Source organism: Gulbenkiania mobilis, from assembly GCA_004346645.1.
In the GTDB taxonomy this organism is placed as follows: domain Bacteria; phylum Pseudomonadota; class Gammaproteobacteria; order Burkholderiales; family Chromobacteriaceae; genus Gulbenkiania; species Gulbenkiania mobilis.
Genome location: SMDA01000001.1, coordinates 56,718 through 112,194, shown reverse-complemented (window position 1 = coordinate 112,194; position 55,477 = coordinate 56,718). Strand labels below are relative to the sequence as shown.

Annotated in this window: 54 protein-coding genes and 1 tRNA gene (2 of these 55 only partly in view); 21 read left to right on the top strand and 34 right to left on the bottom strand. The window is 65.5% G+C overall.

Annotated elements, in window-relative coordinates; genetic code table 11:
• A protein-coding gene (gene fdhE, locus EV669_RS00520; protein ID WP_132097614.1) for a formate dehydrogenase accessory protein FdhE crosses the window boundary here: on the top strand, positions 1 to 727 show its 3' portion. It extends 185 nt beyond the left edge of the window; only the last 727 of its 912 coding nucleotides appear in the window; the start codon falls outside the window, past its left edge; its stop codon occupies positions 725 to 727.
• A 75-nt stretch (positions 728 to 802) separates the two neighbouring features.
• Here fdhE and EV669_RS00515 read toward each other — a convergent pair whose 3' ends face one another.
• Positions 803 to 2,902, bottom strand: coding sequence for a putative bifunctional diguanylate cyclase/phosphodiesterase (locus tag EV669_RS00515; protein WP_132097613.1), 2,100 nt, complete (start codon positions 2,900 to 2,902; stop codon positions 803 to 805).
• A complete protein-coding gene (locus EV669_RS00510; RefSeq protein WP_054285440.1) occupies positions 2,899 to 3,429 on the bottom strand; it encodes a GAF domain-containing protein in 531 nt (176 codons plus the stop codon). Before EV669_RS00510 ends, EV669_RS00515 begins: the two co-directional genes overlap by 4 nt.
• Before the next feature lie 314 nt (positions 3,430 to 3,743).
• On the opposite strand from EV669_RS00510, the gene EV669_RS00505 reads away from it, so the two are divergent.
• Complete coding sequence (locus tag EV669_RS00505; RefSeq protein ID WP_132097612.1) at positions 3,744 to 4,904, top strand: hypothetical protein; 1,161 nt, start codon at positions 3,744 to 3,746, stop codon at positions 4,902 to 4,904.
• A 105-nt stretch (positions 4,905 to 5,009) separates the two neighbouring features.
• Entirely contained in the window at positions 5,010 to 6,416 is a 1,407-nt protein-coding gene (gene selA, locus EV669_RS00500; protein WP_054285438.1) for an L-seryl-tRNA(Sec) selenium transferase, read from the top strand.
• Here selA and EV669_RS00495 read toward each other — a convergent pair.
• The 3 genes from EV669_RS00495 to EV669_RS00485 are packed head-to-tail and all read right to left on the bottom strand — an operon-like array spanning position 6,405 to position 10,953.
• Positions 6,405 to 7,808 carry an efflux transporter outer membrane subunit gene (locus tag EV669_RS00495; protein WP_165922671.1) on the bottom strand — a complete coding sequence of 468 codons (1,404 nt, stop codon included), beginning with the start codon at positions 7,806 to 7,808 and terminating at the stop codon, positions 6,405 to 6,407. The two genes, selA and EV669_RS00495, sit on opposite strands and share 12 nt — an antisense overlap.
• 11 nt (positions 7,809 to 7,819) lie before the next feature.
• On the bottom strand, positions 7,820 to 9,760 hold the full coding sequence (locus tag EV669_RS00490; RefSeq protein ID WP_132097610.1) for a MacB family efflux pump subunit: 1,941 nt from the start codon (positions 9,758 to 9,760) through the stop codon (positions 7,820 to 7,822).
• Complete coding sequence (locus EV669_RS00485) at positions 9,757 to 10,953, bottom strand: efflux RND transporter periplasmic adaptor subunit (protein ID WP_083460515.1); 1,197 nt, start codon at positions 10,951 to 10,953, stop codon at positions 9,757 to 9,759. The genes EV669_RS00490 and EV669_RS00485 overlap by 4 nt, the downstream gene beginning before the upstream one ends.
• A 202-nt stretch (positions 10,954 to 11,155) precedes the next feature.
• Here EV669_RS00485 and selB point away from each other — a divergent pair, with 202 nt between their 5' ends.
• The 5 genes from selB (at position 11,156) to EV669_RS00460 (ending at position 15,986) form a co-directional block, all read left to right on the top strand.
• Positions 11,156 to 13,054, top strand: coding sequence for a selenocysteine-specific translation elongation factor (selB, locus tag EV669_RS00480; protein WP_132097609.1), 1,899 nt, complete (start codon positions 11,156 to 11,158; stop codon positions 13,052 to 13,054).
• A 50-nt stretch (positions 13,055 to 13,104) separates the two neighbouring features.
• Positions 13,105 to 13,199: transfer RNA gene (locus EV669_RS00475), tRNA-Sec, on the top strand.
• Between the two features lie 86 nt (positions 13,200 to 13,285).
• Positions 13,286 to 14,041 (top strand): (Fe-S)-binding protein, encoded by a 756-nt coding sequence (locus EV669_RS00470; protein ID WP_054285434.1) that lies wholly within the window; start codon positions 13,286 to 13,288, stop codon positions 14,039 to 14,041.
• Positions 14,038 to 15,423, top strand: a complete 1,386-nt coding sequence (locus EV669_RS00465) for a lactate utilization protein B (RefSeq protein WP_132097608.1) — start codon at positions 14,038 to 14,040, stop codon at positions 15,421 to 15,423. The genes EV669_RS00470 and EV669_RS00465 overlap by 4 nt, the downstream gene beginning before the upstream one ends.
• Entirely contained in the window at positions 15,420 to 15,986 is a 567-nt protein-coding gene (locus EV669_RS00460) for a LutC/YkgG family protein (protein WP_072242885.1), read from the top strand. Before EV669_RS00465 ends, EV669_RS00460 begins: the two co-directional genes overlap by 4 nt.
• Before the next feature lie 117 nt (positions 15,987 to 16,103).
• Here the strand turns inward: EV669_RS00460 and EV669_RS00455 are convergent, their stop codons facing one another.
• The 5 genes from EV669_RS00455 to flgA form a co-directional block, all read right to left on the bottom strand.
• Positions 16,104 to 17,507 carry a DEAD/DEAH box helicase gene (locus tag EV669_RS00455; protein WP_132097607.1) on the bottom strand — a complete coding sequence of 468 codons (1,404 nt, stop codon included), beginning with the start codon at positions 17,505 to 17,507 and terminating at the stop codon, positions 16,104 to 16,106.
• Positions 17,508 to 17,610: 103 nt separating this feature from the next.
• The gene (locus EV669_RS00450) at positions 17,611 to 18,531 is read right to left on the bottom strand and encodes a CobD/CbiB family protein (protein WP_132097606.1); all 921 of its coding nucleotides are present in this window, start codon (positions 18,529 to 18,531) and stop codon (positions 17,611 to 17,613) included.
• 80 nt (positions 18,532 to 18,611) lie between these two features.
• Positions 18,612 to 19,076 (bottom strand): flagella synthesis protein FlgN, encoded by a 465-nt coding sequence (locus tag EV669_RS00445; protein ID WP_054285429.1) that lies wholly within the window; start codon positions 19,074 to 19,076, stop codon positions 18,612 to 18,614.
• 7 nt (positions 19,077 to 19,083) lie between these two features.
• Positions 19,084 to 19,377 carry a flagellar biosynthesis anti-sigma factor FlgM gene (flgM, locus tag EV669_RS00440; protein ID WP_132097605.1) on the bottom strand — a complete coding sequence of 98 codons (294 nt, stop codon included), beginning with the start codon at positions 19,375 to 19,377 and terminating at the stop codon, positions 19,084 to 19,086.
• 76 nt (positions 19,378 to 19,453) lie between these two features.
• The gene (gene flgA / locus EV669_RS00435) at positions 19,454 to 20,125 is read right to left on the bottom strand and encodes a flagellar basal body P-ring formation chaperone FlgA (RefSeq protein WP_072242886.1); all 672 of its coding nucleotides are present in this window, start codon (positions 20,123 to 20,125) and stop codon (positions 19,454 to 19,456) included.
• A gap of 128 nt (positions 20,126 to 20,253) precedes the next feature.
• On the opposite strand from flgA, the gene EV669_RS00430 reads away from it, so the two are divergent.
• Complete coding sequence (locus EV669_RS00430; RefSeq protein WP_132097604.1) at positions 20,254 to 22,275, top strand: autotransporter outer membrane beta-barrel domain-containing protein; 2,022 nt, start codon at positions 20,254 to 20,256, stop codon at positions 22,273 to 22,275.
• 63 nt (positions 22,276 to 22,338) lie between these two features.
• Here the strand turns inward: EV669_RS00430 and thrC are convergent, their stop codons facing one another.
• The 4 genes from thrC to EV669_RS00410 form a co-directional block, all read right to left on the bottom strand.
• Positions 22,339 to 23,745: a threonine synthase gene (gene thrC, locus EV669_RS00425; RefSeq protein ID WP_054285426.1), complete on the bottom strand. Its 1,407-nt coding sequence runs from the start codon at positions 23,743 to 23,745 to the stop codon at positions 22,339 to 22,341.
• 46 nt (positions 23,746 to 23,791) lie between these two features.
• Complete coding sequence (locus EV669_RS00420; protein WP_055434212.1) at positions 23,792 to 24,337, bottom strand: GNAT family N-acetyltransferase; 546 nt, start codon at positions 24,335 to 24,337, stop codon at positions 23,792 to 23,794.
• The gene (locus EV669_RS00415) at positions 24,330 to 25,640 is read right to left on the bottom strand and encodes a homoserine dehydrogenase (RefSeq protein ID WP_054285424.1); all 1,311 of its coding nucleotides are present in this window, start codon (positions 25,638 to 25,640) and stop codon (positions 24,330 to 24,332) included. The genes EV669_RS00420 and EV669_RS00415 overlap by 8 nt, the downstream gene beginning before the upstream one ends.
• Positions 25,641 to 25,792: 152 nt before the next feature.
• Positions 25,793 to 27,022 (bottom strand): pyridoxal phosphate-dependent aminotransferase, encoded by a 1,230-nt coding sequence (locus EV669_RS00410; protein WP_054285423.1) that lies wholly within the window; start codon positions 27,020 to 27,022, stop codon positions 25,793 to 25,795.
• Between the two features lie 174 nt (positions 27,023 to 27,196).
• On the opposite strand from EV669_RS00410, the gene EV669_RS00405 reads away from it, so the two are divergent.
• A complete protein-coding gene (locus EV669_RS00405; protein ID WP_054285422.1) occupies positions 27,197 to 27,562 on the top strand; it encodes an Mth938-like domain-containing protein in 366 nt (121 codons plus the stop codon).
• Between the two features lie 75 nt (positions 27,563 to 27,637).
• On the opposite strand, the gene EV669_RS00400 is transcribed toward EV669_RS00405, so the two are convergent.
• The 8 genes from EV669_RS00400 to queA form a co-directional block, all read right to left on the bottom strand.
• The gene (locus tag EV669_RS00400) at positions 27,638 to 27,988 is read right to left on the bottom strand and encodes a carboxymuconolactone decarboxylase family protein (RefSeq protein ID WP_054285421.1); all 351 of its coding nucleotides are present in this window, start codon (positions 27,986 to 27,988) and stop codon (positions 27,638 to 27,640) included.
• 108 nt (positions 27,989 to 28,096) lie between these two features.
• Positions 28,097 to 29,629 carry a ubiquinone biosynthesis regulatory protein kinase UbiB gene (ubiB, locus tag EV669_RS00395; protein ID WP_054285420.1) on the bottom strand — a complete coding sequence of 511 codons (1,533 nt, stop codon included), beginning with the start codon at positions 29,627 to 29,629 and terminating at the stop codon, positions 28,097 to 28,099.
• A gap of 8 nt (positions 29,630 to 29,637) precedes the next feature.
• Positions 29,638 to 30,234 (bottom strand): ubiquinone biosynthesis accessory factor UbiJ, encoded by a 597-nt coding sequence (locus EV669_RS00390; protein ID WP_132097603.1) that lies wholly within the window; start codon positions 30,232 to 30,234, stop codon positions 29,638 to 29,640.
• Position 30,235: 1 nt separating this feature from the next.
• Positions 30,236 to 30,574: a DMT family transporter gene (locus EV669_RS00385; RefSeq protein WP_207913759.1), complete on the bottom strand. Its 339-nt coding sequence runs from the start codon at positions 30,572 to 30,574 to the stop codon at positions 30,236 to 30,238.
• The gene (locus tag EV669_RS00380; RefSeq protein WP_054285417.1) at positions 30,571 to 31,113 is read right to left on the bottom strand and encodes a M15 family metallopeptidase; all 543 of its coding nucleotides are present in this window, start codon (positions 31,111 to 31,113) and stop codon (positions 30,571 to 30,573) included. Before EV669_RS00380 ends, EV669_RS00385 begins: the two co-directional genes overlap by 4 nt.
• Positions 31,114 to 31,115: 2 nt before the next feature.
• Complete coding sequence (gene ubiE, locus EV669_RS00375) at positions 31,116 to 31,850, bottom strand: bifunctional demethylmenaquinone methyltransferase/2-methoxy-6-polyprenyl-1,4-benzoquinol methylase UbiE (protein WP_054285416.1); 735 nt, start codon at positions 31,848 to 31,850, stop codon at positions 31,116 to 31,118.
• Positions 31,851 to 31,852: 2 nt separating this feature from the next.
• Positions 31,853 to 32,224, bottom strand: coding sequence for a gamma-butyrobetaine hydroxylase-like domain-containing protein (locus EV669_RS00370; protein WP_132097602.1), 372 nt, complete (start codon positions 32,222 to 32,224; stop codon positions 31,853 to 31,855).
• A 40-nt stretch (positions 32,225 to 32,264) separates the two neighbouring features.
• Positions 32,265 to 33,287 carry a tRNA preQ1(34) S-adenosylmethionine ribosyltransferase-isomerase QueA gene (gene queA, locus EV669_RS00365; protein ID WP_132097601.1) on the bottom strand — a complete coding sequence of 341 codons (1,023 nt, stop codon included), beginning with the start codon at positions 33,285 to 33,287 and terminating at the stop codon, positions 32,265 to 32,267.
• A gap of 306 nt (positions 33,288 to 33,593) precedes the next feature.
• Here queA and aroQ point away from each other — a divergent pair, with 306 nt between their 5' ends.
• The 6 genes from aroQ to EV669_RS00335 all read left to right on the top strand — a co-directional run bounded on the left by aroQ (position 33,594) and on the right by EV669_RS00335 (position 38,654).
• A complete protein-coding gene (aroQ, locus tag EV669_RS00360) occupies positions 33,594 to 34,058 on the top strand; it encodes a type II 3-dehydroquinate dehydratase (RefSeq protein WP_054285523.1) in 465 nt (154 codons plus the stop codon).
• A gap of 38 nt (positions 34,059 to 34,096) precedes the next feature.
• Positions 34,097 to 34,558 (top strand): acetyl-CoA carboxylase biotin carboxyl carrier protein, encoded by a 462-nt coding sequence (accB, locus tag EV669_RS00355; RefSeq protein ID WP_132097600.1) that lies wholly within the window; start codon positions 34,097 to 34,099, stop codon positions 34,556 to 34,558.
• A gap of 92 nt (positions 34,559 to 34,650) precedes the next feature.
• The gene (accC, locus tag EV669_RS00350) at positions 34,651 to 36,009 is read left to right on the top strand and encodes an acetyl-CoA carboxylase biotin carboxylase subunit (protein WP_054285412.1); all 1,359 of its coding nucleotides are present in this window, start codon (positions 34,651 to 34,653) and stop codon (positions 36,007 to 36,009) included.
• Positions 36,009 to 36,905, top strand: coding sequence for a 50S ribosomal protein L11 methyltransferase (gene prmA / locus EV669_RS00345; protein WP_055434218.1), 897 nt, complete (start codon positions 36,009 to 36,011; stop codon positions 36,903 to 36,905). Before accC ends, prmA begins: the two co-directional genes overlap by 1 nt.
• Complete coding sequence (locus EV669_RS00340; protein ID WP_132097599.1) at positions 36,902 to 38,029, top strand: DUF3426 domain-containing protein; 1,128 nt, start codon at positions 36,902 to 36,904, stop codon at positions 38,027 to 38,029. Before prmA ends, EV669_RS00340 begins: the two co-directional genes overlap by 4 nt.
• 100 nt (positions 38,030 to 38,129) lie before the next feature.
• On the top strand, positions 38,130 to 38,654 hold the full coding sequence (locus EV669_RS00335) for a redoxin family protein (RefSeq protein ID WP_132097598.1): 525 nt from the start codon (positions 38,130 to 38,132) through the stop codon (positions 38,652 to 38,654).
• 54 nt (positions 38,655 to 38,708) lie between these two features.
• Here the strand turns inward: EV669_RS00335 and EV669_RS00330 are convergent, their stop codons facing one another.
• The 11 genes from EV669_RS00330 to EV669_RS00280 form a co-directional block, all read right to left on the bottom strand.
• Complete coding sequence (locus EV669_RS00330) at positions 38,709 to 39,713, bottom strand: NAD(P)H-dependent glycerol-3-phosphate dehydrogenase (protein WP_054285408.1); 1,005 nt, start codon at positions 39,711 to 39,713, stop codon at positions 38,709 to 38,711.
• Between the two features lie 16 nt (positions 39,714 to 39,729).
• On the bottom strand, positions 39,730 to 40,170 hold the full coding sequence (locus EV669_RS00325; protein WP_054285407.1) for an SH3 domain-containing protein: 441 nt from the start codon (positions 40,168 to 40,170) through the stop codon (positions 39,730 to 39,732).
• 5 nt (positions 40,171 to 40,175) lie between these two features.
• Positions 40,176 to 40,634 carry a protein-export chaperone SecB gene (gene secB / locus EV669_RS00320; protein WP_054285406.1) on the bottom strand — a complete coding sequence of 153 codons (459 nt, stop codon included), beginning with the start codon at positions 40,632 to 40,634 and terminating at the stop codon, positions 40,176 to 40,178.
• Positions 40,635 to 40,718: 84 nt separating this feature from the next.
• Positions 40,719 to 40,976, bottom strand: coding sequence for a glutaredoxin 3 (gene grxC, locus EV669_RS00315; protein ID WP_054285405.1), 258 nt, complete (start codon positions 40,974 to 40,976; stop codon positions 40,719 to 40,721).
• A gap of 42 nt (positions 40,977 to 41,018) precedes the next feature.
• Positions 41,019 to 42,383 (bottom strand): D-alanyl-D-alanine carboxypeptidase/D-alanyl-D-alanine endopeptidase, encoded by a 1,365-nt coding sequence (dacB, locus tag EV669_RS00310; protein WP_318271254.1) that lies wholly within the window; start codon positions 42,381 to 42,383, stop codon positions 41,019 to 41,021.
• The gene (locus tag EV669_RS00305; protein ID WP_318271253.1) at positions 42,383 to 44,608 is read right to left on the bottom strand and encodes a primosomal protein N'; all 2,226 of its coding nucleotides are present in this window, start codon (positions 44,606 to 44,608) and stop codon (positions 42,383 to 42,385) included. Before EV669_RS00305 ends, dacB begins: the two co-directional genes overlap by 1 nt.
• Before the next feature lie 147 nt (positions 44,609 to 44,755).
• A complete protein-coding gene (gene hemE / locus EV669_RS00300; protein WP_054287016.1) occupies positions 44,756 to 45,820 on the bottom strand; it encodes a uroporphyrinogen decarboxylase in 1,065 nt (354 codons plus the stop codon).
• 80 nt (positions 45,821 to 45,900) lie between these two features.
• Entirely contained in the window at positions 45,901 to 46,410 is a 510-nt protein-coding gene (locus EV669_RS00295; RefSeq protein WP_318271286.1) for a GGDEF domain-containing protein, read from the bottom strand.
• A gap of 783 nt (positions 46,411 to 47,193) precedes the next feature.
• A complete protein-coding gene (gene parE / locus EV669_RS00290) occupies positions 47,194 to 49,158 on the bottom strand; it encodes a DNA topoisomerase IV subunit B (RefSeq protein WP_132097594.1) in 1,965 nt (654 codons plus the stop codon).
• Between the two features lie 40 nt (positions 49,159 to 49,198).
• Positions 49,199 to 49,801, bottom strand: a complete 603-nt coding sequence (locus EV669_RS00285; protein WP_132097593.1) for a DUF2238 domain-containing protein — start codon at positions 49,799 to 49,801, stop codon at positions 49,199 to 49,201.
• Complete coding sequence (locus EV669_RS00280) at positions 49,798 to 50,373, bottom strand: RNA pyrophosphohydrolase (RefSeq protein ID WP_055434226.1); 576 nt, start codon at positions 50,371 to 50,373, stop codon at positions 49,798 to 49,800. The genes EV669_RS00285 and EV669_RS00280 overlap by 4 nt, the downstream gene beginning before the upstream one ends.
• A 343-nt stretch (positions 50,374 to 50,716) precedes the next feature.
• On the opposite strand from EV669_RS00280, the gene EV669_RS00275 reads away from it, so the two are divergent.
• From EV669_RS00275 to EV669_RS00255, 5 genes are all read left to right on the top strand, one after another.
• A complete protein-coding gene (locus tag EV669_RS00275) occupies positions 50,717 to 51,940 on the top strand; it encodes a glutamine synthetase family protein (RefSeq protein ID WP_132097592.1) in 1,224 nt (407 codons plus the stop codon).
• Positions 51,882 to 52,004, top strand: coding sequence for a hypothetical protein (locus EV669_RS14265; protein WP_404810828.1), 123 nt, complete (start codon positions 51,882 to 51,884; stop codon positions 52,002 to 52,004). Before EV669_RS00275 ends, EV669_RS14265 begins: the two co-directional genes overlap by 59 nt.
• Before the next feature lie 153 nt (positions 52,005 to 52,157).
• The gene (locus EV669_RS00265) at positions 52,158 to 53,258 is read left to right on the top strand and encodes a polyamine ABC transporter substrate-binding protein (protein ID WP_132097590.1); all 1,101 of its coding nucleotides are present in this window, start codon (positions 52,158 to 52,160) and stop codon (positions 53,256 to 53,258) included.
• Positions 53,259 to 53,341: 83 nt separating this feature from the next.
• A complete protein-coding gene (pssA, locus tag EV669_RS00260; RefSeq protein ID WP_132097589.1) occupies positions 53,342 to 54,703 on the top strand; it encodes a CDP-diacylglycerol--serine O-phosphatidyltransferase in 1,362 nt (453 codons plus the stop codon).
• 7 nt (positions 54,704 to 54,710) lie between these two features.
• Positions 54,711 to 55,253 (top strand): DUF523 domain-containing protein, encoded by a 543-nt coding sequence (locus EV669_RS00255; RefSeq protein WP_132097588.1) that lies wholly within the window; start codon positions 54,711 to 54,713, stop codon positions 55,251 to 55,253.
• 72 nt (positions 55,254 to 55,325) lie between these two features.
• Here the strand turns inward: EV669_RS00255 and EV669_RS00250 are convergent, their stop codons facing one another.
• Positions 55,326 to 55,477, bottom strand: the 3' portion of a protein-coding gene (locus EV669_RS00250; protein WP_132097587.1) for a hypothetical protein. Its footprint extends 130 nt past the window's final position; 152 of the gene's 282 nt are visible here — the last part of the coding sequence; its start codon lies off the right edge, out of view — the gene reads right to left on this strand; it ends in the stop codon at positions 55,326 to 55,328.

Sequence of the window (55,477 nt, the reverse complement as noted above, 5' to 3'; positions counted from 1 at the left end):
CCTGGTGATCCGCCAGCCGGTCCTACTGCCCGAGCGAGGGGACTACTTCCGGCAATGCGCCGAGCACGGCCTGCCGCCCCTCGGGGCGGTGGCCTGGCCACGCGAAGCGCTGTGGCGCGAGGGTCTGCGGGCCCTGTGCCGCGAGCTGGCCCAGGCGTTGACCGGCCCTGCCGCAGAGGTGGCAGCAAGGTTGGCCGAAGCACCGGACGCCTTGCTGGAGGGGTACGCCCAAGACCTGCTCTCAGGCCAGTACGAACGTGTGCCGGCCGGGGAGGCGCCCTTTGTCTGGGCGGCACTCGCCGCACACTTCAGCCAGTTGGCCAGCCAATTGAAGGTCGCCGCCATTCCGGAACCAGGGGACCACCGTCACCTGTGTCCGGTGTGCGGCAGCGCACCGGTGGCCAGCATGCAGCAGATCGGGGCCCGTTCCGGGCTGCGCTACCTGCACTGCGGGCTGTGCGAGAGCGAGTGGCATCTGGTGCGCGCCAAATGCAGCAACTGCGAAGACAGCCGGGACTTGGGCTACTGGTCGCTGGACGATCGTGAGGCGGCGGTCCGCGCAGAAAGCTGTGGCGCGTGCAGCAGCTACCTCAAGCTCGTGTCGCTCGACCGGGATGCTGCAGCCGATGCGGTGGCCGACGACCTGGCCACGCTGGCGCTGGACGCGCGGATGGAGGAGGAAGGGTTTGCACGCAGCAGCCTCAATCCTTTCCTGTTTCCTGGCTGAGTCCATCGCTGCCTCAAATGGCGACGCGCCCGCTCGCAGGAGCCGGGCGCGTTTTTCATTGGCCGCCGGCGCCCGTCAGGGCGAGGACACCGTCGCGTCCGGGCCGTGTGGCAGCAGCGCACCCGAGGGTGCCTGCCGGTCCAGCCACATCACCAGATCCGCCGCCGGTAGGGGCATGCTGTAGAAATAGCCCTGGACCTGATCGCAGCCGGTGTTGCGCAGGATGGCCACCTGTCCGGCGGACTCCACCCCCTCGGCCACCACCTTCATCCCCAGCGCCTGCCCCATGGCCACCATCGCGGTTACCATCTCACGAGCCGGACGGCTGTGCTCGATGTCACGCACGAAGCTGCGGTCGATCTTTACCTCCTCCGGTGCCAGGTCGCGCAGCACCGACAGGCTGGAGTAGCCGGTGCCGAAGTCGTCCAGCGAGACCCGCATCCCGGCGGCACGCAGCGTGGCCAGCGTGTTCAGGGTGCGCGCATCGTCATCCATCGCCATCGTTTCGGTGATCTCCAGCGTGAACACCGCCGGATCGATGCCGCTGCCTTCCACATGGGCGATGATGCCTTCGGCCAACCCTTCGCGCCGGAACTGCTGCGGCGAGAGATTGATCGACACTGGCAGGCTCAGGCCCATGCCCTGCCAGCGCTTGAGGTCGGCCAGCGCCAGATCCAGCACGATGCGGCCCAGGTCGCTGATCAGGCCGAAGCGCTCCATCAGCGGGATGAACGAGGCTGGCCCAACCACGCCCTTGTCGGGGTGCATCCAGCGGACCAAGGCCTCGACGCCGCTGACCCGGCCGGTGGCGATCTCCACCTTGGGCTGGTAATAAAGCACAAATTCGCCCATGCCGATGGCACGCCGCAGGTCGCGCTGCTGGTCGATCAGGTCGGCCGAACCGATATCCATCTGCGGCGAATAGAACAGCGCCTGATTCTTGCCGCTGCGCTTGGCCTCGTACATCGCCGCGTCCGCCAGCGTGATCAGCCGCGACAGCGTGCGGGTGTGCTCGGGAGCACTGGCGATGCCGATCGAGCAGCTCAGCTCCACCACGTGGCGCCCCACCTGGATCGGCTCGCGCACCCTGGCGATCAGGCTGTCGGCTTCACGCAGCAGCACGGTGCGATCGAACTCGCCGGTCACCAGAAGCACGAACTCATCGCCACCGATGCGTGCAGGCATCAGGTTGGGATATTCGAGCGCCGCAAGACGCCGGGCCACCTCGGCCAGCACTTCGTCACCCACCTGATGCCCCAGCGAATCGTTGACCGGCTTGAAGCCGTCCAGATCGACGAACGCCACCGTCACCGGTACGCCGAGCGCGGTCAGCTCCTGCATCCGGTTCTCGAAGGCCCGCCGGTTGGGCAGCCCGGTCAGCGCGTCGCGGTTGGAGAGATGGATGAGTTCCGCCGTGGCGGTCTGTAGCGAGTCCACCAGTCGGGCGGTCTTGCTCTCCAGGCGGGCATCCAGCACCGCCACCAGCCAGGCCAGTGTCAGGAGGGTCAGGCCGCCGCCCCCGACCAGAACGACAAGGACGTTCTGGTCGATCAGGTTGCTGGCGCCACACACCGCATCCGGTGCAAACCGGGCGGCCGCCATGCCCAGGTAATGCATGCCCGCGATGCCCAGCCCCAAGAGCAGCGCCCCACCCAGGCGCATCATGCGCGACGGCAGCGTGGTCTGACGCACACGCAGTCCCAGCCATAGCGCCAGCAGCGAAGCGGCCACCGCCACCACCACCGACAGCACCACCAGCCAAGGCACATAACGGATCATCGGCTGCATGCGCATGCCCAGCATGCCCACATAGTGCATGCCTGCAATGCCCAGGCCGGTCAGCCCACCTGCCAGCGCCAGCGCCCAGCCGGGCACCCGCCTGCGGCGCAGCACCCACATCGCCAGTGCCGAAGCGGACACGGCCAGTAGCCAGGACAACAGGGTATGGGTGAAGTCGTAACCCACCGGAATCGGCAGGCGCATGGCCAGCATGCCGGTGAAGTGCATCGCCCAGATGCCGGTACCCAGCACCACCGCCCCACCTACCAGCCAGAGCCGTTCGGAGACGAGGTTGTTGCGACCCAGACGGCCCGCCAGCGTCAGCGCGGTGTAGGAGGCCAGCACGGCCACGGCGTACGACAGCATCACCACCCAGGGAAGGTACACCGGGGTCATGCCATCCTCCGCAGGCTGCCCTGCTGCGGGCGGTAGGACGGTGGCGCCTGTTGTTCGATCAGTTCGGCCACCAGCCGGGCGATCGCGGTCAGCTTTGCCCGCTCCTCACCGTCCAGCCGGCGCGGTCGGTTGTCGATCAGGCAAAAGGTACCTAGCGCCTGCCCGTTGAGCAGCAGCGGCGCCCCAGCATAGAAGCGGATGAAGGGCTCACCGGTGACCAGAGGGTTATCGAAGAAGCGCGGGTCGAGTAGCGCGTTCTCCACCACCATCAGTTGCCGGTCCACCACTGTGTGCGCGCAGAAGGAAACCTCGCGCGAGGTTTCCGGGGTATCCAGTCCGCAGGCCGACTTGAACCACTGCCGGTCGTGGTCCACCAGGGTGACCAGCGCAATCGGCACCTGGAAATAGTTGGACGCCCAGTCGGTCACCTGGTCGAAGCTGGGCTCACGCCCGGTATCCAGAATGCCCAGCGCATGCAGCGTGGCGATCCGTTCGTGCTCGTCCGCGGGGAAGGGAGGATAGATCATGCGGAAAACTCCTTGCCGACAGGTCAGGACCGGGCTTGGCAACACCCGGAGACGGTCGATCCCATGTTAACCGTGGCTAACAGCCCAGGCCATGTTTTCAAAGCAAATTCCTCGCCAAGCATGCCGCCTGGCAACGGGCACATCGCTTGCACACGCTAGAGCCAAACCGGCTTTACGGCATGGGGGCCCTGTCCGCCAGCCAAACCGTCCCGGCCGGGCGCCCGGTTTCTGCCCGTCCGGCCCTGTTTTGCCGCAAACCGCGGCCCGGTGCAGCCACCCCTGGTCGCAGCCCGGTCTACGCAAGGAGAAATGACATGGCACATACCGTTGTAGGCGTTTTCGACAGCGCCGAACAAGCCCAGAACGCTGTGGACGCACTGGTGCGCGCCGGCTTCAGCGAAGGCGACCTGGACGTGCGCTCGGTGGAGCGCTTTCGCAAGACCGGCGATGCCGTCGTGGAAGACGAAGGCCTAGGCAACAGCATCCGCAACTTTTTTGCCGACCTCTTCAGTGTTGGTGAGGACACCTACGATGCCGACTATTACTCCGAAGCGGTGCGCCGCGGCGGATCGGTGATCACCGTGGATGTCGACGATGAGGCGCGCCTGGAACGCGCCCGTCAGGTGCTGGACGCGTCCGGAGCTGTGAACCTGGACGAGCGGGTGCAGCACTGGCGCACCTCCGGCTGGACCGGCTACGACACCGGCGCTCGCCCCTTCACCGCCGACGAGATCCGCTACGAGCGGGAAAACCTGCTGCCCGTCATGAACGGCCAGTTCGGCACCGACACCCGCGACCAGGAAAGCAGCCGTGCCACCAGCCACGTGCGGGTATTGCCCCATCGCCCGATCCCGCGCGACGCCGCACCGGCCGACATTGGCATGATTGGCGGGCGTTACGAAGACCATACCGGCTACCGTACACACTGGGACAGTCACTATGCGGCAGCCGGCGGCCAGTACGAGGACTATGCACCGGCCTACCAGTTTGGCGCCAGCCTGCGCAACCATGCGCGCTATGCCGGCCGAGACTGGGACACGGTGGAGGCCGAAGCACACCGCGACTGGGAGGTGCGCTATCCGGACAATGCCTGGGAACGCTTCAAGGACGCCGTGCGCCACGGCTGGAACAGCCTGACCACAGACACGTCCACCGACGGCATCACCCAGCCCACCACCGGTCTGGACACCGGTCTGCGTGACGAACGTGTGCATGCGAGCAGCGCCGAATTCGACGACAGCGCCTTCCGCAGCGACTGGCAGACGCGTTATGCCACCTCGGGCGGACGTTACGAGGACTATCGCCCGGCCTACGAATACGGCCACCGGCTGCGCGGCGATACCCGCTATGCCGACCGTGACTGGGACGTACTGGAGCCCGAGGCACGCCGCGACTGGGAGACCCGCTACCCGGACAGCGCCTGGGACCGCTTCAAGGACGCGGTGCGCCGCGGCTGGGAGCGCATGACCGACTGATCCGGGCTCTGCGCCCTTCACGTACGGCCGCTGCGGGAAAGCCCCGCTTGCGGCCGTGCGCGCTTTGCGCCACCCTTGCGGCAGACCCGTAGCCCAAGATCTGCAATGTCCCGATCGAATCCGTTTGCCGCCCTGCCTTCCGTGGACCGCCTGTCGGCCCATCCCGCTCTTGCCCCCCTGCACAGTGAGTTCGGCAGCCAGTCTGTCAACGAAGCCATCCGCACGGCCCTCTCGGCGGCGCGCGATGCCCTGCGCCAAGGCACCCCGTTGGCCGAAGACGCGCTGCAGCCCGAAGCGCTGGCCCTGCAGCTGGCACAGCAGTTGGCCGCACGGCGGCAGGTGACGATGCGCCCGGTGTTCAACCTGACGGGGACGGTGCTGCACACCAACCTCGGCCGGGCGGTGCAGGCAGAAGTGGCGGTGGAAGCTGTCAGTGCCGCCATGCGCAGCGCGGTGACACTAGAGTACGACCTGGACGGTGCCGGGCGCGGCCATCGCGACCACGCGATCAGTAGCCTGCTGTGCACCCTCACTGGCGCCGAAGCGGCGTGCGTGGTCAACAACAATGCGGCGGCCGTACTGATCATGCTCTCCACGGTGGCGGCCGGGCGCGAGGTGGTGGTCTCGCGCGGCGAGCTGGTGGAAATCGGCGGTGCCTTCCGCATGCCGGACGTGATGCGCCAGGCCGGGTGCCGGCTGCACGAGGTGGGAGCCACCAACCGCACCCATCTGTCAGACTACCGTACTGCGATCGGTCCCGATACCGCCCTGCTGATGAAGGTGCACACCAGCAACTACGCCATCCAGGGCTTCACCGCCAGTGTGGGCGAGGCCGATCTGGTGGGTCTGGCGCGCGAGCATGGCCTGCCGGTGGCCACCGACCTGGGCTCGGGCGCGCTGGTGGACCTGTCGCGTTACGGGCTACCGGCCGAGCCGATGCCGCAGGCGATGATTGCAGCCGGCGTGGACCTGGTGTCGTTCTCGGGGGACAAACTCCTGGGGGGACCGCAGGCTGGCCTGATCATCGGCCGCAAGGCCTGGATCGACCGTATCCAGAAACATCCGCTCAAGCGTGCCTTGCGCTGCGACAAGCTGACGCTGGCGGCCCTGGAGGCCACCTTGCGGCTTTATCTGGAGCCTGACAGGTTGGCCGAAACGCTGCCGACGCTGCGCCTGCTGACCCGATCACCCGCTGCGATGCAGCCTCTGGCGGATGCCCTGCGTCCTCAGCTCGCGTCCGTGCTGGGGCCGTGCTTTGCAGTGGCAGTGGAACCCTGTCTCTCTCAGATTGGCAGTGGCTCGCTGCCAGTGGACAGCCTGCCCAGCCTGGCCCTGACGGTGGCACCGGTCAGCGGACGCGGCGGTGCGCTGACCGCGCTGGCCGACGCTTTGCGTGCCCTTCCCCGCCCCGTACTGGGGCGTCTGGCCGAGGGCCGCCTGTGGCTGGACCTGCGCTGCCTGGAGGATGCCGAAGCGTTTTCGGCCAACCTCAGGCACCTGTCAGCCTGCTGAGGCGGCCGTGGTGCCTTGGCCGGCACCGCCCAGCGCCTTGTACAGGCTCACCAGTGCCTGCACTTCCTCCAGCCGGGCGCTGGCGTCCGCTGTCTCACTGCTGATGAGAGTGCGCTCGGCCTCCAGCAGCCCCAGCGGGTCGAGGGCGCCCAAACGCTGCCGGGCTTCTGCCATGCGGTAGGCGGTACGGGCCGCCTCCAGCGCCGCAGCCGACTGCGCTGCCCGCGCCTGGCTGCTGGCCACTCCGGCCAGCGCATCCTCCCCTTCCTTCAGCGCAGTCAATACTACCTTGCGGTAGGCGGCCACCAGCTCCTCGCGGCGCGCCCGGGTTTCGGCCAAGGTGGCGTTGCGTGCGCCGCCGTCGAAGAGTGCCTGCGACAGGCTGCCGGCCAGCGAAGCCAGCAGGTCCGTCCCTCCGGAGGCGACCGTGCTGACCACTCCGCGCGCAGACATAGAGAGCGACGGATAAAAAGCAGCCCGTGCCGCCGCCACGTTGGCATCGGCCGCTGCCAGCGCCGCCTCGGCTTCGCGCAAGTCGGGCCGGCGTACCAGCAGCATCGCCGGTTGCAGCGGTGCCGGCAGCGGGCGACCCGTGGCATTCAGGGATGCGGGCTGGACGGAGAACCCCTGCGGTGTGGCACCCACCCACACCGCCAGCGCAGTGGTGACGTCGTGCGCCTGCGCACGCAGCGCCTCCAGCGCCGCCTCCTGCGTCAGACGCAACTGCCGCTGCTGAGCCACGTCCTGTAGGGTGGCCGCACCCAACCGGCGCTTGTCCTCGCTGCGCGCTTCCTGGGTGCGCAGCAGCGTCAGCGTGCGTTCGGTCAGCGCAATGCGCTCGTTGAGCGAGGCCAGCTGGAAGTAGGCCGAGGCGATGTCGGTTTCCAGCACCAGCCAAGTGGCGGCCGCCGCGGCGTCGCTGGAGGCCAGACGGGCCTCGGCCGCACGCGTCTGGGCCGACAGCCGTCCCCACAGATCTAGCTCGTAATTGACGGTGAGCCCGGCCTGGCGGCTGTCGCTGCTGCCGCGCTGGCCATCCTGCCGGAAGCGGCTACTGCTGGCGCTGCCCTCCAGCCCCAGCGTGGGCCACTGCGCCGCCTGACTGCCAGCCAGCTGCGCCCGTGCCTGCGCAATACGGGCCCTAGCCGCACGCCAGTCCGGGCTGTTGTTGCGGGCGGTCTCCAGAAGCCGGACAAGCTCGGGTTGGCCGAAGGCCGGCCACCAGGTTTCGGAAGCCACAGTCGGCCCTTCCGGCAGGCGGGCCTGCCAGGTGTCGGGCACGGCAGCGGGTCGGGGCGTGGCCACATCGCCCAGGCTGGCGCAGCCCGTCGTCACCACGGCAGTGAGGAGCAGGACAAGCCGCGGAATGCGAGAGGGAAGCAAGGAGTACATGGAATTTCCTGTCATTCGGAGGCGAGCGCCACGACCGGATCGAGGCGGGCCGCCTTGCGGGCGGGGAGGTAACCGAACAGCCAGCCGGTGAGGAAGGCGCAACTGAAGGCCCAAAGTGGCGGCCAGACTGAGAAGGCCACGCTGATGCCGAAGTGCCCCAGCGTCCAGGCGGTGAAGAGGCCGATGGCGATGCCCAAGAGGCCGCCCAGTCCACATACCACCACTGCCTCGATGTTGAACTGCATCAGGATATTGACCATGCGGGCGCCCGTGGCCATGCGCACGCCGATCTCCCGGGTGCGCTCGGTCACCGATACCAGCATGATGTTCATCACGCCGATGCCCCCCACCAGCAGCGAGATGGCGGCGACCGAACCGAGCAGGAGGGTCAGGGTATTCTGGGTTTCCGACACCGTCTCCAGCAGGGCGGCAGTGTTACGCACCTGGAAGTCTTCGGTCTGGTGGCGGGCCCGCAGCAGGTCGACGATGGCGGCCTCGGTGGCGTCAATGCTGGCCAAGTCCCGCACCTTGACAGTGATGGTGCTGGCGTACTGCTTGCCGAACACGCGCATGAAGCCGGTGGAGAGCGGCACGAACACCACATCGTCCTGGTCGCTGCCGAACGAGGTCGCCCCCTTCTCGGCCATCACGCCGATAACCTCGAAAGGCACGTTCTTCACCAGGACATAGCGACCGATCGGGTCCTCGCCGTCCGGAAACAGGCTTCGCACCACTGTCTTGCCCAGCACGATCACCGGCGCATAGCTGTCCAGGTCGGTGCGGGTAAAGAAGCTGCCTTCGGCCAACCCCCAGTCCTTGGCCTCGGGATAGGCGGGCCAGACGCCCCGCACCTGGGTGCGGTAGTCGTTGCTGCCATAGCGCAGCGTGACACTGCCGCTGCGCTCAGGGACCACTGCCGCCACATTGGGCAACGTAGCGATCTCCTCCGCGTCCGCGGTGCTCAGCGTGGCTACATCACCACTGGCGCGCACACCGGGTGCGCCCGGCCGGATCAGCAGCTGGTTGGTCCCCATTGAGGCGATGCGGTTCACCACGTCCGCCTTGCCTCCGTCCCCGATTGCCATCATTGTCACCACCGCCGCCACGCCGATGATCACCCCCAACAGCGTCAGGGCGGTGCGAAAAAGGTTGGCGCGCAGCGCGGCAAAGGCCATCGCCACCGCCTCGCCCGCCTCCGCCCATACCCAGGCACCGACGGAAGTGGCCTGCAGTGCCGGCGAGTGGGTGCCGAGGGGCGCCGCCTCGCGCACAGAGCCGGAATCGGACTCCACCTCACCATCGCGCAGGCGCACGATGCGTTCGGCGTGCTCGGCGATCGACAGGTCGTGGGTGATCAGCACGATGGTGCGTCCTTGCGCGTGCAGCGCCTTGAGCAGCGCCAGCACGTCCTGCCCGCTGCGGGTGTCGAGCGCACCGGTGGGCTCATCCGCCAGGATCACGGGCGCATCGTTCATCAGCGCGCGGGCAATGGACACCCGCTGCTGCTGTCCGCCCGAGAGCTGCGCAGGCCGGTAAGCCACCTTTTCGGCCAACCCCAGCTGCCCCAGCAGGGCCCGGGCGCGGGTACGCCGCGCCTCGCGTGCCATCCCGGCATAGATCGCGGGCACCTCGACATTCTCCTCGGCCGTGGCATTGGCCAGCAGGTTGTAGCGCTGGAACACGAAGCCGAAGGTATCGCGTCGCAGGCTAGCCAGCGCATCGGCATCCAGCCCGGCGACATCGTGGCCATGGATGCGGTAGTGCCCGGCAGAGGGGCGGTCCAGGCAACCGATGATGTTCATCAGCGTGGACTTGCCGCACCCGGAAGGACCCAGCAGCGCCACGAACTCGCCTTGGCGCACCGTCAGGCTGATGCCCTTGAGCACGGTGACCTCGCCTTCGCCGGAGGGGTAGCGCCGCACCACGCCCTGCAGCTCGAGCAGCGCGCTCACGGCCGGCCTCCGGGCGGCAGCATCCCGCCACTGCCCGCCCCGGCCCGGCGGCTGGGCGCGCGGTCGCGCCCGGTGGCGCCGGTGGCACCGGGCAGCACAACCACGTCCCCCGCCTTGAGTCCGCTTTCGATGGCGGCCTGGGTGCGGCTGGCCAGTCGCACCGTCACCGGGCGGCGAACCACCCCGTTCGCAGTGCGCACCCGGGCCAGGTAATGGCGCCCGTCCTCCCCCACAGGGCGCAGCGCGGCAAGCGGCACCACCGGCAGCCGCCTAGCCGCATCCAGCACGAAGAAAGTCTGTGCGGTCATGTCGGTCATCAGGCTGCGGTCGCGATTGTCGACGTCGGCCAGCACGGTATAGAGCACCACATCGTTCACCTTTTCCGGCGTAGGCAGCACTTGCCGCACGGTGGCCTGCAGCTTGCGACGCGCATCGCCCAAGGTGGTGAAGTACACCGGCATGCCCGGCCGGATGCGCGGTACGTCGGCCTCAGCCACCTGTGCGTGCACGGTCATTACATCCAGATGCGCGATGCGCAGGATGGTGGGCGCCTGCTGGTTGGCGTTGATCGTCTGCCCTTGCAGCAGGGCCAGCGACACCACCGTGCCGTCCATCGGGGCATAGATCCGGGTGTAGCCTAGGTTGGCTTCGTCTCCGGACAGGGTGGAGCGCGCCTTGTCGATCTGGGCACGGATGGAGGCGAGCGAGGCGCGTGCCTCGTCCAGCGCAGCGGCATCCTGCTCCAGCGTTTCATGGCTGGCGGCGCCGATCTCGGCCAAGGCACGTGTGCGCCCGGCGGTCTGCGTCGCCAGGCGCAGCACTGCCTGCTGGCGGGCCAGTTGGGCTTCGAGGTCGCGCAGACTGGCACGGTCGCCCTCCACCCGCGCGCGGTAGACGTCCGGGTCGATCTCGGCCAGCAGCTGGCCTTTCTTCACCACATCTCCCACGTCCACATGTACCCGACGCAGCTGGCCGGACACCTGCGCCCCGACATCCACGTAATCCTTGGGTTGGAGGCTGCCCAGCGCCGTGACCGTCTTCTCCACATCGCCCAGCTGCACCGTCACTGTCTGCTCGGCGGTATCTGCCTGCCGCCCCTGCCAATAGGCATAGCCGCCCGCCAAGGCCAGCACCAGTCCTAGCGCGGCCAGCACACCGTACAGCCATCGCCTGCTCCGTTGATTGCGCATCATCGTGTTCCGTGTCGAAAGAAGAAAGGGCGGCACACCGTATCCGGTGCCTGCCTGCTCTGGTCATTACACCGTGGGCGTGTAAGCGAAATGTGTCTGCAGACCATGAAATTGCAAACAAAAGTGAAGCCATACCGGGCAGCGGCTAGGCAGTGGGCATGCCAGCGCCTACCATTCGGATTTCTTCGCTCCTACGGTACCGCCGATGATTTTCGCCACCGCCGGCCATGTGGACCATGGCAAGACCGCGCTGCTGCGTGCGCTGACCGGCACCGATGCCGACCGCCTGCCCGAGGAAAAGCGGCGTGGCATGACCATCGACCTGGGCTATGCCTACCTGCCGCTCGAGGACGGGCGCACGCTGGGCTTCATCGATGTGCCCGGCCACGAGAAATTCCTGGGCAACATGCTGGCGGGAGTAGGCGGCGTGCATCATGCGCTGCTGGTGGTGGCTGCCGACGACGGCCCGATGCCGCAGACGCGCGAGCATCTGGCTATCCTGCAAGGGCTGGGCCTGCCTGGGCTGACAGTTGCCCTCACCAAGGCCGACCTCGTCACAGCCGCAGGGTTGGCCGAAGCGATGGCGGCAATCCAGCGTCTTACGGCCGGGCATGGCTATCCGGATGCGCCGCTTTTTGCGGTCAGCAGCCTCACCGGGGAAGGCGTGCCCGCCTTGCGTGCGCATCTGGCCAACCAGGCCGATGGCTGGGCAGCGCAGCAGGCACAACGGCGCTTCCGGCTGGCGGTGGATCGGGTGTTCTCACTGAGCGGGGCCGGGCTCGTAGTGACGGGCACCGCCTTCGGAGGAAGGGTAGCGGTAGACGACACGCTGTTCCTGACCGGTGCCGACGTGCCGGTGCGGGTGCGCAGCCTGCACGCGCAGAACCGTCCGGCGCAGGCTGGGCAGGCCGGAGAGCGGATCGCCCTCAATCTGGTGGGCAGTGTCAGCCGCGAGCAGATCCGGCGTGGCGACTGGCTGCTGTCCGAAGCCCCCCCGGCTCCACGCACACGCGTCACCGTGGCGCTCGACCTATTGCCTGGCACCGGCAGCCCGATCAGCCACTGGCAGCCGGTACACCTCTATCATGGCGCGCGCCACGTCACCGGACGCATCGCCCTTCTGGAAGGCGACATCGCCCACCCGGGCGGACAAACGTTGGCCGAACTGGACCTGGACATCCCCCTCCATCTGGCCGAGAGGGACCGCCTGCTGGTGCGCGATGGCACGGCCCGGCACACGCTGGCAGGCGCCAGCGTGCTCGAACTGACGCCACCGCAGCGCGGCAAGCGCCGGCCGGCGCGTCTGACCCACTTGCGCACCCTGGCCCAGGCCGCCGACGATGAGTCCGCCCTGATGGCGCTGCAGGCCGGCCAGCAGGCGCTGGCCTTGACAGATTTCGCCTGGGCACGTCAGTGGCCTTCGGCCAAGGCGGAGACATTGCCCGGCCTGGGGACGCTGATCCGGACCGGCCGCGGGCAGGAGATCTGGCTGAGCACGCCACAGCGCTGGCAGGCACTGGCCGACCGGGTGCAGGCCCGTCTGGCTATCTTGCATGCCGAGCAGCCGGACCAGCTGGGGGCGGGACGGGCCCGACTGCGCCGCTTAGCGTTACCTGCCGAGCCCGAGTCCCTTGCCTTTGCCCTGTTCGACGCCATGGTGGGGGACGGACGGCTCGTCAACAGCCGTGGTTGGCTACACCTGCCAGAGCATGTGCTCAGCTTTGAAGCCAGCGAGGCCCGGCTCTGGGAAAAGGTGGCGCCCCACTTTACCGACCGCACCGATCCGTGGTGGGTGCGCGATCTGGCTCAGGCCGCCGGCAGCGATGAGGACACCCTGCGTGCCCTGTTGCGCAAGGCGGCCCGACTGGGCCATGTGGTGGCAGTGGTGCCCGACCGTTACTACAGTCGGACACGGCTGCAGGCCCTGGCCGAGGCCGCGCGCGTCATCGCGCTGCAGGACGGTTTCGTGGAAGCGGCCGGCTATCGCAGTGCCATCGGCGCCGGGCGCAAGCTGGCGATCCAGGTGCTGGAATATTTCGACCGCGTGGGCTTTACCCGCCGTGCTGGCGACCGGCACTACCTGCGTGAGACCGCCCTCTTCTGAAGCCGGTGCAGCCCGGGCGGCGCACCGCTATAATGCGCTGCTGCGCAAGAGGAAGAGACGCGTCCCCGGTGGGGCGGCCGGTCTTCAAAACCGGAGGGGGCCGCCAGCGGTCCCGGGTGGGTTCGACTCCCATTCTCTTCCGCCAGCCGCAAGGGTTACTCCCCATTGGCCCGGCCGGGCATCGGCGTTTTAATTCACGCTGACCTGTTGTCTGCCCACCGGGCCCATCTCATGAACGTTGCCCTCTTCATTCCCTGTTTCGTCAACGAGCTGTTCCCGCACGTGGCCATGGCTACCGTGGAGCTGCTTGAAGGCTATGGCGTGACCGTACATTACCCCATGGACCAGACCTGCTGTGGCCAGCCGCTGAGCAACAATGGCGACAGCCGTGGCGCCTGCGAGGCAGCCCAGCGCTTCACCGGCCTCTTCAAGGACTACGACTACGTCGTGTCGCCCTCCGGCAGCTGCACCGCTTATGTGAAGCATCACTACGACTGGTATATCGCCGACAGCAACGCCTACAAGGCGCTGCAACCGCGTATCTACGAAATCGTGGAGTTCCTGCAGGATGTGCTGAAGGTGGAAAAACTGCCGAAGCCGGTGTACTTCCCGCATACCGTGTCCATCCATCAGAGTTGCCACGGCCTGCGCGAGCTGGGCCACGCCGCCCCGTCCGAGCTGATGGTGCCCTACCACTCACGGCTGGAGCGCATCCTGCAGCTGGTGGACGGCATCGAAGTCAGATTGCCCGAACGCCGTGACGAATGCTGTGGCTTCGGGGGGACCTTCAGCGTGGACGAGCCGGAAGTATCAGTAGCGATGGGCGAAGACCGGGTGGCGCAGCACGAGGCCACCGGTGCCCAGTTCATCGTCGGCGCCGATCCGTCCTGTCTGATGCACATGGGCGGAATCATCCGGCATAACGGCCGCCCCATCCGGCCGCTGCATGTGGTCGAAATTCTCACCGGACGCGGAGGTGCAGCATGAAGCCCGCGCATATCCACCACCCCGAGGCGGCGGCGGCCTTCCTGCAGGACCGGGAACAGGCCCGCTGGCACGACAGCGCCATCTGGTGGGTACGCCAGAAGCGCGACACACAGGCCAGCCAACTGCCCGAATGGGAAGCATTGCGCACCTTGGCCCGCGAAATCAAGGCACACACCCTGTCGCGGCTGGACGAATACCTGGTGGCATTTCAGGAGAACGCCGAGAAAAACGGCGTGGTGGTGCACTGGGCGGCGGATGCCGACGAGCACAACCGCATCGTGCACGGACTGCTCGCGGCCGCTGGCGTACAAAAGCTGGTGAAGTCCAAGTCCATGCTCACCGAAGAGTGCGGGCTGAACCCTTATCTGGAACAGCACGGCATCGAGGTGATCGACACCGACCTGGGCGAGCGCATCGTGCAGCTCCGCCAGGAGCCACCCAGCCACATCGTGATGCCGGCCATCCACCTGAAAAAAGAGCAGATTTCCGAGCTGTTTCACCGCGAGCTGGGCACCGAGGCAGGCAATAACGACCCCACCTACCTCACCCACGCCGCGCGCGCCAACCTGCGCCAGCACTTCCTCACCGCCGACGCCGGCCTGACCGGTGTCAACTTCGCCATTGCCGAGACTGGCGGTATCGTGGTATGCACCAACGAGGGCAATGCCGACCTGGGCACGGCCCTGCCTCCGCTGCACATCGCCAGCATGGGGCTTGAGAAGATCATTCCCCGGCTGGAGCATCTGGGCGTATTCACCCGTCTCCTGGCGCGCTCGGCCATCGGCTCGCCGATCACTACCTACACTTCGCACTTTCACCGCCCCCGTCCGGGCGGCCAGCTGCACATCGTGATCGTGGACAACGGCCGCAGCCAGATCCTAGGCGACGCCGACTTCTACCAGAGCCTGCGCTGCATTCGCTGCGGCGCCTGCATGAATACCTGCCCGGTGTACCGCCGCAGTACCGGCCACAGCTACAGCTACATCATTCCGGGCCCCATCGGCTCTACGCTCGGTCCCAGCCGCGACATCGACCAGCACGGCAGCATGGCTTTTGCCTGCACCACCTGCGGTTCGTGCAGCAACGTCTGTCCGGTAAAAATCAACCTGCACGAACAGCTGGTGCTGCAGCGCAGGCGCGCCTTCGAGGCCGGCACGCTGAAGCCGGTCAAGAAGATGGGCCTGCTGGCCATGCGCTTTGCCATCCGGCATCCGGCGCTGATGGATGCGGGCGGCAAGGTAATGCGCAAGGTGGTGCCAGTGCTGCCGGCTGCGCTGACGGCGGACAGCGCCTGGTCACGCGCAGGAAGGGCGCTACCCGATATGCCGAGCAAAAGCTTCAAGGAACTATGGCGCGAACGCCAGCAGGAGAACCCGTCATGACCAGCCGCGACGCCATCCTGGCACGCCTGCGCCAAAACCGCCCGCAAGGGCCCACCCTACCCGACATCCATGCCGTACCCTTTCTGGGCTTTGAGGACCGCTTTGCCGCCTTTGCCGGACTAATCCGCAATCTCGGGGGCGAGGCGGTGCAGTTGGCCGAAGGGGAGAGCGTGCTCGACCACGTACGGGCACGCTGGCCTGATCACGGCCGTCTGGTGGACCTGACTTCGGCCAACCTGCCCCAGCCGGTGCGTCCGCACGACTGGAACGATGTCGACGTCGCTGTCGTGCCAGGTGAGCTGGCTGTGGCCGAAAGCGCAGCCGTCTGGGTCAGCCATCCGGACAACACCTTCCGTTCGCTCTACTTCCTGACCCAGAAGCTGGTACTGGTAGTGCCACGTGCCGCCATTGTGGACAACATGCGCGATGCCTACGCCCGCATCCGCTTCCGGGAACACGGCTTTGGCGCCTTCATCAGCGGCAGCTCCCGTACCGCCGACATAGAGCAGAGCCTCGTGATGGGTGCGCACGGAGCGATGGCGGCGTTAGTCATTTTTGTCTGAATCTGGCACCCGCCTTCCAGTAAAAGCAGCCTGGCTGGCCGCTTTTTTGCCGACAGCAAAAAGCCCTGCCAAGGCAGGGCGGGGAGGGCGGGGAGGGCGGGAGGTTGGCCGAAAAACTCAGGTGTTTTCGGACTTGTAGCGCGGAGGAAGCAGCAGGGCAGGCACTTCCCGCTCGCGTCGCCGCAGGGGCCGCAGCGTGCGGCGTGGGGCCTGCTCGCTGTCCGGCTGCTCGGCGCGCTCACTGCGATCACTCCGGTCGCCGCGCTCTCCACGCTCGCTGCGCTCCCCGCGTGCGAGGCTGGGGCCACCCGTCGTCGAGGCGACACGGCCCGGACCCCGTGTGGGGGCGGGCGCACTGCCTGCCGGACGCTCCATCCACGAAGGCCAGAACCCTTCCACCGTCTGTGGCGTCAGTGTCTGGCGCGTCAGCTTCTCGATAGCCTCGTGCTGACGGGTCTCGTCCTGCGACATCAGCGAAATGGCGATCCCCTTGGCGCCGGCACGGCCGGTGCGGCCGATGCGGTGCACATAGTCCTCCGGCGCATTGGGCAACTCGAAGTTGACCACATACGGCAGCTCGGAGATATCCAGGCCACGGGCCGCCACATCGGTGGCCACCAGCACCTTCACGTCGCCGGCCTTGAACTTCTCCAGTGTTTCCAGGCGTGCACTTTGCGCCTTGTCGCCATGAATGGCCTCTGCCGCATGACCGTCGCGCTTGAGATCGCGCGCCAGCTGGTCGGCCGAAAGCTTGGTCTTGCAGAACACGATCACCTGGCTCATCGCCCGGCTGCGGATCAGGTGGCTGAGCAGATGCCGTTTGCGGCTGCCATCCACCTGATACACGATCTGCTCCACTTGGTCGTTGGTGGCATTGCGACGTGCCACTTCCACCGTCTCGGGCGAACGCATGAAGTCGGCTGCCAGCCGCTTGATCTCCGGCGCGAAGGTGGCGGAGAACAGCAGCGTCTGCCGCTCCTTGGGCAACAGCGACAGGATTTTGCGGATGTCCTGGATGAAGCCCATGTCGAGCATTCGATCCGCCTCGTCCAGTACCAGCATCTCCACCTTGTTGAACTGCACCGTCTTCTGCTGCACGTGGTCCAGGAGGCGGCCCGGTGTCGCGATCAGGATTTCTGCGCCACGGCGCAGCTCCTGCACCTGCGGGTCCATATTGACGCCTCCGAATACCGTGGCCGAACGTAGCGGCAGATATTTGGTATACGCTCGCACATTGACCCCGATCTGGTCGGCCAGCTCACGCGTCGGCGTCAGCACCAGTACGCGAACAGGATGCATCGCGGGGGAAACGCTGCTGTTGGCAAACTTCTTCAACCGCTCCAGCAGCGGCAGCACGAAGGCCGCCGTCTTGCCGGTGCCGGTCTGGGCGGCGGCCAGAAGGTCACGCCCGGTCAGTACCAGCGGAATCGCTTTTGCCTGGATCGGGGTGGGCTCGGTATAGCCCATCTCTTCGATCGCACGCAGAATCTCGGGCGACAGCCCAAGCTCGGCAAAATGCATGTATTTACTCCAAGAATCGCAACGGGCCGGCCGGCCGTGTCAGCGGCAGCGGGCAGGCCCGGAAAATGAGAGCGGGACGGCTTGAGGGGCCGCCCCGCAGGAATCAACCGATGTGAAAGGTCAGGCTCATGAGCAGGATCACACCCAGCCACAGCAGGGCCGAACGCCAGACAAGCCCCACGGCACTCTTCAGGTAATACGGATCGGCCTCGTCACCCACACCCAGTTCGGGGCGGAAGCGGACCGTGTAATCCTGTCGCAGCGGATCCCCCAGCTTCACGCCGATGGCACCGGCAGCCGAGGCCAGCAGGATACCGTGGGCATAGTTGCCCCAGGTGCGCGCCTGCGAGCGCCAGCAGTACACCGCATCCTCGAAGTCGCCCATGATGGCGAAGCTCGCGGCCGTCAGGCGCACCGGCACCCAGTCCAGCCAGGCCAAGGCCTGCGCGGCGAAGCGGCCGAAGCGATCCTCTTCGCTCCAGCGGTCGCCCCACTTCTGGGCCAGCATCACGCTCAGCCGGTACAGCAGGGCACCCGCCGGACCCGGCAGGATCACAAACCAGAACATCGTTCCGAACACATGCCGGTAGGTGTCGATCACCCCCTGCTCGATGGCCAGGCGGGAAATCTCATTCACCGAGAGTTCCGAGGTGGGCTGGCCGGTCCATTGGGCGAGGGCCTGCCGCGCATCAAAATCGCGGCCTTCGGCCAACGCCAGCGAGATGTCGGAGAAGGCACCCGAGAAATGTCTGAAGCCCATCGTCAGGTAGAGGACAAACACGCTCCAGGCAAAGGCCAGGGCGCTGCTTACCATATCCAGCAGATAGAACACGCCCAGTGCCACCGCGACGAACGGGACGATCGCCGCCAGCCATGCAAGCACGCCATGCCGGTTGGAACCAGCATTCAAGTTGCGCTCGAGATGGTTGGCATAGCGGGTGAACAGCAACCAGACACGGTTGCGATTCCCCAGCGGCCGGACCTGTTCCAGCAGCAGGGCAGCAATCAGGGATAACAGGGTCATGTAGTCGGAAAGTGGTTTCTAGCCCAGCGGCGAAGATACCACAAAGCCTCCGGAGCGCACACCTGCGGAGGCTGGTCGGCTCAGGCGGAGCCTAGGTGGCGGCCGCCACCTGGCAGATCGGGCTTTGCGCCTTCGCGGGTGTAGCCGAGTGTGGCAGCAGCCGCCTCGCGCAGCAGGGTCAGGGCTTCATTGGTAAGCGCCAACCGGGCGTCGATCAGTTGACCATTCCGAGCGTTGAGGTCGCGCACCTCGGCGGCAATCTGTTCGAGAGCCCCCCAGGCGTCCCGCTCGACAGGCTGGTCGGCAAGCCAGGTCGTCAGCGCCTCGCGCGAGTCAAGACCGGCTTCTTGCATCCAGGCACCGCGGCGCGCGGCAAGGGCCGAGAGCGCCTCCACCAGCCGCGCCTTCTCGGCCGCCAGCGCCTCGATCCGGGCAGGTTCGCGTGCGTCCAGCGCTTCGGATTCGGCCACCAGAACAGACCGAAGCCCGGCCAAAGCACGGGCTTCTTCTTGACACCATCCGGCAAACGGCACGGCAGCAGTCATCGGAGGATCAGCTCAGCAGTTCGCGCGCAGAGGCGATCAGGCCATCGGCAATCTTTTCCGGGTGGACCGAGAAGGTGCCGGCAGTGATGGCCGCCTTGATGGCTGCGACCTTCTCGCTGTCGAACGCGGGTGCCGTGCCAATCTCACGCTCGATGGCGCTCATCTTGCTGGCGGCGGGATTGATGGCAACATTTTCGGAGGGCGCGGCCGGGCGGGCTGCAGCCGGCGTTTCGTCGCGGCGCGCCGGCTTTGCCTGGGGCGCATAGGCACCCAGGGCTTTGCCCGAGCTGTCGATTTTCATCGTCATTCCTTCCGTACGGTAGACGTGGTTACTTTCATTATCGGCGCAAACGGCCTTTTCTTGAGAATAAATTTTATCAAAATACGACCTTCACGCTACCGTCCGTGGCAACCGTACCACGGACCAGGCGGCCCGAGCTCATGCGCACGGAGACAGCTTCGCCCTCCCCGGCATTGCCCACTGCCACGCCTTCTGACTGGACGGCGAAACCATCGCCTTCGGCCAACACGCGCACCCGCTGGTTGGCCTTTACCAGAAGCGGGGCGCGCACCATAAAGTCACGCACCCAAGCCCCTGCCGGGGCACCGCTGCGGAGCACCTTCCCCACGGCCATCTCACTCTGTGAAAGCACGTTGCGTGCCAGTGCCGGATTGGGCACTTCGGCCAGCCGCACATCCTCTGCGCGCAGCACTTCGCCCGCCCGCACCGCGCGGGTAGTCACCAGCCCCATCTGCTTGCGTACCACGGTCACCGGCAGCCGCAGGCTCCACCCCTTGTCCGGGCAGCTGACCAGCACCTGTCCGGATGCTTGTCCCTCCCCAGCCCAGGCTACCCGGGGTGCATTGCAGGCAGGCACCACCAACGCGGGATCGAAACGCCCCAGCTGGAAGCTGGCCCCTTGCGCGGCCAGCTCGTTCTGCACGAAGGCGCGCGCCAGCGCCTCCAGCGCTGGCAGGCTCTGACCGGCCGCGTGTGCCAGGCTGCCTCCCATCACCCACACCATCCCCATCCACCATTTACGGCTCATCGGTCCTCACACTTTCTCTGTCTGCTTGCCCGACAGCCGCGCTGCATTGACGGACTTTTCCGCCCGGCAAACACTTGTCCCCGTCATTAGAGCAACAACTTCAACCACACGCAGCGAGGGGAAGCTTCATGCAGTTCAGACTGGCAATCACCGCAGCGGCGACCATACTGGCCCTGCAGGCACCGGGCGCAACAGCCCAGGTGTTTGGAAACATCTATTTCTTTGGTGACAGCCTGACCGACGGCGGCGCCTTCGGCGGGCTGGGCCCTCTGCCCCCGGGGGCGCGCTTCACCGTGGACAATGCCCCGAACCACGCAGACTATCTTGCCGCTGCCCTAGGACTGCAGAGCGTGGCCACCAACTCGGCCAACCCTGCCACCAGCCAGTCGGGCAATAACTTCGCCCAAGGGGGGGCGCGCTCCGAAGAAGTGGGCAATGCCGGGCCCGGGGGCCTGGAGATTCGCGACCTGCCGACCCAGATCAGCGACCATCTGGCGCGTACCGGCGGGCGCGCCGATGGCAACGCAGTCTACTTTGTCTGGAGCGGCGGCAACGACATCCCGGCTGCGGCGGCTACTCCTGCCACGGCCCAAGCCACCGCGGCAGCCTCTGCCACAGCCTTGGCCATGCAGCTCGGGCTGCTGAAGGCGCGTGGCGCCAACCTGATCATTGCACCCAACCTGCCAGCCTTCGGCAACACACCGGCCGCATTCTATGCAGTCATCGACGCGCTGCCTGCCAGCGATGCCACCAAAGCGGCCCTGCGCAGTGCTACCGGAAGCATCCTGCGCAACGGGCCGACGCTGGAGGCCGCCAGCCAGCAGGCCCGCGTCAACCAGGCCTTGCAGATGCTGGCATCCTCTCTAACCGGACAGACCAGCGGTCCGACATTCGAGGCCACGCTCGGCCAGTTGACCACCGGTTACGCGACGGCCCGCAGCGCGCTTAACACCCTGTCGCAATACTATAACCTGTCCGCGGACGGCGCGCTGATGGCCAGCGGGGCCAACGTCATCCGCGCGGATACCCAGACCCTGTTCGCCGAGGTGCTAGCCAACCCGGCCGCCTTCGGCCTGAGCAACGTCACCGGGTCAGCGTGCCCTGCGGGCGTTTCTTCGCTTAGCTGCACCAGCGCCGACGTGAATGGAAACGAACGCTACCTGTTTGCAGACGATCGTCATCCCAGCCCGGCAACACACCGGATCCTCGGTGAGTACTTCGCCTCCTTTCTCAATGCGGCACGGTTTGCCGAAGTAGTGACAGCCGCACCGCAAGGCGTGGTACAAGGCGCGCGCCAGGCACTGGACGCCCGTTACCGCACTCTGGATGGCGCGATGCGCCCGGCGGGCGCGGTGGATGTCTATGCCAGCGTTACCGGAGGGGAGGATCACGCCGGGCCTGCTTCTGCGGACCCGAAAGGTTTGGTGACGGCCGGGATCGGCTACCAGCTCAATGCCACTACGATGCTGGGACTGGCTTTCACGACCGGCAAGACCGAGAGCGAGCTGTCGAGCGTGGGACAGGCCGAGAGCCGCAGCCATCAGCTAACCGCCACCTACAACCTGCGTCAGGGCCCGCTATGGGTGGATGCCGACGCCTTCTTCGGACAGTCCGACATCGACACCCGGCGTACGGTGCATCTGGGGCCCCTCACGCGCACTGAAACCGGCAGCACCAGCGCCAGCCAGGCCGGCGCACGGGTACAGGGGGGCTACTGGGTGACGCTGGGCCCGGTACGTACCGGGCCGATGGCCGGCCTGCGCTACGACAAGGTAGAGGTGAAGGCTCTGGTGGAAAACGGTAGCAACAGCACCACGCAGCATTTCGGCGAACAAACGGTAAAGTCGCAGGTGGGCACGTTGGGCTGGACGCTGACGGCACCGCTGGGGCGCTTCACACCCTATGCAGCGCTCAGCTATAACCATGCGTTCAATGATGATCGGCGCTGGGTGGAGGCAGGCTTAGTCAACACCCGTGGCGAGTACCGCATGCAGACCGCGCAACGTGACCGCAACTGGACCGAGTGGCAGCTGGGCACTTCGGCCAACCTTGCCAAGGCAATGGACGGCTACCTGCATGTGCAGGGCAGCAGCGGCCGCGAGGGCGGCCATGCCCTGGGGGTCACGCTGGGGCTATCTGGCCGCTTCTGAGCCCGTGCCTCAAACACAAAGCCCGCTGCAAGGCGGGCTTTGTCACTTACATGGCTGCGGGGTTTATCCAAGAGCCTGGGCGATGTAGGTCTTCACGGCCTCTGCGTCGGCATCGAACACTGTCACCCGCTGCGGCAGCGACTCCAAGCCTTCATATCCCGCAGGGCGCGGTGGATCGCGGTCTAAGGCTTCCCGGATGGTGTCGGCGAACTTGGCCGGCAGCGCGGTTTCCAGGCAAACCACCGTCTCGCCGGGCAGGCGCAGCGCACGCGCCACCTTGATGCCATCGGCGGTGTGGGTGTCCACCACCACCGCATCCTCCGCGTCCACCTGACGGATGGTGGCCAACCGGTCGGCATGCGTGCTGCGGCCGGAGACGAAGCCGAAGCGGGTAGCCGTATCCTCCAGTCGGTCCGACAGGTCGAATCCCTCTGCGCGCTCCACCTGAGCCCAGAGGGCACGCACCCTGTCCGGATCACGCCCTACCAGATCAAAGACGAAGCGCTCGAAGTTGGACGCCTTGGAAATGTCCATCGATGGGCTGCTGGTCACATAGGTATGCGCTGTACCACGCGGCCGGTAACGTCCGGTACGGAAGAATTCGTCAAGGACGTCGTTCTCGTTGGTGGCTACGATCAGTCGCTCCACCGGCAGGCCCATCTGGCGGGCGATATGTCCGGCGCAGACGTTGCCGAAGTTGCCCGAGGGCACGCAGAAGCTTACCCGCTCGTCGTTGCTGCCGGTGGCGTTGAAGTAGCCCTTGAAGTAGTACACCACCTGCGCCACCACCCGTGCCCAGTTGATGGAGTTGACCGTCCCGATACGGTAGCGTGCCTTGAAGGCATGATCGTTCTGTACCGCCTTCACGATGTCCTGGCAGTCGTCGAACATGCCGCGGATGGCGATGTTGTGAATGTTGGCGTCCTGCAGGCTGTACATCTGCGCCCGCTGGAAGGCACTCATCCGGCCATCCGGGCTGAGCATGAACACGTTGATGCCGGCCTTGCCACGCATCGCGTACTCTGCTGCCGAACCGGTATCACCGGAGGTGGCGCCCAGGATGTTGAGCGTCTCACCGCGCTTGGCCAGCACGTACTCGAACAGGTTGCCCAGCAGTTGCATCGCCATGTCCTTGAAGGCGAGCGTGGGCCCGTTGGAGAGCTCGAGGATGGCCAGCCCGTCATGCAACCGCTTGACGGGGGTGATTTCGGGCGAACCGAAGACCTCGGCGGTATAGGTGCGCGACACCAGCGCCCGCAGGTCCTCCTGCGGGATGTCGTCGGCGAAGAGGCGGATGATCTCGAAGGCAAGGTCTGCATAGGACAGCGACCGCCAGCCATCCAGGGTGGCGCGGTCGATCCGGGGGTAATGCTCCGGCAAGACGAGCCCCCCGTCGGGCGCCAGCCCCATCAGGAGGATATCGCAGAAGGCGGACGGTGCAAGCCCGCCACGGGTACTGATGTATCGCATGATGAATTCCGTTGAACCCGGCCTACTCAGCACCGGGCCGATGCATTTACTGGTACAGGGCGCGGCCCATGATCACGAGCGCGCGGCGGACGCCATCCAGCTCGGCCACATCCGGCAGGTGCGCCCAGCGTGCAAAACCCTTCTTCTCGAACAGCGCCAGGCTGGGCAGGTTGTGACCGAAGATGAAACCAAGCAGGGTGCGGATGCCGAGGCGCGGACAGGCAGCCATCACATACTCCAAGAGGGCGCTGCCAAGCCCCCTTCCCTGCGCTGAGGCCGCCAGATAGATGCTGACCTCGGCCGTGGCCGCATAGGCAGGACGTCCATAGAACGCGCTCAGGCTAGCCCAGCCGATCACCTGCCCCGCTTCGTCGCTCACCACCCACAAAGGATGCCGGTCGGGGCCGTGCGCGTGGAACCACGGCAGACGGGACTCCACCGAGACAGGCTCCAGGTCGGCCGTGACCATTCGCCCGGGGATGGTCGCGTTGTAAATCTCCACGATGACTGGCAGGTCGGCAAGCGCGGCATGGCGCAGACTCAGGCCAGAGGGCAGCACGGCCGCCCCCTCTTCCAGCACGGCGTCAGTCATTGAGCTCTTCCATTCGTAGCCGCACCACCTTGCCGACCACGCTGTCCAGCGCCTCAATGGCGCCAATCGCAGCATTCACGTGCTTCTCCTTTACGCGATGGGTCAGGATGACGATCTCGGCGGAGCTGTCAGAAGTAGAACCTTTTTGGATCAGCGCCTCGATCGAGATGCCGTTCTCGGCCAGAAGACGCGTAATGTTGGCCAGCACGCCGGCGCGGTCCGCCGCACCGATGCGCAGATAGTAGGAGCTGGTGATTTCCTCGATCGGCAGGATCGGCAGGTCCTTGAGCTGATTGGGCTGGAAAGCCAGATGCGGCACGCGATGCTCCGGGTCGGCCGTCAGCAGGCGGGTGACATCGACGATGTCGGCAACCACCGCCGAAGCGGTGGGCAACGCGCCGGCGCCGGCGCCATAGTACAGCGTGGGGCCGATGGCATCGCCCTTGACGTACACCGCATTCATGACACCGTTGACGTTGGCGATCAGCTGGCGCTCGGGGATCAGTGCGGGATGCACCCGCAGTTCGATGCCGTGTTCGGTACGGCGCGTCAGCCCCAGCAGTTTCACGCGATAGCCCAGCTCCTCGGCGTAGCGGATGTCGCGTCCGTCCAGTTTGCTGATGCCCTCCAGATAGCACTTGTCGAACTGCATCGGAATGCCGAAAGCGATCGCGGCCATGATGGACAGTTTGTGGCCGGCGTCATGCCCTTCGACGTCGAACGTCGGGTCTGCCTCGGCATAGCCCAGCCGTTGTGCCTCGCTCAGCACATCGCTGAAGCTGGCGCCCTTTTCGCGCATCTCGGTCAGGATGAAGTTGGAAGTACCGTTGATGATGCCGGCGATCCACTCGATGCGGTTGGCCGAAAGCCCTTCGCGCAGGGCCTTGATGATGGGGATGCCGCCCGCAACGGCCGCTTCGAACGCCACCATCACGCCCTTTTCCTGAGCGCGAGCGAAGATTTCGTTGCCGTGCACGGCCAAGAGCTTCTTGTTGGCGGTCACCACATGCTTGCCGTTAGCGATCGCCTGCAGCACCAGTGACTTGGCCACGGTGTCGCCACCGATCAGCTCCACTACGATGTCCACCTCCGGGTGCTGGACCACCTGCATGGCGTCGTCTACCAGCGTCACGTCCGGCCCCACCGCTTCGCGCGCTTTGGCAAGGTCGCGGTTGGCGGCGATGAAGAGACGGATCTCGCGGCCGGCCCGGCGACTGATTTCCTCGGCATTGCGCTTGAGCACGGTGGCCGTGCCGCCGCCTACGGTGCCCACGCCCATCAGCCCGATATTGATCGGTTTCATCGTTACTCCTGTGGTCTCTTTGTCTTTATGGATCGGTGTCTGAAAACGCTCGGGCAAACCTGCCAAGCTTGCCCGAACCCTCTCGTCCCTGTCGGCAAAAGGGGGCCTTGCGGCCCCCTCGGCTCTGACGGCACCGGCGGCCTGCAGGGCCGTCAGTCGGTGCCGTGCCGCTTGCGGTAAGCGGCAAGGAAGCGCGCCACACGCCCCAGGGCCTCGGTCAGATCATCGGTATTGGGTAGGAATACCACGCGGAAGTGATCGGGCGCAATCCAGTTGAAGCCGGTGCCCTGCACCAGCAGCACCTTCTCCTGCTGCAGGAGTTCGAGGATGAATTGCTGATCGTCGGTAATAGGATAAATTTCCGGGTCCAGCCGCGGGAAAAGATAGAGCGCCCCCTGCGGCTTGACGCAGCTGACGCCCGGGATTTCTGTCAGTAACTGGTGCGCCAGGTCGCGCTGCCGCCCCAGCCGGCCGTAAGGCAACACCAGATCGTCGATGCTCTGATAGCCGCCCAGCGCTGTCTGGATGGCGTACTGCCCCTGCACGTTGGCGCACAGCCGCATCGAGGCCAGCATGTTCAGGCCTTCGATGTAGTCGCGTGCATGACGCTTTTCGCCGGACACCACCATCCACCCCACGCGGAAGCCCGCCGCACGGTAGTTCTTGGACAGGCCATTGAATGTGACACACAGCACATCCGGCGCCAGCGACGCGATTGAGGTGTGCTTCACCCCGTCGTATAGCACCTTGTCATAGATCTCGTCAGCGTAGATGATCAGCTGGTGCTCGCGTGCCAGCTCGACGATCTGGGCCAGCAAGGCCGGCGGATAGACGGCACCGGTTGGGTTGTTGGGGTTGATGACGACGATGGCGCGGGTGCTGGCGGTGATCTTGGCGCGGATATCGTCGATGTCCGGAAACCAGCCGGCCGATTCGTCGCACAGGTAATGCACCGCATTTCCACCGGCCAGGCTGACCGCAGCGGTCCACAACGGATAGTCCGGGGCCGGCACCAGCACCTCGTCGCCGGCATCAAGCAGCGCCTGCATCGACATCACGATCAGCTCCGAGACGCCGTTGCCAATGTAGATGTCCTCCAGCCCCACGTTGGGCAGCGCCTTTTCCTGGGCGTAGTGCATGATGGCCTTGCGCGCCGCAAACAGCCCTTTGGAGTCGGAATAGCCCGAAGCCTGCTGCATGTTGACGATCACGTCCTCGATGATCTCGTCCGGAGCAAAGAAGCCGAAGGGCGCCGGATTGCCGATGTTCAGCTTGATGATGCGGTGCCCATCCTCCTCCATCTTCTTGGCGTGCTCGAGGACGGGGCCGCGGATGTCGTAACAGACGTTGGCGAGCTTCTGCGATTTATGTACGGGCTGCATGTTGGCGGGCTCTTTTTATGTACGGGTGTCGGGAGCGTTCCTGTCTGCCCGGGCGCCGGGCCTGTGCTAGGCGCGGGGTAGGCGTATAATCCTATCCCAATCCGTGCTGCGCTGCACGAGCGCGCCCCCGCTGTGCGGCGCCACCGGCACGCCCCGCTTTGTCAGGACCCGACCATGAAACTTCACCAGTCCCAGAATCAGGGCAACAACCTTTTCACCGGCTATGGCGACGGCCATGTCCTGATCAACCGCGAGCGTCACGACGGCAACCTGATCGTCAGCCCGGACCGTGTGGCGCCTTGGGCCGCCGAGGACTTTGCCGGGCTCACAGCGGAGCACTTTGCCGCTGCCCTCGACTTTGAGCCCGAGCTGGTGCTGTTCGGCTCGGGTGCCTCGCTGCGTTTTCCACATCCGAAACTGACGGCCGACCTGGCCCGTGCCCGCATCGGCGTCGAGGCGATGGATACTGCTGCTGCCTGCCGCACCTACAACATCCTGCTGGCCGAAGGTCGGCGTGTGGTGGCCCTGCTGCTGGTGTGACAACAGGCTGTCCTGCGCGAAAAAGCCCTGCTCAGGCAGGGCTTTTTCTCGTGCGGCGGAACGGGAACGGGCCGATCAGGCGGCCTTCTCGCCACCGAAGCTTTCGAAAGCGGCCACTGCCTCGGCCGCGGTCATCAGGGACGGTCCGCCCCCCATGTAGACCGCTACCTGCAGCATTTCCATGAACTCCTGCCGGCTGCATCCGAGCTCGACCAGCGCCTTGGCATGAAAGGCCAGACAACCCTGGCAGCGGCTGGCCACACCGATCGCCATCGCGATCAGCTCCTTGTGCTTGTGGCTAAGCGCACCGTCGGTATTGGCGGCCCGGGACATCTGGGCAAAGCCTTTCATCGTGTCGGGCATTTCGCGCCGGAAGTCGCCCAGCTGGACGCTGATGTCTCGGGCCAGTTGCGGATAGTCGTGCATGCGTGCTCCCATCAATTTACGAAATAACATTATATATTTTACTTAAACATTGGGCTAAAGCAAGCCCTTCGGCCAACCGCGACATGCGGCCGGAACGAAGGGCGTCTCTCAGGCCAGCGACTTGAGCAGCAGGGCAGCCACGAGGATCACCAGCACGAACAGCAACGTATTCTGCCGGCGCTGTTCGCGCATCAGGTTGATATAGCCCTCCACCAGCAGGCTCTCGCGCTCCCGGCTGCCCGACAGGGCCTCTCCCAAGCGGCGTGGCAGAGACGGCAGCAGCGTGGCCCATTGCGGCGCCTCGTGCCGGACTGCACGCATGAAGCCCCGCCAACCGACCTGCTCGTTCATCCAGCGGGTCAGGAAGGGTTTGGCGGTATCCCAAAGGTCCAGCTCCGGGTCTAGCTGCCGGCCCAAGCCCTCGATGTTGAGCAGGGTCTTCTGCAGCAGCACCAGCTGCGGCTGGATCTCCACGTTGAACCGCCGGCTGGTTTCGAACAGCCGCAACAACACCATGCCGAAGGAAATCTGCGACAGAGGGCGCTCGAAGATAGGTTCGCACACCGTGCGCACCGCCGCTTCCAGCTCTTCGGCACGTGTGTCGGGCGGAACCCAGCCGGACTCGATGTGGGCGGTGGCCACCCGGTGGTAATCACGGTTGAAGAAGGCAAGGAAGTTCACGGCCAGGTAGTGCTTGTCGTAGTCGGTCAGCGTACCCACGATGCCGAAGTCCAGCGCGATGTAGCGCCCGTCCGGCGCGACAAAGATGTTTCCGGGATGCATGTCAGCGTGGAAAAAGCCGTGGCGAAACACCTGGGCGAAGAAGATCTCCACTCCGTAGCGGCTGAGCTTCTTGAGATCGATGCCCGCGTCGCGCAAACGGTCCACCTGCCCCACGGGGATGCCGTGCATCCACTCCAGTGTCAGCACCTCGCGCGAGGTGTAGTCGTAGAACACCTCGGGCACAATCAGCATGTTGGAATCGGCAAAATTGCGGCGCAGCTGCGAGGCGTTGGCGGCCTCATGCATCATGTCCAGTTCGTCGTGCAGATACTTGTCGAACTCCGCCACCACCTCGCGCGGCTTCAGCCGGCGACCATCAATGAAGAAGCGCTCCACCCAGCCGGCCAGCGTGCGCATCAGCGCCAGGTCCTGCTCGATGACCGGACGGATGCCCGGACGCAGCACTTTCACCGCCACCTCGCGCCCGCGACTGCCGTCAGGCTGGCGCAGCCAGGCCTTGTGTACCTGCGCCACCGAGGCGCTGGCCACCGGCACATCGTTGAAGTCGTCGTACAGCACGTCCACCGGCTTGCCCAGGCTGCGCTCGATCGCGATGCGCGCCAGGCGACCGTCAAAGGGCTGGACCTTGTCCTGCAGCAGGGCCAGCTCGTCGGCGTAGGCCGGCGGCAACAGGTCGCGCCGCGTAGAGAGGACCTGCCCGAACTTGACGAAGATCGGACCGAGGCTTTCCAGCGCCAGCCGCACCCGCACCGGGCGCGGCGCAGTCAACCGGCGGCGCACTGGCCACAGCGAGAACAGGAAGGGTACGAAGCCAAGACGGGCGTGCCCGCGGAAAAAGTCGTCCAACCCGTAACGATAGAAGGTGGATACGATGCGGAAAAAACGCGAAAGACGCATGAGCGGGGCTAGCCTTGATCGGTACGGTCGGAGCGTTGGATAAGAGCCTCGGCCTCCAGGAGGCGCAGGCGTTTCTCGAGGCGTTCGACATCGTCGCGCAGGGTATCGACCTGGTGCACGAAGCCGGCCACCTCGTGGTTGCGGGCCAGGAGCGGCGCTTCTTCACGCAGGTGCTCCAGCCAGTTTTCGGCCAACCTCCAGGCCATCTCGCCCTGCAGGCCGGCACTACGGCGAACAAAGCCGGCGATGCGTGCGGCGGCCATGTCCCCCACTACGCGGGAGAGGTCTTCGGTGGCGTCCCAATGCAGCCGGCCAAGGAGCCGGGCCAGTGTGGTGGCCAGTGTGGCATCACCTTCCAGCACCACATCCGCCAGATCCGGCTGGCGCCCGGTCAGTGCGGTCAGGGCGGCGCCGGTGGCCACACGCACGCCAGCCTCTGGCGCACCCTCACAGGCAGCCAGCCAGCCTTCATCGGTAATCACCCCGGCGACCCGAACGGGCGGCACCTGCAGGGCAATGCGCCGGCCGGCGTGCGCGGCAAGATCGGCTCGTACCGCCGGATGCTGCTTGAGCAGATGATTGAAAAGCGCTATCTGGACGCGCATGTCAGGCTCCCTTTCCGGCAAGGCTCAACAATACCGTCCCCAGCACGATGGCCAGGATGCCGGCTGTTTTCAACAGCGAAACGCTCTCTCCGTATACCACGACGCCGATCACGGCCACCACCGCCATACCCACACCGCACCACACCGCATAGACGATACCCAGCTCCAGCCGCTCCACCACGCGCGAGAGCAGCCAGAACGAGATCATGTAGCCGATGATGACCACCAACGAAGGCAGCGGCCGGCTGAAGCCTTGCGCAAGCTTGAGCGAGCTTGTAGCCATCAATTCGGCCGCAATGGCGCCAGCCAGCATCAGCCAGGCCGACAGCGGGCCGGTCATGCACAGGCCCCGGGTCGGTGGCACCAGTGCCAGGGCTCGTAGAGAAAGCCCTGCGGATTGTCGCGCGGGTAGCTCATCGCAAAGCCGAAGCGACCGGCATGCCTGCACAGCCAGGCAAAAGCAGCCGTGGTCTCGAACACCTCTTCCAATAACGGCGACCCCGGCGTGCCAATGTCGATGGCCCGGCCACCGTGGTGCTCGCTGAAGCCCGGCGCCGCGCTGACACGCAGGATGTCCTCCAGGGCCTGGCCACGGGCCAGCTTGGCCGTCACGATTTCCTGCTGGCGCGCCACACTGCGAAAGGCGGACACGAGGAACAGGCCAACCCCATCGGCCGCGGCGGCGGCTTTCATGGCCTGCCAGGCGGTGGCGGCCTCTGGCAGGAGCTGGAACACCCGCCCGTCCGCACCGGTGTCGGCCGTGACCAGCTCGGTGCTTGCAGCCTCCGGGCAGAAGGGCACGCCCCGCGCACGCAGCCTCGCCAGCGGGATGCCGAGCCGGGCATTGCAGCGCGCGATCTCGTCGGGGATGGGGCTCATGGTCAGAGCTTGAAGCCCTTGTGCAGCGCCACCACGCCAGCGGAAAGGTTGAAGTAGTCCACGTGGCCGAAACCGGCGTCGAGCATCATTTGCTTGAGGGTTTCCTGATCCGGATGCATGCGGATGGATTCGGCCAGGTACTGGTAGCTGTCGGCGTCGTTCGCCACCAGCTTGCCCATGACCGGGAGCGCCTTGAAGGAATAGAAGTCGTAGAACGGTGACAGCGGCTTCCACACCTTGGAGAACTCCAGCACCAGCAGCTTGCCACCTGGCTTGAGCACGCGGCACATTTCCCGGAGCGCCTGATCCTTGTGGGTCATGTTGCGCAGACCGAAGGCCACCGACACCAGATTGAAGTAGTTGTCCGGGAAAGGCAGCTTCTCGGCATCGGCAAGCGAAACCGGCAGGATCACGCCCTCGTCCAGCAGGCGGTCGCGGCCCACGGTCAACATGGAACTGTTGATGTCGGTCAGCCATACCTCACCGGTAGGGCCGACACGCTTGGCCCAGCCACGGGCCAGATCGCCTGTGCCGCCAGCGATATCCAGCACGCGGTCCCCACGCCGTGCGCCGCCAGTGGACAGGGTGAACTGCTTCCACAGGCGATGCATGCCGGCCGACATCAGGTCGTTCATCAGGTCATACTTGCCAGCCACCGAGTGGAAGACTTCGGCCACCTTGCGCGCCTTCTCGCTCTCGGCGACGGTCTTGAAGCCAAAATGGGTTTGCTGCTCCATGCTCACTCCCTGCTGCCGTGCGTGGCAGCCAGTCGATTCAGGTAATCCTGCCAATACCGGTCGTGGTTCACGCCCAGGTCGTACAAATGCGCCCAGCTGTAAAGCCCGCTGTCGTGGCCATCATCGAACACCAGTTTGACCGCATAGTGCCCAACCGGCTCCACCGCGATGATGCCGACATTCTTCTTGCCCGTCTGCAGTACCTCCTGCCCTGCCCCATGACCTCGCACCTCGGCCGAAGGCGAATAGACGCGCAGGTATTCGCAAGAAAGGTGAAAGCGCTGTCCATCGTCGAAGGCCACCTCAAGCTTGCGCGAACGCACGTGCAGGCGGATCTCGGTGGGCTGTGGGGTACCGGATTGCAAACCGGCCATGTCGGATCTCCTTGATTGAGGTGCCCGCCGCGTGCGGCGTTCAGTCCTTGCGCTCCAGCAGCATGGCGTCGCCATAGCTGAAGAAGCGGTATTCCGCCTCCACCGCATGGGCATACGCAGCACGCATCTCCTCGTAACCGGCAAACGCCGACACCAGCATCAGCAGCGTGGACTTGGGCAGGTGAAAATTGGTCAGCAGACGGTCCACCACCCGGAAGCGATAACCGGGCGTGATGAAGATGTCGGTCTCGCCCCGGCCGGCAACCAGTTCCCCCGTGTGCGCGGCCGATTCGAGCGCCCGCATACTGGTGGTGCCGACCGACAGCACACGCCGTCCGGCCGCGTGCGCCTCGCGCACCGCCTCCACCGTCGCCTGCGGGATCTCGTAGACCTCGCTGTGCATCCGGTGCTCTTCGATGTTCTCGACCCGCACAGGCTGGAAGGTGCCCGCCCCGACATGCAGGGTGACATAGGCGAGATGGACGCCCTTTTCGGCCAACCTTGCCAGCATCGCCTCGCTAAAGTGCAGACCGGCGGTCGGCGCGGCCACGGCGCCCCGCTCCCGCGCGTACACCGTCTGGTAGCGCTCGTCGTCGTCCTCATCCGCGCCGCGCTCAATGTAGGGGGGCAGGGGTAGCTTGCCTGACGCTTCGAGAATGTCGAACACTCCGGTTTCACAGAGGAAGCGCAGCTTGAAGAGTTCGCCCTGGCGCTCCACCATCTCTGCCTCCCAGCGCCCAGCAAACACGAGGCGCGTGCCCGGCTTTGGCGACTTCGAAGCGCGCACATGTGCCAGCGCCGTGTGCTCGTCCAGCACCCGCTCGACTAAGGCCTCCACCTTGCCGCCCGACGCCTTTTCTCCGAAAAGACGCGCCTTGATCACTCGGGTGTCGTTGAACACCAGTACGTCGCCGGGCTCGACCAGAACGTCGAAGTCACTGAACATCAGGTCGGTGTGCCGGCTACCCTGTACATGCATCAGGCGGCTCCGACCACGCTCGGCAGGCGGATGCTGGGCGATCAGGGCTTCGGGAAGGTGATAATCGAAATCGGACAGCTGCATGAACGTCGCCAAGGGGAAAAATAGCGCGATTATACCCGGCAGCCGCCCGCCTGCGTGAGCGACCCTGGGCAGGCGCTGCGCGGCCTTCGGCCCCGATCTTCGCCCTGCCGTAGTGAATTTGTGCCAGATCAAGCCGGTTGCGTCCGCCTGCAGCCTGCTCTTGCCAAGCCGCCGCCGCAGGCGCAACCTAGCGCTTTTACTTTAGACTGATACTCCCCGTTTATGCCTACAGAATGTCGAACAGACGTTTGAAATGGGGCAAAAGCTAGACATCTTGCAGCGATATGCGGCAAACTCGCGGCCATGATGAAAACCGGACAGCAAGCCAAGGCCGCCAGGATACTGGTTTTGCACGGGCCCAACCTCAATCTGTTGGGCACGCGGGAGCCTCAGCACTACGGCAGCGACACGCTTGATGACATCAACCAGCGCCTCGCCAGTCAGGCACAAGCCGCCGGGTTTGAATGCCAAGCGCTGCAGAGCAATGCCGAGCACGTGCTGGTCGAACGGGTGCATGCCTGCCTCTCGGACGGCACGGCCTTCATCCTCATCAATCCAGCCGCCTTCACCCATACCAGCGTCGCGCTGCGCGATGCGCTGTCCGGGGTCAAGATTCCCTTTATAGAAGTTCATCTTTCAAACGTGCATGCCCGCGAGCCGTTCCGCCAGCATTCGTACTTCTCCGATCTGGCAGTCGGCGTGATCTGCGGCCTGGGCGCCCATGGCTACGAGCTGGCGCTGGCACACGCCATCCGTCATCTTTCGGCCTGACGCCCCTCCACGAACATTCCATCCAAAGGATAGCCCCTATGGACCTGCGCAAGCTCAAGAAACTGATCGACCTCGTTGAGGAATCCGGCATTGCCGAACTCGAAGTGACCGAGGGCGAGGAAAAAGTCCGCATCACTCGCGTTTCGGCCAACCAAGCGTTCACGCTGGCCCAGCCGATGACCTCCGTCCAGCTGCCCCAGGCCGCTGCACCCCAAGCGCCGGCTGCTACCCCGGCAGCAGAGGCCGCCCCGGCCCCGGCCGATGACAAGAATGCCGTCAAATCCCCCATGGTGGGTACCTTCTACCGCAGCCCCAGCCCGGGCGCGAAATCCTTCATCGAGGTGGGACAGAAGGTGGAAGTGGGCGATACCCTGTGCATCATCGAAGCCATGAAACTCATGAACGAGATCGAGGCCGAACGTGCGGGCATCGTCAAAGCCATCCTGGCCGAAGACGGCCAGCCGGTGGAATACGGCGAACCGCTGTTCATCATCGAGTAACACCGTGAGGTAGCCCGGGTGAGGAGCAAGCGGTCGACCAGTGCCGACGCTTGCTCCTCACCCTTTTGCCCTCACGCCTCACGGAGTGATCCATGTTCGAAAAAATCCTGATTGCCAACCGGGGCGAGATCGCGCTGCGCATCCAGCGCGCCTGCCGTGAAATGGGTATCAAGACCGTGGTCGTGCACTCGGAAGCCGACCGCGACGCCAAATACGTAAAGCTGGCCGATGAATCCGTGTGCATCGGCCCCGCTCCCTCGGGCAAGAGCTACCTCAACGTGCCTGCCCTGATCGCGGCCGCCGAGGTTACCGATGCGCAGGCCATCCACCCCGGCTACGGTTTCCTGTCTGAAAATGCCGACTTTGCCGAGCGGGTGGAGCAGTCCGGCTTCGTCTTCATCGGCCCGCGCCCCGAAACTATCCGCCTGATGGGCGACAAGGTTTCGGCCAAGGATGCGATGATCGCCGCCAAGGTGCCGTGCGTGCCCGGCTCCGAGGGCGCGCTGCCGGACGACCCGAAGGAAATTGTCAAGATCGCCAAGAAGATCGGCTTTCCGGTAATCATCAAGGCCGCCGGTGGCGGTGGCGGACGCGGCATGCGCGTGGTGCATTCGGAGGCGGCACTGATCAATTCGGTGAACATGACGCGCACCGAGGCGGCCGCGGCTTTCGGCAATCCGGTGGTATATATGGAGAAGTACCTCCAGGAACCGCGCCACATCGAGATCCAGATCCTGGCCGATGAATACGGCAATGCCATCTATCTGGGGGAGCGCGACTGCTCGATGCAGCGCCGCCACCAGAAGATCATCGAGGAAGCCCCGGCCCCCGGGATCACCGAAGCCCAGCGCCGCAAAATCGGCGAAGCGTGTGCCGAAGCATGCCGCCGCATCGGCTATCGGGGTGCCGGCACCTTCGAGTTCCTGTTCGAACGGGGCGAGTTCTACTTTATCGAGATGAATACCCGCGTCCAGGTAGAGCATCCGGTGACCGAGATGATCACCGGCATCGACATCGTGCAGGAGCAGATCCGCATCGCTGCCGGCGAGAAGCTGCGCTATCGTCAGAAGGACATCGTGCTCAAGGGACACGCGATGGAATGCCGCATCAACGCCGAGGATCCGTTTTCCTTCATTCCCAGTCCCGGCAAGATCGACGGCTACCATCCGGCCGGCGGCCCCGGCATCCGCATCGACTCGCACATCTACCAGGGCTATGTCGTGCCGTCGCATTATGATTCAATGATCGGCAAGCTGATCGCCTATGGCGACACACGCGAGCAGGCGATGGCCCGTATGCGCGTTGCCCTGTCGGAAATGGCGATTTCCGGCATCAAGACCAATATCCCGCTGCATCAGGAGCTCTTCATGGATTCGGCCTTCCAGCAAGGCGGTACCAGCATCCATTATCTGGAAGAGCGGCTGGCCCAGCTGAAGAAAGGAAACGATTGATGGCATGGCAGCAAGCGACGATCGAGGCCGAATCGTCGGTCGCCGAAGCACTGGCGGATGCCCTGATGGAGGCCGGCGCACTGTCGGCGGCCATCGAGGACGCCTTTGCAGGCACCGAACGCGAGGAGCCGATCTTCGGGGAGCCGGGCGAACCGGTGGACCGGATGTGGCGCCAGAGCCGGTTGATCGCGCTGTTCGACGAAGCGGTGGATGTGGGGCTGCCGATTGCGGCGGCGGCCAACGCCTGCCGTATCGCCATGCCGGCCTACCAGGTGGAGCGGATCGAGGAGCAGGACTGGGTGCGGATGACCCAGTCCCAGTTCGAACCGATCCGCATATCCGATCGGCTGTTCATCACGCCCACGTGGCATGTATCGCCGGATCCGTCCGCCATCAATCTCGAACTGGACCCAGGCCTCGCCTTCGGTACCGGCAGTCACCCCACCACCCGCCTGTGCCTGCAATGGCTGGATGAAAACATCCAGGGAGGGGAGACGGTACTGGATTACGGCTGCGGCTCGGGCATCCTCGCCATTGCCGCGCTCAAGCTGGGGGCGCTGCGCGCTGTGGGGGTGGACATTGATCCCCAGGCTGTACGCGCCAGCGTGGACAACGCGGCCCAGAATGGCGTCAGTGCCCAGTTCTGCCTGCCGGACGAGACGCCAGACCTGAAAGCGGACGTAGTGCTGGCCAACATTCTTGCCAATCCGCTGCGCCTCCTGGGAGGCCTGCTGGCCAGCCACGTGCGGCCCGGCGGACGAATCGTGCTGTCGGGCATTCTGGCCGAACAGGCCGAGGAACTCTCGGCGCTGTACGCTACGTGGTTCGATATGGACGCTCCGGTCTTTGACGAAGGCTGGACGCGCCTGTCCGGTATCCGGCGCGAGGCGGCATGAGCCACACGACCCAATGCCCCCGCTGCCAGACCCGCTTCAAGGTGAGCGATGCGCACCTCGCGGTGGCCGAGGGCATGGTGCGCTGTGGCCGCTGCGCCAACGTATTCAACGCCCGCGAGCATTTCGTCGGTCAGCCACCGGCCGCAGCGGTGACGCCGCCGCCCATCGGCCAGCCACGCGATCCGGCAGACGACTTCGAGCTGGAACTCCCCGACTTCGATCCCGAAGCGGAACAGGCCTCCCCGCTGGAGGAAGAAGCACCGGCCGCGCCTGTTCCACTCTCTGTCACACCCGAACCGGCTGATCCGCAAACCGAGCGGGACCTCGCCACTTTTCAGGAGGCGCTTTCCGAAGCCATGCGGCCACAACCGGCCGTCTCGCCCATCGGCAACCCATTTGCCGAGGATGAGAGCGTCCCGGCCGAGCCTGCGCCCAAGCGCGCCCGCTACCGCGGCCTCTCCGCGTACGAGGAGCTTGCCGAGGAAGCGGCCCCTACTTCGCAGAACGCGCCTGACCCGGTCCCATCCGTAGAGGCGCCCCCGGCCGCACCGGAGTCGGAGGACACGGCCTCAGACACGCCCACCGGTGATGCGGGCGCACCCGACACCGAAGAAGCGCCAGTGGAGAGGACGCGACGCCATCCGCCGGTGCTGACAATCGTACTGGGCCTTCTGACGCTGGTGGGCACGCTGCTGCTGGCAGGGCAACTGGTCTACCTCAACCGTACCCGCATCGCAGCAGAGGTGCCAGAACTGCGTCCGGCACTGGAAAGGGCCTGCGCCGCGCTCGGATGCGAAGTCCCCCTGCCGGGCGACCGGGAGCTGATCCGCACCGAATGGTCCGAGCTTTCGTTCGTGCCCGAGCATGCCAACCTGATCCAGGTATCGGCCACACTCAAGAATCACGCGCCCTATCCCCAGGCCTACCCGATGCTGGAGCTGTCGCTCAAGGACGGTGACGATCAACTGCTGATCCGCAAGGTCTTCACCCCTGCCGATTACCTGCGCCCGGACGATTTCCGTGCGGGCAAGTTCGCGCCCGGCAGCGAGGTAAAGATCGCCATGCGCCTGAAAGTGAAGAAGGGGCGTGCGCTGGGTTATAACCTCGAGTGGTTCTACCCGTAGCGAACAGGCTCGGCGCCTTCTCTCTAACCGCAGGGCCCGCCACACGGCGGGCTTGTTTTTTTGGCGGCTTCATCCACGATGAGAAGAGGAGGACCTAACCATGCAACCGTTTTATCTGCAATACGAGGACGAGCAGATCGAGGTGACTGGCCACTTCCCGGGGCTGGGAGAGCCGCTGCCCAGCTTCATGCTGGTGGACGACCACAACAACGATGTGTCACTGGAGAGCTTTCAGGGTCGGCCCAAGGCCTTGCTGACCTTGCTATCACTCGACGAGAACGAGCACGGTGGCCTGGCGCTGCTGCAGGACACCCGTCGCAGGCTGGAAAAAGCGCCCGCAGTGGAGCTGATCGTGGTGACAGTGGATTCCCCTTCGTCGCTGCGACGTGCCCGGCGTGAACACGGTCTGCCGGGGGTGGCCCTGCTTTCCACGCTTCGCGGGCGCGACTTCCACAAGCATTATGGCGTACTGCTCTCGGCCTATCCCCTGGCGGGCTATACCGCACCCGCCCTGATCCTGGCCGATGTCCAGGGACGGGTAGTATTTGCGGAGCGTCTGCTCCGCAGCGATGCCCGCTTCGACAGCGCCGCCCTAGGTGCGGCCTTGGCGGCCCTGGCAGGTTAGCGCGGACGCAAGAACGGCGGACCCAGTCCGCCGTTCTTGTCTGCACGCGGGGCGTTACGTCAGCACTTCGCCGGTTTCGGCCTTGGGCGTGCGACTGAGCAGCTCGTCCACCACCTGCGCCGGGTCCGCCCCGTAGTACAGCAGGCCGCATACGGCAGCGGTAATCGGCATTTCCACCTGCAGCCGCTCGGCCATTGTCAGCACTTCCCGGGCGGTGGCCACCCCTTCGGCCACATGACCAAGCTCTTCCAGGATAACGGCAAGGGGCTTGCCTTCGGCCAGTTTGAGCCCCACCTGCCGGTTACGCGACAGGGCGCCGGTGCAGGTGAGAATCAGGTCGCCCATTCCGGCCAGACCCATCATGGTCTGCTGACTGGCCCCCAGCGCCATAGCCAGACGTGTGATCTCCGCCAGTCCGCGTGTGATGAGCGCCGCCCGGGCGTTCATGCCGAACCCGAGTCCATCAGCCACACCAGTAGCGATAGCCATCACATTCTTGACCGCGCCGCCGACCTCGACACCGACAAGATCGTCGTTGGCATACAGCCGTAGCAGTGGATTGTGCAGGTCGCGCACGATGCGGCGGGCAAAAGCGGCATCATCGGAGGCGATGGTGACCGCCGCCGGCAGGCCGGCCGCCACCTCCTTGGCAAAGCTCGGGCCGGACAGCACGCCGCAGGCTTCATGGCCCGGACACTCCTCGGCCACGACCTGATGCGGCAGCAGGCTGGAACCTGCCTCGAAGCCCTTGCAGGCCCACAGGAACGGAGGCAGGGGCCTGCCCAGAGCGGTCAGTGCCCGCAAGGTTGGCCGAAGCCCGGCGATCGGTGTTACCACCAGCACCAGCTCTGCGCCCTCCACGGCTCGGGAGAACTCGGCCGTAAGCTCTAGACCAGCCGGGAAGGGGGCATCCGGCAGATAGCGGCGGTTGCACCGCTCGGCCGCCATTTCTGCCACATGATCGGCATGGCGGGACCACAGCGTTACAGCGTGGTGGCGGGCATAGGCCACGGCTAGGGCCGTGCCCCACGCACCCGCACCGAGAACGGCAAGCTTCATGACCGGCGCCCTCCCCTCACAGTCCCCACAGGTCGACAATACGGGCAAAACCGCTGCTGCCGTCACGGTGGCGTACCCGAACCCAGCCGGCACGCGGTTCTTCCTGCATTTCCACCACCGCATCGCGGGTGAGCACGAAGCGTAGCGGTGCGCCCGCTGCAGCACTGTCGCGTACCTCGGCGCGCTCGGCCGTTACCAGCAGCATACGCTGGGTGGAAAGGGCTGCCCCCGGAATCCAGGCAATGCCGCCCGAAGCATCACGGACGCGCGCCCATTCCTTCTGTGTGGACAGCACTTCCACCGGATAGTAGCGGCTGACCACAAACAGTTTACGTGCGGTCAGGGAGGGGGCCTCGTAGAGTGCCACCCCGGTTTCCTTGACCGAACGGAATTCAAGCGCACCGGCCGGCGCCGCGATTCCGGCCGCCAGTGCCAGCATCAGCAAGCAGCGCTTCATGGCGATCAGGCTTCCGCGGACTCGCCGCCTTCAGCTTGGGCGCGCTGCTGCAGGTAGAGCGCCTCGAAGTTGATCGGCGAGAGCAGCACGGGCGGGAAGCCGGCACGGTTTACTAGACTGGAGACCGCTTCGCGGGCATAGGGGAAGAGGATGTTCGGGCAGGCCACACCGAGAATCGGGTCCAGGTCTTCGGCCGGGACATTCTGCACCCGGAAGATGCCCGCCTGGGACACTTCGGCCAGGAACATGGTTTTTTCGGGCAGCTTGGCGGTTACGGTCACCGTGAGGGCGCACTCAAAGAAGCCTTCTTCCAGTTGGGTGCCCTGGGAAGCCAGCTGCATGTCGATTTCAGGCTGGGCCTGTTCCAGGTAGATCTGCGGCGCGTGCGGCACTTCCAGCGAAACGTCCTTCACATAGATCTTTTCGATCGAAAACACGGGCTGCAGGTCTTGTTGGTCGCTCATGGTGTTTCTCGCGTCCCCGGAGGGGTTGGGTTGGTTTGCAAAACGGCATCATCGCATGAAATGGCCCCGGACAGCCACGGCCGGTCAGTCCGCCAGCAGGACGTCCAGCTTGCCTGCGCGCTCCAGCGCGGAGAGGTCGTCGAAGCCCCCGACATGGGTGTCGCCGATGTAGATCTGCGGGACGGTGCGGCGGCCGGTGCGTGCCATCATGGCGTCGCGCTCTGCAGGGTCCTGGTCAATGCGGATTTCCTGGATATCGGTGATGCCCTTGCTGGCCAGAAGACGCTTGGCCATGGTGCAGAAGGGGCACACCATCGTGGTGTACATGGTGACGGGTTTCATGACGAAGTCCTCGTAACAGGGGGCCGGGCCCCGATTATAGCCCTAGCGCCCGCCGGCCTGCGCATCGAAGCGGCGGACGATATCCACCACCACGGCGTCCAGGGCAGGCAGTAGCGCGGGGGCGCGCGGTGAATTGACGATGGCCACCAAGGCCAGACGGCGACCGTCACGCGCCTGCCAGTAGCCAGCCAGGGCGCGTACATTGTCCAGGGTGCCGGTCTTGAGACGCAGCCGCGGGCCCAGTGCGGCAAAGCGCCGCTTCAGGGTTCCCTCCTCGCCGGCTGCCGGCAGCGTATGGACGAAGTCAGCGGCATGCGGTTGGCGCGCTGCGCTCAGGAGCATATTGCCAAGCAGCGTAGCGCTGACGCGTTCGGTCCGGGACAGCCCGGCGCCGTTTTCCAGCACCAGCGGGCTGGTCGGCAGACCGGCTTGGGCCAGGGTATCGGCGATCACCGCCGCGGCGGTACGGGCCGAACCCTGCCCCAAGGCCAGGTAGACGCTGCGGGCCATCGGGTTGTTGCTGTACTTGTTGACGTCTGCAAGCAGGGTGCCAAGGGGGGGCGAGAGATGCTGCACCAGGTCGCGCGCATCGGCCGGAAGGGGGGCGATGTCCAGACCGGCAGGCCCCTTGCCGCCCAGAAGTTCCCACTGGCTGCGGAAGGCCTCGGTGGCATAGGTGTCGTGATCCAGCGGCAAGTTGACGGGCAGGCGCTCGCCAGCGCAGGCCGGGGGCAACGTGCCGCTCAGGTACAGATCCAGTCCGGACTGCTGCAGACTGACCCGCTCGGCAGGCGTCGTGCAGGGCCCATTGCCACCGCGCAGAAGGTTGGCCGAAACACGTACGCCGGACAGCGGCGGATCGAGCCGCACCGCCCAGCCGTCCGCCTCAGGCTCCAGCCGCAGCCACGCCGTCTTCCACTCCAGCAGATGGGTGTCGGGCGCAACGCTGAACAGGCGCTCCGCATCCCCGGCAAAGCCGTCGGCGCTACCGATGTCGCGATAGGCCTGCTTGTCGAGCACCAGCCGGCCTTCGATGGTGTGGATGCCCTGCAGGCGCAGGTCGTAGAGCATGCTGCGCAGATCGGAAAGCAAAAAGCGTGGATCGCCGCTGCCCACCCAGTAGAGGTCGCCCTTGAGCACACCGTTGACCACGGGGGCGCTGCTGGCGAACCGGGTCTTCCAGCGGTAGTCCGGACCCAGCCGGGTCAGGGCAGCCCAGCTGGTGAGCAGCTTCATCGTCGAGGCCGGCTGCACGGCCACATCGGCCCGATGGGCTTCGAGCGGCGCGCCGCCTTCCACCGGGGCGGCCCAGACAGTGATCTCGTCCGGGGCCATACCATGCAGGTCGAGGGCGCCGGCCAGCGGGGACAGCAGGATAAGCAGCAGGGCAATACATCGATGGGACATCAAGTCTCCTGGGGATCGACGTCCAGCGACCAGCGCAGGGAACGGCTGGCACGACGAGCAGCCGCCTCCACCTGTGGCACAGCCTCGGACAGGAAATGCTGCAGCCGCTGGCGACTGCAGCTCTCGAAACTCAGCTGGGCCCGCTCGCGTCCGGCCAGCCGGGTCATCAGCGCCGGGGCGGGGCCGACGATTTCGATACCTTCGGCCAGGGGCTCCAGCGCTTCGCGCAGCCGGTCGAGGAAAGCCATCGCATCCTTCAGATCGGGCGCATCAGCGCGCAGCAGGGCCTGGCTGCAATAGGGCGGGAACCGGGCAGCCTGGCGCTCTTCGGCCAAGGTGCGGGCGTAGCCATCGAAGTCGTGCCGACACAGGGCCTGGTAGAGGGGATGGTCCGGCCACTGGGTCTGGATCAGGACACGGCCCGGCGTATCCGCCCGACCGGCGCGGCCTGCCACCTGATTGAGCAACGCGAACAACCGCTCGGTGGCGCGGAAGTCGGCAGAATAGAGCCCGCTGTCGGCATTGAGCACCACCACCAGGCCCAGGCTGCCAAAGTCGTGGCCCTTGGCCAGCATCTGCGTGCCGACGAGGACATCCACTTCCTCCGCCTGGATGCGCTGGTAGAGCTGGTCCCAGTCGTCCTTGCGCCGGGTGGTATCCCGGTCGATACGCAGCAGCCGTGCCTCAGGCAGCATGGCCGTCAGCGCCGCCTCCAACCGTTGCGTTCCCTCACCCAGTGGCCGGATGTCCACGTTGCCGCAATCCGGGCAGCTGCCGGGCACCGGCGCGTCCCAGCCGCAATGGTGACAGCGCAACCGCCGCTCGGGCAGGTGGATGACGAGCTTGCTGCTGCAATGCGGGCAACCGGAAGTCCAGCCGCAGTCGGTACATGCCAGCACCGGGGCATAGCCACGACGGTTGATGAACACCAGGCTCATCTGCCCGGCACGCTGTGCCGTACGCAGGGCCTCCACCGACTCTTCGGCCAACCCTTCGGTGCGCTTCTTGCGCCGCATATCGATCAGCTGCACTTCGGGCAGCCGCGCAGCGCCGTGCGCCCGCTGCGTCAGACGCAGGCGCCGGTAGCGGCCGGCCTCGACGTTGGCCAGGCTTTCTAGGCTGGGGGTGGCGCTGCCCAGCACCACCGGTACGGCGGCCTGATGCGCACGCCAGACGGCCAGGTCGCGCGCATGGTAGCGCAGCCCCTCCTGCTGCTTGAACGAGGTGTCGTGCTCTTCGTCCACCACGATCAGGCCGAGCCGCGGCAGCGGAGTGAACACCGCCAGCCGAGTGCCGATGACGATGCCCGCCCGCCCCTGCCAGCCATCCACCCAGCCCGCCAGCCGCTCGCCGTCCGACAGACCGCTGTGCAGGGTGACCAGCGGCGTGTCGGGAAAGCGGGCTGCGAAGCGCTCGATCAGTTGCGGGGTGAGGTTGATTTCCGGGATCAGCACCAAGACCTGTTGGCCGGCCGCGAGCACACGGGCCATCAGCTGCAGGTAGACCTCGGTCTTGCCACTGCCGGTGATACCGTGCAGCAGCCAGGCGGAGAACCCCTGCGCCAGCGCACCCGCAAGGGCCTGCAGGACCGTCTGCTGCTCGCCGTTAAGCGCCAGGACCGGGCCCTCGCGAAAAGACAGCGCAGCCGGCTCACCGCTGGCCACCCGGCCTTCGGCCAACCATGCCTTCAGGATCGCGCTGGCCTGCGGGGCCAGCGGGCGCAGCGCCGCCAGCGTACAGGCTTCCTCAGCCAGTGCCTGCCACACTGCCCGCCGCGCCCGGTGGGCCGCGGGAGGCGGCGTCTCCCGCCCTGCGGGTGTCAGCCACCAGTGCCGGCGATCAGGCAGACGCACATTCCCCGGCTGGCGCAGCGCCGTGGGCAGTGCGGTGAACAGTGTCTGGCCATAGGGATGGTGATAATAGGCCGCGGCAAACGCCACCATCTCCAGGAAGCTGACAGGCAGCGGGGGCAGGTCGTCGAAGATTTCCAGCACCGGCTTGATGCGTGCCGGGTCGAGCCCGCCCGGCGCCGACGGCCCGGTTACGATGCCACAGACACGCCGCGGCCCGAACGGGACGGCCACCCGTGTTCCGGTAGGCAGCGGCCGCTCGCAGCAGTAGGTGAAGGTCTCCCGCAGCGGTACGTCCACGGCAACCTGAAGATAGACGTCGTTGGCCATGAAAAGCAGTATCCGGTAAGGCGCCACGCAGGCGTCAGATGCCATGCACAGCTATTGTGGATAACCGTGTGAACAGAGGCTGGATGGGTGTGCCGAAAGCCCGGCAGGCCGGGCTTTCGGTCAGACTGCGCAAAAAATAGGCTACCGAAGGGACAGGTGCAAAGCAGCCCCGGCCTGTCCCGGTCGGGGGTCTCAGGCGTGGTAGGGGCGCGACAGGCTGTGCACCGCTTCGACCAAGGCGGCGGCATTGGCAGGATCCACATGCTGCGAGATGCCATGCCCGAGGTTGAAGACGTGGCCGCTGCCTTGTCCGTAAGCGGCCAGTACCCGCGCTACCTCCTGGCGTACCGATTCCGGCGAGCCGAACAGGGCCGCCGGATCCAGGTTGCCCTGCAGGGCCACCCTGTCGCCCACCCGCTGGCGCGCCAGGCCGATGTCGGTGGTCCAGTCCAGGCCAACCGCATCGGCACCGATGGCCGCGATGTCTTCCAGCCATTGTCCTCCACCCTTGGTGAACACGATCACCGGCACGCGACGGCCCTCGTTCTCGCGCTTGAGCCCGGCCACAATGCGCTGCATGTAGGCCAGCGAGAACTCGCGGTAGGCGGACGGGGTGAGCGAGCCGCCCCAGGTGTCAAAAATCTGGACTGCCTGCGCGCCAGCCTCAATCTGGGCATTCAGATAGGCGGTCACCGCCTCGGTGTTCACTTCGAGGATGCGATGCAGCAGGTCGGGCCGGCTGTAGAGCATCGCCTTGATATGCCGGAAGTCATCCGAGCCGCCGCCCTCCACCATATAGCACGCCAAGGTGTAGGGGCTGCCGGAGAAACCGATCAGCGGCACCCGGCCGTCCAGTGCCTTACGGATACTGGCCACAGCGTCGATCACGTAGCCCAGCCGGTCTTCCACATGCGGTACCGCCAAGGCGTGCACCGCAGCCTCGTCCCGCACCGGACGCTGGAACTTTGGCCCTTCCCCTTCGGCAAAATACAGACCCAGGCCCATCGCGTCCGGCACCGTCAGGATGTCGGAGAACAGAATGGCCGCATCCAGCGGGAAGCGTTCAAGCGGCTGCAGTGTCACTTCCGTCGCATAGTCCGGGCTGGTGCACAGTCCCATGAAGCTGCCGGCGCGGGCCCGCGTGGCCCGGTATTCGGGCAGGTAACGCCCGGCCTGGCGCATCATCCAGACGGGCGTGTAGTCAACAGGCTCCTTGCAGAGCGCACGCAGGAAGGTATCGTTTTTGAGAGCGGTCATGATGGCTGTGAAGTGAAAAGTCCGCCGGCATTATAACCGGCTGCGGCGCGGACCGCCGGTTTGGCGCAAGCCGCAGCCGCTCAGGCCGAAGGCATCATCACCCGGTTGCGTCCGGCAGCCTTGGCGGCATAGAGCGCCTCGTCCGCAGCCCGCACCAGCGCGGCCGGGTCCACCCCCGAAGCGGGGTGCTGTGTGGCCAGACCGATGCTCACGGTGACGCAGCCCTGCACCGGCGAGGCTGCATGCTCCATGCACGCCGCTTCGATGCCTGCCCGCAGGCGTTCGGCCCGCTCTAACGCCGCATGCCGACTACAGCCGGGCATGAGCACCAGAAACTCCTCGCCACCGTAGCGTGCGGCGATGTCGGCAGTGGCACGGGTATGAGCATCCAGAAGGCGCGCCACCTGCCTGAGCACCTCGTCCCCAGCCTGATGGCCATAGAAATCGTTAAACGCCTTGAATTCGTCCACATCGATGAACAGCAGCCCGACCTCGCCCCCGGTTGTGGCCGCGGCCTCCCACACTTCGTGCAGCCTGGTCTCGAAGGCCCGCCGGTTGAGCAGCCCGGTAAGGCCGTCCACCGCAGACAGCTGCGCCAGCCGTGCATTGGCTTGCGCCAGTGCGGCGCCATCCTCCGCAGCAGGGCCAGCGCATAGCTACGCCGCTCGTCGCGCTCCAACTGGTAGAGACCGGCCAGCCCCAGCAGCAGGGTGGAGGCCGTGACGGCGGCGATCACCAGGCGGGTAGGCGGATCCACCCCCTGTAGCCCTTCCAGCGCCAGCGTGAAGCCTGCCAGGATGAAACCGCATCCCCAAGCCGTGGGCACGAAGCCAGTGCGCAGCACAAACATCAGGTATACCCCACACAGCAACACCCCGCCGTAATAGTGGTTGGAGGCCGGGGTGAGGCTCAGGGAAAAGAAGACCACCAGGGCCAAGGTACCGAGGGTGGTGGCCCCCACCATGCCCAGGTCACACCACGGCTGGAAGCGGCGCCAGAAGCTGAGGGCGATGACCGAGCCGGTGATCAGGGGCATGCCCAGAAGGCGCCACGGCCAGATGGAGGGAAAGATGTCGTGCAGCGCGAACCAGTCGACGCCAGTGTAGGCCATGTAGATCAGGATGCCGACGAGGCCGAAGGACCGGTAGCGTCGCAGCCGGCCAGCCAGAGTGTCCGCACGAAACGCCCGCTCCATCGCCGGTGCAAAGGCCAGCACGTGCCATGGCGAGGCCAGATAGGCGAGCGCCGCGCTGCGTATTTGGCTATCGGTTTCTTCGGGGCGGGTCATGCCGTCAGTCTAGGCGCCCTGTCCGGCAGACTCAACACCCTGATGGAAAAGGGATTCCCGGAAGAACGTTGGCCGAAGCCGCGGCTTAAACGTCGGCTTCCACCTCATTGCCGCGGGCCTCCATCCAGCTGCGCCGGCTGGCGGCCTCGCCCTTACCCATCAGCATGGAGAACATGCGTCGCGTCTCGTCCAGGGCCCCCGGGCGAATGCGCACCTGCGTCAGCCGTCGCGTGTCCGGATGCATGGTGGTGTCCCGCAACTGCTCGGGGTTCATTTCGCCCAAGCCCTTGAATCGGCTGATGGCCAGACTGCTTTCACGCACGTTCTCGCTGCGCAGCCGCTCCAAGGTGGCCGTCAGTTCTGCTTCGTCGAGTGCGTAGATCTTGCGCGGCGGCCGGCTCTTGCCCTGTCCCGGCACGTCCACCCGATAAAGCGGCGGCTGGGCGATGTAGATGTGGCCCTTTTCCAACAGGCGCGAGAAATGGCGGTAGAACAGCGTGAGCAGCAGCACCTGGATGTGCGAACCATCCACATCGGCATCGGAAAGGATGGCGATCTTACCGTAGCGCAGTCCCGAGAGATCCACTTCGTCGCCCGGGGCATGCGGGTCCACGCCGATGGCCACTGAAATATCGTGGATCTCCGCGTTGGAGAAGAGTTGGTCCCGGTCGGTTTCCCAACTGTTGAGCACCTTGCCGCGCAAGGGCAGGATGGCTTGGTATTCCTTGTCGCGCGCAAGCTTGGCCGAACCTCCGGCAGAGTCCCCTTCCACCAGGAAGAGCTCGTTGCGCTCGATATCCTCGCTTTCGCAGTCGGTCAGCTTGCCCGGCAGTACGGCGACGCCCGAGCCTTTCTTCTTCTCGACTTTCTTGACCGACTTCAGTCGCGACTGGGCTTGGCGGATGGCCAGTTCCGCAATCTTCTTGCCGGCCTCTACATGCTGGTTGAGCCACAGTTCCACCGGGTCGCGCACCAAGGTCGCCACCAGCTTGAGGGCATCGCGGCTGGTGAGCTTCTCCTTGGTCTGCCCCTGAAACTGCGGATCGAGGACCCGTGCCGACAGCACGAAGCGCACACGGCTCCATACGTCCTCGGCCATCAGTTTCACCCCGCGCGGCAGCAGGTTGTGGTGGTCAACAAAACTTTTCACCGCCTCGAAGACACCAGCGCGCAGGCCGGCTTCGTGGGTACCGCCAGACGGAGTGGGAATCAGGTTGACGTAGCTCTCGCCCCCCGCGCCATCCTCGAACCAGGCCAGCGCCCACTGGGCGCCCTCGCCGGGCGCGAACTGTTCATGGTCCCGGCCGATGTAGGCCTCGGCCGAGAACAGCGGCGCCACCGGCTCGTCGCCGTTGAAGAGCTCGGCCAGATAGCTCTTGAGGCCTTCCGGATATTGCCACTGCCGTATCTCGGGCGCTTCCGGCCGCTCGACCGTCAACGTCACCGTCACGCCCGGCAGCAGTACCGCCTTCGCGCGCAGCAAGCGCTCCAGCTCCGACATCGAATAGCGCGGGCTTTCGAAATAGCGGGCATCCGGCCAGACGCGCACCCGGGTACCGCTGGTGCGGGGCTTGCACTCGCCCACGCGTGCCAGCGGCTCCACCACGTCGCCACCGGCAAAAGCCATGCGCCACACGCCGCCATCGCGCCGCACCTCCACCTCCAGCCGGGTCGAGAGCGCGTTGGTCACCGACACCCCGACACCGTGCAGGCCGCCGGAGAAGGCGTAGGCCCCTCCATCCTTTTTGTTGAACTTGCCGCCCGCATGCAGCCGGGTGAACACCAGTTCCACCACAGGCACCCCTTCCTGCGGGTGCAGTCCCACCGGGATACCACGCCCATCGTCCTCCACCGACAGCGAACCATCCAGATGCACCGTGACGGCAATGCGGCGCGCAAAGCCGCCCAATGCCTCGTCGGCAGCGTTGTCGATGACTTCCTGGCAGATATGGGTGGGGTCGGTGGTGCGGGTGTACATGCCCGGACGCTCTTTGACGGGCTCCAGGCCCTTGAGCACCCGGACGGAAGATTCGTCGTAGTGTTGGCTCATGTATGTGGCAAGCGAAAGCGGCCTTGCAGCCTAAAGTGCGTTACATGCGGGCAAGCTGGCGATCATGCAAGTGCCCCAGAAGCCCCTGGGCCGCGAGCGCGCCCGTCAGCGCGAGGAACATGTCCCATTGGGTGTCCCAAGGATCGCCCTGTGTGGCGAGGAAGGCATCGGCCCCCTCCCCCAGAGCAAGCGCGGCCGCCCACTCGATCAGTTCGTACAGGGCCGAGAAAGCCAGACAGAAGCAGGTGGACAGGAACAGCAGCCACCCCCGGCCCAATCGCAGCCGCCGCCCAAGTACCTCGCGCGCAAGGATGGCGGGAATGAAACCCTGCGCCAGATGGCCCAGCCGGTCGTAATGGTTGCGCGAGAGGTCGAATGCTTCCTGCAGCCAGAACCCCAACGGGGTCAGGGCATAGGTGTAGTGCGCGCCAACCAGCAGGATGATCGCATGTACTGCCATCAGCCACACGGCCAGACGGGTCCAGGGGAAGCGGGGCCACAAAACGAGAACGAGCGGCAGCCCGACTACGGCCGGCAGCGCCTCCATCCACCATGTAGCTCGGTCATGGGGCGCGATGAAGGACCACACAGCCACCAAAGCCACGAGCCCGAAGGGCAGCCACGGGCGCGGCGTGTCGCTCATGCGCTGTGCCCCCGGTCCGGCAGGTCGGGCACGCTGGCGGCATCCTCACGGTCGCCCTCCTGATGGCCCAGGCGGCGCAGATAGGCCTCACGGCTTTCAACGCCACGCACGAAACGGGTCAGCTCGCGCAGCGCGCGCTCGTAAACATCGCGCTTGAATTCGATGACCGCGTCCACCGGTGCCCAGTAATCGTTCCAGCGCCAGCCGTCAAACTCCGGATGGTTGGTAGCGCGCAGGCACACGTCGCTGTCACGGCCCACCAGCTTGAGCAGGAACCAGATCTGTTTCTGGCCTTTGTAGCTGCCCCGCCATTCACGCCGTACCCAGTTGGTGGGTACGTCATAGCGCAGCCAGTCGCGGGTGCGCCCCAGGATCCTGACGTGCTGCGGCAACAGACCGACTTCTTCCAAGAGCTCGCGGTACATGGCCGCTTCGGGGCTCTCGCCCGGTTTAATGCCCCCTTGCGGAAACTGCCACGAGTGCTCGCGCACCCGCTTGCCCCAGAACACCTGATTGCGGTGGTTGATGAGGATGATTCCGACATTGGGGCGGTATCCGTCCCGGTCCAGCATGAAAAAACCTGCAATTCATCAAGTTGGCCCAATTTTTGCACATTTCGCCCGCCCTGACCACGCAGGTCCGGTCCTGGCTGCCGGGGGCGTCGAAGATATTTGACACCCTCCCCCGTCTTGCTTACAAAAAATAGACACCCACACGGAAACCTTCATGCAGCCCAACTGCCCGCCTCTCCCCTGTCCTGCGCTGCGGGAGCGACCGCTACCGTCTTGGCCGGCGCGCACACGGCGGCTGGTGGCACTCGGTTTTTTCATCCAGCCCTTCACCGCCTTCGGCCAACCTTTTTCCTGCTGACCTGCCCGCCCCTTGGTGGTCCTTTCTTTTAGTCCAGGAAAACACATGAAGACACTGGTGGAGTTTTTTCGTGCGCACGCCGTGATGCACGTCGATTGTCTGTTCTTCGACCTTTGGGGCCGCCCACGCGGCAAGACAGTGAAGGTGGAGACGCTTCTGGCGAGCCCGCTGGCCTTTCCGCAGGTGGCGCTGGTGCAGGCGATCACCGGCGACTGCCTGCAGGAGCTGGTTGACGCCAGCGATCCTGACATGGCGCTGTACCCGGATGAGGAAACTGCGTGGGCCGATCCGCTGCCCCCTGGGCGCGGCTGGGTGCTGTGCGATCTGCGCACCCCGGAAGGGGCGCCGGTGGCCTGGGCACCCCGCGCCGTGCTGGACCGGGTGCTTACGGCCTATGCGGCGCGCGGCCTCATCCCGATTGTCGCGCCCGAGATCGAGTTTTATCTGCTGCCAGACCCGTCGGTTGAAGGGGCCGCCCCGACGCCGGCTGACCCTTACGGGATGGATCGCAGCGGCCCCGCCACCGCAGTGCTCGACCGTCTGCTGGGCGCCTGCGAAACCGCCGGGCTGGGCACCACGATGTTACTCGCAGAGGTGGGTTCCGGTCAGTTCGAGGTCAACCTGCACCATGGTGAGGCACGCAGCCGTGCAGAGAGCGTGCTGCTCTTCAAACGGCTGGCGCGTCAGACAGCGGCCGCTAGCGGTTGGCAGGCGTGCTTCATGGCCAAACCGCTGGCGGACGCTCCGGGCAGTGCCATGCATGTGCACCAAAGCGTGATCCACGCGGACAGCGGTCGGAATGTCTTCTCAGAGGAGACGGGCGAGGCGAGCGGCGCATTTCTGGGTTTCCTGGCAGGGCAGCAGGGGCTGGCCGCAGCCCTGCCCGTGATGGCACCGTATGTGAACTCCTGGCGCCGCCTAGTAGCTCACAGCGCTGCCCCGGTAAATATGGAATGGGGTGAGGACAACCGCACCTGCGGACTCAGGGTGCCCCACTCCGCGCCAGAGGCCCGCCGGGTGGAAAACCGCCTTCCGGGCATCGACTGCAACCCCTACCTCGCTCTAGCGGCCTCGCTGGCTGCCGGGTTGCGGGGGATGGACGAGGCGCAGACTCCGCGTCCGCCGCTGGCCGACAGTGCGTATGCCGCGACGGCCAGCCTGCCCCCCCACGCCGGAGGCCGCCCTGAGCGGGATGCTGGGCTGCGACTGGCTGAAGGAAGCGCTGGGCCCAGCCTTCGTGACGCGCTACGCAGCCCTGCGCCGACATGAACTGGCTGCTTTCGCACGCGAGATTACCCCTTGGGAACACCGCTGCCTGAGCAGCCGAGTGTAACCTCGGTGTCACAGACGGATAGCAGAAGAGGCGTCCCCAGACACCCCTGCCTTGCCCCTGCAACGGGCTGGACCTTAATCTGGCTTGACGCCCTTCTGCGGGAAGGGCCGCTCAACCAGGCCATGCAGTGCAACTCTAGCGGAGGATGTATTGATGAAATACCGGTTAGCCTTGTCTGTCGCCGGCGGCGTGTTCGCCTTCTCCCTTCAACCGGCACTTGCCGCAAGCAAGCTGCTCAATGTCTACAACTGGTCGGACTACATCGCCGAGGACACGGTACCGAATTTCCAGAAGGAAACCGGCATCAAGGTGCGCTACGACGTGTATGACAGCAATGAGATCCTGCAGGCCAAGATGCTGACCGGCAAGTCCGGTTACGATATCGTGGTCCCCAGCAATACCTTTCTGGCCAAACAGATACAGGCTAACCTTTATCTGCCGCTGGACAAGACCAAGCTTAAGAACTACAAACAGCTCGACCCGGAACTCCTCAAGCTGATGGCACAGTTCGACCCGGGCAACAAGTATGCAGTGCCGTACTTCTGGGGCGTGAACACGCTGGGCATCCTGCCGGACAAGGTGCAAAAGGCGCTGGGAGGCAAGTTGCCCGACAAGCAGTGGGATCTTCTCTTCAACCCCGCGGTGGCATCCAAGCTCAAGGGCTGCGGTATCAGCATGCTGGACTCGCCCGCCGAGGTGTTCCCGATGGCGCTGCGCTACCTCGGCAAAGACCCCAACAGCAAGAACGAGGCGGATTACAAGGCAGCGGCCGATCTTCTGAAAAAGATCCGTCCTTATGTCACCCGTTTTTCCTCCTCGGGCTACATCAACGAGCTGGCCAACGGTGACCTGTGCGTGGTGCTCGGTTATGGTGGCGACCTCAACATCGCCAAGCGCCGTGCCGAAGAGGCTAAGAACGGGGTGAAGGTGGAGCCCCTGGTGCCCAAGGAGGGGGTAGCGATCTGGATCGACAGCATGGTGATCCCCAAGGATGCCCAGAACATCGATAACGCCTACCGCTTCATCGATTACAACATCAGCGCCAAAGTGGCGGCGGCCAACGCCAACTTCGTCACCTACGCGCCGGGCAACCTTGAGGCACGCAAGCTGATCAAGCCCGAGTACCTTAACAACCGCTCTATCTTCCCGAGCTCGGCCGACATGAAGAACAGCTTTGTCATGATGTCGATGGATGCGAAGACGCAGCGCCTGACCACGCGCCTGTGGCAGGAAATCAAGACGATGAAGAAGTAAACTGTGCAGGGTGCGGCCGGCTGCAGGGAACTGCGGCCGGCCTTTGCCGTTCCTAACGGTTCACTTTCCGGTTCAACCAGTCCATGCGCTATCGCCTGCCGTTTCGTCCTTTCCGCCCGCGCCGTCTGCCCGTCACCCAACCCGCCTTCCGCCTGGATGCGGACGCGGTTGAAGTGCTGGATAGCACGGCCGCCTTCCGCATCCGCCTGCTGGCGCTGATCCATGCCGCCCGCAGCCGCATCCACATCGCGGCCCTGTACCTGCAGGAAGATGAAGGCGGCCAGGAGATTCTGGATGCCCTGTACGCGGCCAAGGCGGCACAGCCCGGTCTCGATATCCGCGTGTTCGTGGACTGGCACCGTGCCCGACGCGGTCTGGTGGGGCAGAAAAAGCATGCCGGCAACGCGGCGTGGTATCAGGCCCAGGCCGCACTGCACGAAGCCTCCGTCCCGATTTACGGGGTGCCGGTGCAGACGCGCGAGATCTTCGGAGTGTTTCATCTGAAGGGGTTCGTCATCGACGACACCGTGATCTACAGCGGCGCCAGCCTCAACAATGTCTACCTCGACAAGCTGGGCCAGTACCGCTACGACCGCTACCATCTGATCCGGCAGCGCGACCTGGCTCAGGCGATGTCGGCCTGGATGACCGGCATGCTTTCGGCCAACCCTGCCGTGCGGCGCCTGGACCAGCCGACCCTGCCCGATCCGGCCCACAACAACCGCATCCGCCAGTTCCGCGCCCAGCTGGAGCAAAGTCAGTACGCCCTTGCCGGCAGCACGCTGAGTGAGGATGGCGGGCTGAGCATCACCCCCTATCTGGGGTTGGGCAAGCGCAACCGGTTAAACCGGCTGATCCTGCAACTGGTGGAAGAGACCAGCGAGCACCTGACCCTCTGCACCCCCTACTTCAACCTGCCCACCCTTCTGGAGCAGGCGATCGCCTCGCTGTTGCGGCGCGGGCGGACGGTGACACTGATCGTCGGCGCCAAGACGGCCAACGACTTCTACATTCCGCCGGACCAGCCCTTCAAGTCGATCGGGGCTCTGCCTTATCTGTACGAAATCCGGCTACGACGCTTCGCCCGCCAGCAGCAGACCGCCATCGACCGGCAAAAGCTTCACATCCGCCTGTGGCAGCACGACCACCATACCTACCACCTCAAGGGGATGTGGGTGGATGACCGGTACCAGCTGCTTACCGGCAACAACCTCAATCCGCGCGCATTCCGGTTGGACCTGGAAAATGCGCTGCTCATCCATGACCCCGACAACCGCCTGCAGGCATCGCGCGAAGCCGAACTGGCCCGCATTCTGGCCCATACTTCGCGGATCGACCATTACAGCGCGCTGGAAACCCCGCACGATTATCCGCCCAAGGTGCGCCAGCTGCTGCGCCGTCTGGGCCCGGTAGGCATCCATCGCCTTCTTTACCGACTGCTGTAAGGCACGCATGCACGATCCCATCCCCATCCCGTTCGCCGCCACAGCCGACAGCCGGCCCGCCCTGCTTGTCAGTGCCTGCCTGCTGGGCGCACCGGTACGTTATGACGGCACAGCCAAACCCCTGCCAGAAGGCACACAGGCCAGCCTGGCACACCAGTGGCAGCTGATTGCCGTCTGCCCGGAACGTCTGGGCGGGCTTCCCACACCGCGCCCTGCAGCCGAGATCCTAGGAGGAGACGGGCGCAGCGTGCTGGCGGGCCAGGCCCAGGTATGCGATGCACAGGGGGGTTGCCATACCGCGGCCTTCGTACAGGGGGCACACCTTGCTCTGGTGTTGGCCCAGCGTTGCGGGGCCCGGCATGCGCTCCTCAAGGCCCACAGCCCGTCCTGTGGCAGCGGACGCATCCATGACGGCCAATTTGGCGGTACCCTGCGTCCCGGGGATGGGGTCAGCACCGCCCTGCTGCGCGAGGCGGGCATCACCGTATTCAGCGAACAAGACCTGCAGCACGGCGGCCTGCCAGGGTTGGCCGAAGCCGCGCCCTCCTGAGCCGGACGCAAACAGACTGAAGCCCCGCGACAGCGGGGCTTTTAAGGGGGCTGATGGTCAACAGGCTCAGGACTATGCCCTCTCCTGCCGGTCGGTGGGGTCTTCCGCCTGCGCCTGAGGCGCCTCGCACTCGCTGCCGGGTGTCAGGGCCCAGTCCTTCTCGTCCTTGCGGGTGGCGATGCGCTCCTCAGCGTGCATTGCGGCGCTGGGCGAGATCGGGTCGC

What these genes read in the sequence shown, in the direction of transcription:
- EV669_RS00515 (WP_132097613.1), bottom strand. Translation starts at nt 2,902, where the DNA reads ATGACCCCGGTGTACCTTCCCTGGGTGGTGATGCTGTCGTACGCCGTG.
- EV669_RS00510 (WP_054285440.1), bottom strand. Translation starts at nt 3,429, where the DNA reads ATGATCTATCCTCCCTTCCCCGCGGACGAGCACGAACGGATCGCCACG.
- EV669_RS00505 (WP_132097612.1), top strand. Translation starts at nt 3,744, where the DNA reads ATGGCACATACCGTTGTAGGCGTTTTCGACAGCGCCGAACAAGCCCAG.
- selA (WP_054285438.1), top strand. Translation starts at nt 5,010, where the DNA reads ATGTCCCGATCGAATCCGTTTGCCGCCCTGCCTTCCGTGGACCGCCTG.
- EV669_RS00495 (WP_165922671.1), bottom strand. Translation starts at nt 7,808, where the DNA reads ATGTACTCCTTGCTTCCCTCTCGCATTCCGCGGCTTGTCCTGCTCCTC.
- EV669_RS00485 (WP_083460515.1), bottom strand. Translation starts at nt 10,953, where the DNA reads ATGATGCGCAATCAACGGAGCAGGCGATGGCTGTACGGTGTGCTGGCC.
- selB (WP_132097609.1), top strand. Translation starts at nt 11,156, where the DNA reads ATGATTTTCGCCACCGCCGGCCATGTGGACCATGGCAAGACCGCGCTG.
- EV669_RS00470 (WP_054285434.1), top strand. Translation starts at nt 13,286, where the DNA reads ATGAACGTTGCCCTCTTCATTCCCTGTTTCGTCAACGAGCTGTTCCCG.
- EV669_RS00465 (WP_132097608.1), top strand. Translation starts at nt 14,038, where the DNA reads ATGAAGCCCGCGCATATCCACCACCCCGAGGCGGCGGCGGCCTTCCTG.
- EV669_RS00460 (WP_072242885.1), top strand. Translation starts at nt 15,420, where the DNA reads ATGACCAGCCGCGACGCCATCCTGGCACGCCTGCGCCAAAACCGCCCG.
- EV669_RS00455 (WP_132097607.1), bottom strand. Translation starts at nt 17,507, where the DNA reads ATGCATTTTGCCGAGCTTGGGCTGTCGCCCGAGATTCTGCGTGCGATC.
- EV669_RS00450 (WP_132097606.1), bottom strand. Translation starts at nt 18,531, where the DNA reads ATGACCCTGTTATCCCTGATTGCTGCCCTGCTGCTGGAACAGGTCCGG.
- EV669_RS00445 (WP_054285429.1), bottom strand. Translation starts at nt 19,076, where the DNA reads ATGACTGCTGCCGTGCCGTTTGCCGGATGGTGTCAAGAAGAAGCCCGT.
- flgM (WP_132097605.1), bottom strand. Translation starts at nt 19,377, where the DNA reads ATGAAAATCGACAGCTCGGGCAAAGCCCTGGGTGCCTATGCGCCCCAG.
- flgA (WP_072242886.1), bottom strand. Translation starts at nt 20,125, where the DNA reads ATGAGCCGTAAATGGTGGATGGGGATGGTGTGGGTGATGGGAGGCAGC.
- EV669_RS00430 (WP_132097604.1), top strand. Translation starts at nt 20,254, where the DNA reads ATGCAGTTCAGACTGGCAATCACCGCAGCGGCGACCATACTGGCCCTG.
- thrC (WP_054285426.1), bottom strand. Translation starts at nt 23,745, where the DNA reads ATGCGATACATCAGTACCCGTGGCGGGCTTGCACCGTCCGCCTTCTGC.
- EV669_RS00420 (WP_055434212.1), bottom strand. Translation starts at nt 24,337, where the DNA reads ATGACTGACGCCGTGCTGGAAGAGGGGGCGGCCGTGCTGCCCTCTGGC.
- EV669_RS00415 (WP_054285424.1), bottom strand. Translation starts at nt 25,640, where the DNA reads ATGAAACCGATCAATATCGGGCTGATGGGCGTGGGCACCGTAGGCGGC.
- EV669_RS00410 (WP_054285423.1), bottom strand. Translation starts at nt 27,022, where the DNA reads ATGCAGCCCGTACATAAATCGCAGAAGCTCGCCAACGTCTGTTACGAC.
- EV669_RS00405 (WP_054285422.1), top strand. Translation starts at nt 27,197, where the DNA reads ATGAAACTTCACCAGTCCCAGAATCAGGGCAACAACCTTTTCACCGGC.
- EV669_RS00400 (WP_054285421.1), bottom strand. Translation starts at nt 27,988, where the DNA reads ATGCACGACTATCCGCAACTGGCCCGAGACATCAGCGTCCAGCTGGGC.
- ubiB (WP_054285420.1), bottom strand. Translation starts at nt 29,629, where the DNA reads ATGCGTCTTTCGCGTTTTTTCCGCATCGTATCCACCTTCTATCGTTAC.
- EV669_RS00390 (WP_132097603.1), bottom strand. Translation starts at nt 30,234, where the DNA reads ATGCGCGTCCAGATAGCGCTTTTCAATCATCTGCTCAAGCAGCATCCG.
- EV669_RS00385 (WP_207913759.1), bottom strand. Translation starts at nt 30,574, where the DNA reads ATGACCGGCCCGCTGTCGGCCTGGCTGATGCTGGCTGGCGCCATTGCG.
- EV669_RS00380 (WP_054285417.1), bottom strand. Translation starts at nt 31,113, where the DNA reads ATGAGCCCCATCCCCGACGAGATCGCGCGCTGCAATGCCCGGCTCGGC.
- ubiE (WP_054285416.1), bottom strand. Translation starts at nt 31,850, where the DNA reads ATGGAGCAGCAAACCCATTTTGGCTTCAAGACCGTCGCCGAGAGCGAG.
- EV669_RS00370 (WP_132097602.1), bottom strand. Translation starts at nt 32,224, where the DNA reads ATGGCCGGTTTGCAATCCGGTACCCCACAGCCCACCGAGATCCGCCTG.
- queA (WP_132097601.1), bottom strand. Translation starts at nt 33,287, where the DNA reads ATGCAGCTGTCCGATTTCGATTATCACCTTCCCGAAGCCCTGATCGCC.
- aroQ (WP_054285523.1), top strand. Translation starts at nt 33,594, where the DNA reads ATGAAAACCGGACAGCAAGCCAAGGCCGCCAGGATACTGGTTTTGCAC.
- accB (WP_132097600.1), top strand. Translation starts at nt 34,097, where the DNA reads ATGGACCTGCGCAAGCTCAAGAAACTGATCGACCTCGTTGAGGAATCC.
- accC (WP_054285412.1), top strand. Translation starts at nt 34,651, where the DNA reads ATGTTCGAAAAAATCCTGATTGCCAACCGGGGCGAGATCGCGCTGCGC.
- prmA (WP_055434218.1), top strand. Translation starts at nt 36,009, where the DNA reads ATGGCATGGCAGCAAGCGACGATCGAGGCCGAATCGTCGGTCGCCGAA.
- EV669_RS00340 (WP_132097599.1), top strand. Translation starts at nt 36,902, where the DNA reads ATGAGCCACACGACCCAATGCCCCCGCTGCCAGACCCGCTTCAAGGTG.
- EV669_RS00335 (WP_132097598.1), top strand. Translation starts at nt 38,130, where the DNA reads ATGCAACCGTTTTATCTGCAATACGAGGACGAGCAGATCGAGGTGACT.
- EV669_RS00330 (WP_054285408.1), bottom strand. Translation starts at nt 39,713, where the DNA reads ATGAAGCTTGCCGTTCTCGGTGCGGGTGCGTGGGGCACGGCCCTAGCC.
- EV669_RS00325 (WP_054285407.1), bottom strand. Translation starts at nt 40,170, where the DNA reads ATGAAGCGCTGCTTGCTGATGCTGGCACTGGCGGCCGGAATCGCGGCG.
- secB (WP_054285406.1), bottom strand. Translation starts at nt 40,634, where the DNA reads ATGAGCGACCAACAAGACCTGCAGCCCGTGTTTTCGATCGAAAAGATC.
- grxC (WP_054285405.1), bottom strand. Translation starts at nt 40,976, where the DNA reads ATGAAACCCGTCACCATGTACACCACGATGGTGTGCCCCTTCTGCACC.
- dacB (WP_318271254.1), bottom strand. Translation starts at nt 42,383, where the DNA reads ATGTCCCATCGATGTATTGCCCTGCTGCTTATCCTGCTGTCCCCGCTG.
- EV669_RS00305 (WP_318271253.1), bottom strand. Translation starts at nt 44,608, where the DNA reads ATGGCATCTGACGCCTGCGTGGCGCCTTACCGGATACTGCTTTTCATG.
- hemE (WP_054287016.1), bottom strand. Translation starts at nt 45,820, where the DNA reads ATGACCGCTCTCAAAAACGATACCTTCCTGCGTGCGCTCTGCAAGGAG.
- parE (WP_132097594.1), bottom strand. Translation starts at nt 49,158, where the DNA reads ATGAGCCAACACTACGACGAATCTTCCGTCCGGGTGCTCAAGGGCCTG.
- EV669_RS00285 (WP_132097593.1), bottom strand. Translation starts at nt 49,801, where the DNA reads ATGAGCGACACGCCGCGCCCGTGGCTGCCCTTCGGGCTCGTGGCTTTG.
- EV669_RS00280 (WP_055434226.1), bottom strand. Translation starts at nt 50,373, where the DNA reads ATGCTGGACCGGGACGGATACCGCCCCAATGTCGGAATCATCCTCATC.
- EV669_RS00275 (WP_132097592.1), top strand. Translation starts at nt 50,717, where the DNA reads ATGAAGACACTGGTGGAGTTTTTTCGTGCGCACGCCGTGATGCACGTC.
- EV669_RS00265 (WP_132097590.1), top strand. Translation starts at nt 52,158, where the DNA reads ATGAAATACCGGTTAGCCTTGTCTGTCGCCGGCGGCGTGTTCGCCTTC.
- pssA (WP_132097589.1), top strand. Translation starts at nt 53,342, where the DNA reads ATGCGCTATCGCCTGCCGTTTCGTCCTTTCCGCCCGCGCCGTCTGCCC.
- EV669_RS00255 (WP_132097588.1), top strand. Translation starts at nt 54,711, where the DNA reads ATGCACGATCCCATCCCCATCCCGTTCGCCGCCACAGCCGACAGCCGG.